This window comes from Paraclostridium dentum, assembly GCF_048568265.1.
In the GTDB taxonomy this organism is placed as follows: domain Bacteria; phylum Bacillota; class Clostridia; order Peptostreptococcales; family Peptostreptococcaceae; genus Paraclostridium; species Paraclostridium dentum.
In genome coordinates, this window is sequence record NZ_CP183813.1 from 1,038,085 (window position 1) to 1,095,755 (window position 57,671).

53 protein-coding genes and 1 tRNA gene (2 of these 54 only partly in view) are annotated in these 57,671 nt (G+C 27.6%); 45 read left to right on the plus strand and 9 right to left on the minus strand.

Going from position 1 to position 57,671, the window contains the following annotated elements:
• The 3 genes in view from pseI to pseG are tightly spaced (at most 22 nt apart) and all read right to left on the minus strand, a layout consistent with a single transcriptional unit that may run on beyond the window.
• A protein-coding gene (gene pseI / locus ACN6I1_RS04540; RefSeq protein WP_419742882.1) for a pseudaminic acid synthase crosses the window boundary here: on the minus strand, nt 1-18 show its 5' portion. 1,023 nt of this gene lie to the left of the window's left edge; the window shows 18 of its 1,041 coding nt (coding positions 1-18); the start codon lies at nt 16-18; its stop codon lies beyond the left edge, outside the window.
• A gap of 22 nt (nt 19-40) precedes the next feature.
• Nucleotides 41-895, minus strand: coding sequence for a methionyl-tRNA formyltransferase (locus ACN6I1_RS04545; protein WP_419742883.1), 855 nt, complete (start codon nt 893-895; stop codon nt 41-43).
• A 10-nt stretch (nt 896-905) separates the two neighbouring features.
• Nucleotides 906-1,919 (minus strand): UDP-2,4-diacetamido-2,4,6-trideoxy-beta-L-altropyranose hydrolase, encoded by a 1,014-nt coding sequence (gene pseG, locus ACN6I1_RS04550; RefSeq protein WP_419742884.1) that lies wholly within the window; start codon nt 1,917-1,919, stop codon nt 906-908.
• Nucleotides 1,920-2,069: 150 nt separating this feature from the next.
• On the opposite strand from pseG, the gene pseB reads away from it, so the two are divergent.
• The 10 genes from pseB to ACN6I1_RS04600 all read left to right on the plus strand — a co-directional run bounded on the left by pseB (nt 2,070) and on the right by ACN6I1_RS04600 (nt 9,199).
• Nucleotides 2,070-3,116 (plus strand): UDP-N-acetylglucosamine 4,6-dehydratase (inverting), encoded by a 1,047-nt coding sequence (gene pseB / locus ACN6I1_RS04555; RefSeq protein ID WP_419742885.1) that lies wholly within the window; start codon nt 2,070-2,072, stop codon nt 3,114-3,116.
• A gap of 2 nt (nt 3,117-3,118) precedes the next feature.
• Nucleotides 3,119-4,306, plus strand: coding sequence for a UDP-4-amino-4,6-dideoxy-N-acetyl-beta-L-altrosamine transaminase (pseC, locus tag ACN6I1_RS04560; RefSeq protein WP_419742886.1), 1,188 nt, complete (start codon nt 3,119-3,121; stop codon nt 4,304-4,306).
• Nucleotides 4,307-4,310: 4 nt separating this feature from the next.
• Nucleotides 4,311-5,045 carry a cytidylyltransferase domain-containing protein gene (locus ACN6I1_RS04565; protein WP_419742887.1) on the plus strand — a complete coding sequence of 245 codons (735 nt, stop codon included), beginning with the start codon at nt 4,311-4,313 and terminating at the stop codon, nt 5,043-5,045.
• A gap of 20 nt (nt 5,046-5,065) precedes the next feature.
• Entirely contained in the window at nt 5,066-5,371 is a 306-nt protein-coding gene (locus tag ACN6I1_RS04570; RefSeq protein ID WP_419742888.1) for a hypothetical protein, read from the plus strand.
• Between the two features lie 16 nt (nt 5,372-5,387).
• Entirely contained in the window at nt 5,388-5,627 is a 240-nt protein-coding gene (locus tag ACN6I1_RS04575) for a hypothetical protein (protein WP_419742889.1), read from the plus strand.
• A 116-nt stretch (nt 5,628-5,743) separates the two neighbouring features.
• The gene (locus ACN6I1_RS04580) at nt 5,744-6,076 is read left to right on the plus strand and encodes a hypothetical protein (RefSeq protein ID WP_419742890.1); all 333 of its coding nucleotides are present in this window, start codon (nt 5,744-5,746) and stop codon (nt 6,074-6,076) included.
• 63 nt (nt 6,077-6,139) lie between these two features.
• Entirely contained in the window at nt 6,140-6,301 is a 162-nt protein-coding gene (locus ACN6I1_RS04585; protein WP_160165079.1) for a hypothetical protein, read from the plus strand.
• Nucleotides 6,302-6,601: a hypothetical protein gene (locus ACN6I1_RS04590; protein WP_419742891.1), complete on the plus strand. Its 300-nt coding sequence runs from the start codon at nt 6,302-6,304 to the stop codon at nt 6,599-6,601.
• 24 nt (nt 6,602-6,625) lie between these two features.
• A complete protein-coding gene (locus tag ACN6I1_RS04595; RefSeq protein WP_419742892.1) occupies nt 6,626-8,215 on the plus strand; it encodes a motility associated factor glycosyltransferase family protein in 1,590 nt (529 codons plus the stop codon).
• Between the two features lie 171 nt (nt 8,216-8,386).
• Nucleotides 8,387-9,199 (plus strand): L,D-transpeptidase family protein, encoded by an 813-nt coding sequence (locus tag ACN6I1_RS04600; protein WP_419742893.1) that lies wholly within the window; start codon nt 8,387-8,389, stop codon nt 9,197-9,199.
• A gap of 14 nt (nt 9,200-9,213) precedes the next feature.
• Here ACN6I1_RS04600 and ACN6I1_RS04605 read toward each other — a convergent pair whose 3' ends face one another.
• Nucleotides 9,214-10,347: an AI-2E family transporter gene (locus ACN6I1_RS04605; RefSeq protein ID WP_419742894.1), complete on the minus strand. Its 1,134-nt coding sequence runs from the start codon at nt 10,345-10,347 to the stop codon at nt 9,214-9,216.
• A 176-nt stretch (nt 10,348-10,523) separates the two neighbouring features.
• Here ACN6I1_RS04605 and ACN6I1_RS04610 point away from each other — a divergent pair, with 176 nt between their 5' ends.
• The 4 genes from ACN6I1_RS04610 to ACN6I1_RS04625 all read left to right on the plus strand — a co-directional run bounded on the left by ACN6I1_RS04610 (nt 10,524) and on the right by ACN6I1_RS04625 (nt 15,929).
• Nucleotides 10,524-12,305, plus strand: a complete 1,782-nt coding sequence (locus ACN6I1_RS04610) for a BglG family transcription antiterminator (RefSeq protein ID WP_419742895.1) — start codon at nt 10,524-10,526, stop codon at nt 12,303-12,305.
• Nucleotides 12,306-12,423: 118 nt separating this feature from the next.
• Entirely contained in the window at nt 12,424-13,341 is a 918-nt protein-coding gene (gene pfkB, locus ACN6I1_RS04615) for a 1-phosphofructokinase (RefSeq protein WP_419742896.1), read from the plus strand.
• A gap of 5 nt (nt 13,342-13,346) precedes the next feature.
• Entirely contained in the window at nt 13,347-15,242 is a 1,896-nt protein-coding gene (locus tag ACN6I1_RS04620) for a PTS fructose transporter subunit IIABC (RefSeq protein WP_419742897.1), read from the plus strand.
• Nucleotides 15,243-15,434: 192 nt separating this feature from the next.
• On the plus strand, nt 15,435-15,929 hold the full coding sequence (locus ACN6I1_RS04625; RefSeq protein WP_220796703.1) for a hypothetical protein: 495 nt from the start codon (nt 15,435-15,437) through the stop codon (nt 15,927-15,929).
• Nucleotides 15,930-15,932: 3 nt separating this feature from the next.
• On the opposite strand, the gene ACN6I1_RS04630 is transcribed toward ACN6I1_RS04625, so the two are convergent.
• Nucleotides 15,933-16,481 (minus strand): hypothetical protein, encoded by a 549-nt coding sequence (locus tag ACN6I1_RS04630; RefSeq protein WP_419742898.1) that lies wholly within the window; start codon nt 16,479-16,481, stop codon nt 15,933-15,935.
• A 358-nt stretch (nt 16,482-16,839) separates the two neighbouring features.
• Here ACN6I1_RS04630 and ACN6I1_RS04635 point away from each other — a divergent pair, with 358 nt between their 5' ends.
• The 8 genes from ACN6I1_RS04635 (at nt 16,840) to ACN6I1_RS04670 (ending at nt 28,443) form a co-directional block, all read left to right on the plus strand.
• Nucleotides 16,840-19,458, plus strand: a complete 2,619-nt coding sequence (locus ACN6I1_RS04635; RefSeq protein ID WP_419742899.1) for a cation-translocating P-type ATPase — start codon at nt 16,840-16,842, stop codon at nt 19,456-19,458.
• Nucleotides 19,459-19,498: 40 nt separating this feature from the next.
• Nucleotides 19,499-19,645, plus strand: a complete 147-nt coding sequence (locus ACN6I1_RS04640) for a hypothetical protein (RefSeq protein ID WP_021429219.1) — start codon at nt 19,499-19,501, stop codon at nt 19,643-19,645.
• Between the two features lie 214 nt (nt 19,646-19,859).
• Nucleotides 19,860-22,478 (plus strand): cation-translocating P-type ATPase, encoded by a 2,619-nt coding sequence (locus ACN6I1_RS04645; RefSeq protein WP_419742900.1) that lies wholly within the window; start codon nt 19,860-19,862, stop codon nt 22,476-22,478.
• A 167-nt stretch (nt 22,479-22,645) separates the two neighbouring features.
• Complete coding sequence (locus ACN6I1_RS04650) at nt 22,646-23,989, plus strand: M20 family metallopeptidase (protein WP_419742901.1); 1,344 nt, start codon at nt 22,646-22,648, stop codon at nt 23,987-23,989.
• Nucleotides 23,990-24,093: 104 nt separating this feature from the next.
• Nucleotides 24,094-24,864 carry an EFR1 family ferrodoxin gene (locus ACN6I1_RS04655; RefSeq protein WP_419742902.1) on the plus strand — a complete coding sequence of 257 codons (771 nt, stop codon included), beginning with the start codon at nt 24,094-24,096 and terminating at the stop codon, nt 24,862-24,864.
• Nucleotides 24,865-25,005: 141 nt separating this feature from the next.
• Entirely contained in the window at nt 25,006-25,788 is a 783-nt protein-coding gene (locus tag ACN6I1_RS04660) for a PIG-L family deacetylase (protein ID WP_021429133.1), read from the plus strand.
• Nucleotides 25,789-25,948: 160 nt separating this feature from the next.
• On the plus strand, nt 25,949-26,734 hold the full coding sequence (locus ACN6I1_RS04665; protein ID WP_419742903.1) for a PIG-L family deacetylase: 786 nt from the start codon (nt 25,949-25,951) through the stop codon (nt 26,732-26,734).
• Nucleotides 26,735-26,901: 167 nt separating this feature from the next.
• Nucleotides 26,902-28,443 (plus strand): BCCT family transporter, encoded by a 1,542-nt coding sequence (locus ACN6I1_RS04670; RefSeq protein WP_419742904.1) that lies wholly within the window; start codon nt 26,902-26,904, stop codon nt 28,441-28,443.
• Between the two features lie 60 nt (nt 28,444-28,503).
• On the opposite strand, the gene ACN6I1_RS04675 is transcribed toward ACN6I1_RS04670, so the two are convergent.
• Nucleotides 28,504-29,127: a TrkA C-terminal domain-containing protein gene (locus tag ACN6I1_RS04675; RefSeq protein WP_021428986.1), complete on the minus strand. Its 624-nt coding sequence runs from the start codon at nt 29,125-29,127 to the stop codon at nt 28,504-28,506.
• A gap of 183 nt (nt 29,128-29,310) precedes the next feature.
• On the opposite strand from ACN6I1_RS04675, the gene ACN6I1_RS04680 reads away from it, so the two are divergent.
• From ACN6I1_RS04680 to ACN6I1_RS04690, 3 genes are read left to right on the plus strand one after another with little or no spacing between them, the layout of a single operon-like run.
• Nucleotides 29,311-29,649: a NifB/NifX family molybdenum-iron cluster-binding protein gene (locus ACN6I1_RS04680; RefSeq protein WP_419742905.1), complete on the plus strand. Its 339-nt coding sequence runs from the start codon at nt 29,311-29,313 to the stop codon at nt 29,647-29,649.
• Nucleotides 29,650-29,684: 35 nt separating this feature from the next.
• Nucleotides 29,685-30,158, plus strand: coding sequence for a Fur family transcriptional regulator (locus tag ACN6I1_RS04685; RefSeq protein ID WP_419742906.1), 474 nt, complete (start codon nt 29,685-29,687; stop codon nt 30,156-30,158).
• Nucleotides 30,128-30,568 carry a DUF134 domain-containing protein gene (locus ACN6I1_RS04690; protein WP_220796693.1) on the plus strand — a complete coding sequence of 147 codons (441 nt, stop codon included), beginning with the start codon at nt 30,128-30,130 and terminating at the stop codon, nt 30,566-30,568. The genes ACN6I1_RS04685 and ACN6I1_RS04690 overlap by 31 nt, the downstream gene beginning before the upstream one ends.
• Before the next feature lie 28 nt (nt 30,569-30,596).
• Here ACN6I1_RS04690 and ACN6I1_RS04695 read toward each other — a convergent pair whose 3' ends face one another.
• A complete protein-coding gene (locus tag ACN6I1_RS04695) occupies nt 30,597-31,409 on the minus strand; it encodes a carbon-nitrogen hydrolase family protein (RefSeq protein WP_419742907.1) in 813 nt (270 codons plus the stop codon).
• A gap of 118 nt (nt 31,410-31,527) precedes the next feature.
• Here ACN6I1_RS04695 and ACN6I1_RS04700 point away from each other — a divergent pair, with 118 nt between their 5' ends.
• Nucleotides 31,528-32,028 carry a hypothetical protein gene (locus tag ACN6I1_RS04700; RefSeq protein ID WP_419742908.1) on the plus strand — a complete coding sequence of 167 codons (501 nt, stop codon included), beginning with the start codon at nt 31,528-31,530 and terminating at the stop codon, nt 32,026-32,028.
• Between the two features lie 13 nt (nt 32,029-32,041).
• Here the strand turns inward: ACN6I1_RS04700 and ACN6I1_RS04705 are convergent, their stop codons facing one another.
• Complete coding sequence (locus ACN6I1_RS04705) at nt 32,042-32,656, minus strand: DUF4397 domain-containing protein (RefSeq protein ID WP_419742909.1); 615 nt, start codon at nt 32,654-32,656, stop codon at nt 32,042-32,044.
• A gap of 165 nt (nt 32,657-32,821) precedes the next feature.
• Between ACN6I1_RS04705 and ACN6I1_RS04710 the strand changes: the two genes are divergently transcribed.
• The 5 genes from ACN6I1_RS04710 to hydF all read left to right on the plus strand — a co-directional run bounded on the left by ACN6I1_RS04710 (nt 32,822) and on the right by hydF (nt 38,511).
• The gene (locus ACN6I1_RS04710) at nt 32,822-32,998 is read left to right on the plus strand and encodes a (2Fe-2S)-binding protein (protein WP_025161379.1); all 177 of its coding nucleotides are present in this window, start codon (nt 32,822-32,824) and stop codon (nt 32,996-32,998) included.
• 213 nt (nt 32,999-33,211) lie between these two features.
• On the plus strand, nt 33,212-34,612 hold the full coding sequence (locus ACN6I1_RS04715) for a [FeFe] hydrogenase, group A (protein ID WP_419742910.1): 1,401 nt from the start codon (nt 33,212-33,214) through the stop codon (nt 34,610-34,612).
• A 259-nt stretch (nt 34,613-34,871) separates the two neighbouring features.
• The gene (gene hydE, locus ACN6I1_RS04720) at nt 34,872-35,921 is read left to right on the plus strand and encodes a [FeFe] hydrogenase H-cluster radical SAM maturase HydE (protein WP_419742911.1); all 1,050 of its coding nucleotides are present in this window, start codon (nt 34,872-34,874) and stop codon (nt 35,919-35,921) included.
• A gap of 16 nt (nt 35,922-35,937) precedes the next feature.
• Nucleotides 35,938-37,314: a [FeFe] hydrogenase H-cluster radical SAM maturase HydG gene (gene hydG / locus ACN6I1_RS04725; RefSeq protein ID WP_419742912.1), complete on the plus strand. Its 1,377-nt coding sequence runs from the start codon at nt 35,938-35,940 to the stop codon at nt 37,312-37,314.
• A gap of 9 nt (nt 37,315-37,323) precedes the next feature.
• Nucleotides 37,324-38,511: a [FeFe] hydrogenase H-cluster maturation GTPase HydF gene (gene hydF / locus ACN6I1_RS04730; RefSeq protein WP_419742913.1), complete on the plus strand. Its 1,188-nt coding sequence runs from the start codon at nt 37,324-37,326 to the stop codon at nt 38,509-38,511.
• A 54-nt stretch (nt 38,512-38,565) separates the two neighbouring features.
• Here the strand turns inward: hydF and ACN6I1_RS04735 are convergent, their stop codons facing one another.
• Nucleotides 38,566-39,021, minus strand: a complete 456-nt coding sequence (locus ACN6I1_RS04735) for a staygreen family protein (RefSeq protein ID WP_419742914.1) — start codon at nt 39,019-39,021, stop codon at nt 38,566-38,568.
• A 228-nt stretch (nt 39,022-39,249) separates the two neighbouring features.
• Here ACN6I1_RS04735 and cspBA point away from each other — a divergent pair, with 228 nt between their 5' ends.
• The 14 genes from cspBA to ACN6I1_RS04805 form a co-directional block, all read left to right on the plus strand.
• Nucleotides 39,250-42,492 carry a bifunctional germination protease/germinant receptor pseudoprotease CspBA gene (gene cspBA / locus ACN6I1_RS04740; RefSeq protein ID WP_419743291.1) on the plus strand — a complete coding sequence of 1,081 codons (3,243 nt, stop codon included), beginning with the start codon at nt 39,250-39,252 and terminating at the stop codon, nt 42,490-42,492.
• A 16-nt stretch (nt 42,493-42,508) separates the two neighbouring features.
• Complete coding sequence (gene cspC / locus ACN6I1_RS04745; protein WP_419742915.1) at nt 42,509-44,185, plus strand: bile acid germinant receptor pseudoprotease CspC; 1,677 nt, start codon at nt 42,509-42,511, stop codon at nt 44,183-44,185.
• A gap of 150 nt (nt 44,186-44,335) precedes the next feature.
• Nucleotides 44,336-45,226 carry a TSUP family transporter gene (locus ACN6I1_RS04750; protein WP_419742916.1) on the plus strand — a complete coding sequence of 297 codons (891 nt, stop codon included), beginning with the start codon at nt 44,336-44,338 and terminating at the stop codon, nt 45,224-45,226.
• 212 nt (nt 45,227-45,438) lie between these two features.
• Entirely contained in the window at nt 45,439-45,639 is a 201-nt protein-coding gene (locus tag ACN6I1_RS04755; RefSeq protein WP_142730239.1) for a hypothetical protein, read from the plus strand.
• A 163-nt stretch (nt 45,640-45,802) separates the two neighbouring features.
• The gene (locus tag ACN6I1_RS04760; protein ID WP_419742917.1) at nt 45,803-47,830 is read left to right on the plus strand and encodes a sensor histidine kinase; all 2,028 of its coding nucleotides are present in this window, start codon (nt 45,803-45,805) and stop codon (nt 47,828-47,830) included.
• Nucleotides 47,831-47,914: 84 nt separating this feature from the next.
• Nucleotides 47,915-51,139 (plus strand): ligand-binding sensor domain-containing protein, encoded by a 3,225-nt coding sequence (locus ACN6I1_RS04765; RefSeq protein WP_419742918.1) that lies wholly within the window; start codon nt 47,915-47,917, stop codon nt 51,137-51,139.
• 114 nt (nt 51,140-51,253) lie between these two features.
• Nucleotides 51,254-51,342, plus strand: a tRNA-Ser gene (locus tag ACN6I1_RS04770).
• 121 nt (nt 51,343-51,463) lie between these two features.
• Nucleotides 51,464-51,640 carry a hypothetical protein gene (locus ACN6I1_RS04775; protein ID WP_419742919.1) on the plus strand — a complete coding sequence of 59 codons (177 nt, stop codon included), beginning with the start codon at nt 51,464-51,466 and terminating at the stop codon, nt 51,638-51,640.
• Between the two features lie 61 nt (nt 51,641-51,701).
• Complete coding sequence (locus ACN6I1_RS04780) at nt 51,702-53,825, plus strand: SNF2-related protein (RefSeq protein WP_419742920.1); 2,124 nt, start codon at nt 51,702-51,704, stop codon at nt 53,823-53,825.
• Between the two features lie 88 nt (nt 53,826-53,913).
• Nucleotides 53,914-54,141 carry a hypothetical protein gene (locus tag ACN6I1_RS04785; protein ID WP_419742921.1) on the plus strand — a complete coding sequence of 76 codons (228 nt, stop codon included), beginning with the start codon at nt 53,914-53,916 and terminating at the stop codon, nt 54,139-54,141.
• Between the two features lie 130 nt (nt 54,142-54,271).
• Nucleotides 54,272-54,559, plus strand: coding sequence for a hypothetical protein (locus ACN6I1_RS04790; protein ID WP_419742922.1), 288 nt, complete (start codon nt 54,272-54,274; stop codon nt 54,557-54,559).
• A 170-nt stretch (nt 54,560-54,729) separates the two neighbouring features.
• Nucleotides 54,730-55,734 carry a LacI family DNA-binding transcriptional regulator gene (locus ACN6I1_RS04795; RefSeq protein ID WP_419742923.1) on the plus strand — a complete coding sequence of 335 codons (1,005 nt, stop codon included), beginning with the start codon at nt 54,730-54,732 and terminating at the stop codon, nt 55,732-55,734.
• A gap of 261 nt (nt 55,735-55,995) precedes the next feature.
• Nucleotides 55,996-57,651, plus strand: coding sequence for a PTS transporter subunit IIBC (locus ACN6I1_RS04800; RefSeq protein WP_419742924.1), 1,656 nt, complete (start codon nt 55,996-55,998; stop codon nt 57,649-57,651).
• 4 nt (nt 57,652-57,655) lie between these two features.
• A protein-coding gene (locus ACN6I1_RS04805) for an endonuclease/exonuclease/phosphatase family protein (RefSeq protein WP_419742925.1) crosses the window boundary here: on the plus strand, nt 57,656-57,671 show its start. 773 nt of this gene lie beyond the right edge of the window; only the first 16 of its 789 coding nucleotides appear in the window; it begins with the start codon at nt 57,656-57,658; the stop codon falls past the right edge of the window.

A 57,671-nucleotide genomic window follows, 5' to 3' on the forward strand; every position in this document is an offset into this window, starting at 1 on the left:
AAAATCATCTATAATCATAAATACACATCCTTAAGATTTATTATTCGAATTCATAATCTGTTACAATTAGCATTGCATCTTTTAGTTTTATAAGTGAATTTGAGTTATTAAAGACAACTGTTCCTATATCTAAACTTTCATACTGAGGTGAAATGTTATAATCTAATCTAGCTCTCCAAATAATTATTTTCTTGTTGTTATTATATAAAAATGCTCCTGGATATGGTTTTGAAATTGCTTTTATAAAATTTATAATATCTTTTGAAGGCTTAGAAAAGTCAATTTTACCATCGTCTTTAGTTCTTTTATTTACGTAAAATCCTTTTGATAAATCAGGTTTTATTAAGTTTATATTGTTATTTTTTAAAGATTGTATAGCGTTTAATACTATTTTAGGATAAGTATTTTTAACTTTATTTAATAAATCAGATATATAGTCATCTTCATCTATTTTTATTTTTTCTTGTAATATTATATCCCCTGTATCTATACCTTCATCTATAAAATGAACTGTAACCCCGCTATATTGTTCACCATTAATCATAGCCCAGTTTAAAGGGGCACGCCCTCTATACTTAGGTAGTAAAGATGCATGTGTGTTTATACAACCTATAGTTGGTAAATTTATAATATCTTTTTTAAGTATCTGATCAAAATTAACACAAACTATTAAGTCCAAGTTTAAAGATTTTATTTTATTTAAAAAATTTTGGTCGTTGATGTTTTTTTCTTCGTAAAGATTTAAATTAAATTTATATGCAACTTCATCAACTCCACGATACCAATCATTATCATTTTTAGATACAACTACACCAACTACATTTATATTATTATTAATTAAATGTTCTAGTGTTTTTGCACCCAACTCATGTCCACCCATAAACAATATGTTCATAAAAAACTCCTTATTTAAATAATTTTTTTATTTCGTGAACTACATTTTTTACTCCAGTTTTACATACTAAACCCTTACAGTTATCGCTTATACTTTTCCTAAATTCACAGTTGTTTGCTAGTTTAGTAAAGATTTCATTAAATTTGTGCTCAGTAAGTTCATCAAACCAACCTCCATAAACACAAGTATTAATGTTTGATAACTCCTCACATATAAGCTCTTGATTGTCAGTTTGTATGATTAAGATTGAAGGAATTGAAAGTGATAAAAGCTCATAAGCAGTGCTACCTGAAGCAGATATAGCTATATCATTTTTAAGCATTATAGACTTCATATTATCTGGATTAAATATTAAGTTTATATTAGATTTAGAATTTGCCAAAGCTTTAAGTTTATTTAGATTATTAAATTTTTCATTTACAACTACATTGAAGTTTATATCATTAAACTCATCTAGATATTTTAAAATTGTATAAGTATAGTTATTTACATCGGTTCCACCCATAGTAATTAAAACATTTTTACACGTTTTATTTATAGATATATAATCATTTTCTTGAAATTCTTTTCTAAATAAACAATAGGTACATCCAAGCAAATATTTTGTGTATTTATCAAATTTATAGTTTAGTTTTTTTGCATAGATATTATAGTTAATAACTATGTCACTTATATAATCATATAAGTTAGTATCATCTATTGATACTAAATATTTAACTGTATTTTTCATTTCTTTAAAATAAAAATCATTGAGATTATAAGAGTCTGTTATTAATAAATCTATGTTTAAATCTTTAATTATTTTTTTAGTTTCTTTTATTTCTAAATTCAAATCTTTAGATATTAAAGTATTAAATTCAAGTCCGTGTTTGTTTAAAAAATCTATTATATAAGTATCATCATCAATTAAGAATAAAACTTTAAAATTATTAAAAATTAGTTCTTGAGCTAATGATATACATCTTGCAACATGGCCTAATCCTTGATTTTTATTTCCACCAGCTCGAATAGCTACATAGTTCAAATAAATCACCTCTATAAGTTAATATATTGAGAACTATTTTTTCATATGATTAATAGTATAAATGTTAAAAGAAATTTTATTTATTTGAACACTAAAATTGTTTATAGGCATATTGTAAAACATAGTTAAATTTGCTTTAAGGAGGAGTTTATGTTAGAAAATAAAAGTATTTTAGTTACAGGGGGAACAGGTTCATTTGGAAAAAAGTTTGTAGAAAGAGTTTTAACTAACTATGATATAAAAAAAATAATTATATATTCAAGAGATGAGTACAAACAAGATGTGCTTAAGAAATATCTACTTAACAAATACCCAGAAAAAATTTCAAAAGTAAGATTTTTCATTGGAGATGTTAGAGACAAAGATAGGATAAAAAGAGCCACAAAAGATGTTGATTATATAGTCCATGCAGCTGCTATGAAGCAAGTTCCATCATGTGAATACAATCCTTTTGAAGCAATAAAAACTAATATATATGGGGCTCAAAATATAATAGATGCAGCAATTGATAATAATGTGCGTAAAGTTATTGCATTATCAACAGATAAAGCGGTCAATCCAATAAATTTATATGGAGGGACTAAATTAGTTTCAGATAAACTTTTTATATCTGCAAATGCATATTCAGGTCAATGTATAACAAGGTTTTCAGTTGTAAGATATGGTAATGTAGCGGGAAGTAGGGGGTCAATAATACCATTTTTTAAAAATATAATAGAGCAAAATAAAAAAGAAATTCCTATAACTGATGAAAGAATGACAAGATTTTTTATATCTTTAGATGAAGGTGTTAACTTAGTTTTAAAAGCTTTAAAAGAAAGTAAGGGTGGAGAAACATATATATCTAAAATACCTTCGTTTAAGGTTACAGATATTGCTAGAGCAATGATGGATGATTGCAAATTTAAATTTATAGGTATTAGAGAGGGAGAGAAGCTTCATGAAGTAATGATAACTAAGGATGATTCGAGAAATACATATGAATATGATAAACACTATATAATATATCCTAATTTTGAGTGGTGGAATTTTGAAAAACACTTTACACCGGGAGGTAAGTTAATCGAAGACGGGTTTGAATATAATTCAGGAAATAATATCGATTGGTTAAATATAGATCAATTAAGAGAAAGATTAAATGATTTAAATCTATATACAAAAGATGAATTTGAAAAATTTAACCATAAGGAGGAGTAATAATGATTGCAATTAACGGGGGAGAGCCTACTAGAAAAAACTATCTTCAATATGGAAGACAATATATAGATGATGAAGATATTATGAGCGTTATACAAGCTTTAAAAAGCGATTTTTTAACAACAGGACCATTAGTTGAAGAATTTGAAAGAAAGTTTGCAGACTATGTAGGGGCTAAATATGCAGTAGCTGTATCAAATGGAACAGCAGCACTTCACATTGCTTGTTTAGCTGCAGGATTACAAAAAGGTGATGAAGGAATAACGACTCCAATTACCTTTGCTGCATCATCGAATTGTATGCTTTACTGTAAAGCAAAACCAGTTTTTTGTGATATAAATTTAGATGATTATAATATAGATGAAAATAAAATTAAATCATATATAAATGAGAAAACAAAAGTTATATTGCCTGTAGATTTTACTGGGCAGTGTTGTAATATAGGAAAAATAATGGAGATTGCTAAAGAAAATAATTTAATTGTAATTCAAGATGCATCACATTCTTTAGGAACCAAATATCTAGATAAACAAATTGGTTCAATTGCAGATATGACAACATTTAGTTTGCATCCTGTAAAGACTATAACATCAGGTGAAGGTGGAGTAGTAACTACTAACTCATTAGCTTTATATGAAAAGTTAAAGTTATATAAAACACATGGAATAACAAAAAGCAAAGGAAATTTGAGAAATAAGGAACATCCAGAGTGGTATTATGAACAAATTTACTTAGGATACAATTATAGAATTACGGATTTACAAAGTGCATTGGGAATTAGTCAATTAAATAAAATCGAAAAGTTTATAACAAAAAGAAAGCTATTAGTAAATACTTATAATGAATTATTAAAAGATATAGATGGAGTTATACTTCAAAAAGAAGAAGCTTATAGCGACACAAGTAGGCACTTATACATTATAAGATTAGATTTAAATAAGTTTAAAGCAACTCGAGATGATATATACAATGCGTTAATAGCTGAAAATATAGGTGTAAATATTCACTATATACCTGTTTATAAACATCCGTATTACAAAGAGATAGGATATGAAGATATAATATGTGAAAATGCTGAGACTTTTTATAATTCTAGCATAACACTACCATTACATGTAAATATGAATGAAAGTGATATAAATGATGTAGTAAATGCATTAAATAGTGTGTTGGATTATTATAAGAGGTGAAAAAATGAATATTGTTGCTATAGTTCAAGCGAGACTTGGATCAAGTAGGTTGCCTGGAAAAGTTATGAAAAAGATATGTAAAAAAACAGTACTAGAACATGTTTATGAAAGACTTAAAATAAGTGAATATTTAAATGATATAGTAATAGCAACTACTAATAAAGATGAAGATAAAAAAATAATAGGTCTATGCGAAGAATTAGGGATTAATTACTTTATAGGTAGCGAGGATGATGTTTTAAGCAGGTACTACAATTGTGCTAAAAAATACAATGTAGATATAGTTGTTAGAATCACTTCCGATTGTCCTCTTATAGATAGCAAGGTTTTAGATGAAATGCTAAGTTTTTATACCAACAATAAATATGATTTGGTAACAAATGCAGGAGATGAAATTTATAGAACTTACCCAAGGGGATTAGATATAGAAATATTTTCTTTTAATTTACTTAAGATAACACATCTAAATGCAAATCAAAATTATGAAAAAGAACATGTAACTCCATATATGTATGAAAATGGATTTAACATATATTATTATAAGAATGATAAAAATTACTCTAAATATAGATTAACATTAGATACAAAAGAAGACTTTGAATTAATAAATAAAATTTACTATGAACTTTATGATAATAAACATGATTTTTTCTTAGAAGATATTATAAAAGTTTTAGAAAATAATCCAAAACTAGAACTAATCAATAAGGACATTAAGCAAAAGAAATTAAAAGATTAAAATTAAAAGATGGTGATATTATGAGTAAAGCATATCAAACTATAAATGTACAAATGGATGGGAAAAAATTAGCAAAATGTAAAAATGCAAATATGAGCTTTAAATTTAAGGAAAGTGACAGGTTTTTAGTTAAAGGACATGTAGAAACAGCTGAAGGAAGATGCCTTAAAAATGCAGGAGTGGAGGTAATTAGAACAAATCTTAGAAATCAAGAGAAAGATATACTAGGGGTTGTATTTACAGATGAAGATGGAAACTATAGTGTTTCATTACAAGTGTATAAATGCTATGGATATGTATTTAAGGTATACTCTCCTGTGAATTAAGCTAGGGAGTGACAATATGAAAAGAAAGTTTATAAGAAATTTAATCAAGGGATATGTAAAGTATAGTGATTGGGAAATAGTAGACAACGCTGTAGTTATAATATATATAAGGTATCAAAATGAATATAACAAATGGATAAAAGAAGAAGTTGGATATACAGTAACCAATGAATTTGGAGAATTTTGCTTTGCGCTAAATCAGTATAACTATAAAAATTTAGAATATATAATCGAAGTTTTCGAGCCATTGAACTAAAAGGATGTTTAGATTAAAGTAGCAAATTAAAACTACTAGTCATATATATATTAGAGAGATTCAGGTCTCTTTATAAAAGGTAAACTAAAAAATATATCAGAGGAGTGCAATTATATATGGCGCAAACAACGACTTATAGACCCGGTACAAAGAAAATGACAGCTGCATCAACATTATCAAATAATGGAAAGTCAGCTCAGATATCAACACTTACTTTAACTAAGTGGAATAGACTTATAGCATTTAATAAATTAGTAAATCCTAGTGGGACTCCATTAGCTGATGCAGGTGTAAGAATTTATCAACTAGCTTCAACAGGGGTAAGTTTATTGTCTAGTAACTTAATAGCTACAGTGTTTACAGATGCACAAGGTGAATATGGTATATCTCTAGATACATTAACATCTCCAGCAGTTTATGCATTTGAAGCATTCACAGCAGGAAACTAATAAATAAAAATAAGCTAAGGCTTTTAGCCTTAGCTTTAAATTAAAATCTAGGAGGATTATATAATGAGTGAAAAAATAATAATAGATGGAAAAGAGTATAACAAATTAGATATAGTTAAAATAAAGGTTGATGATGAAGAAAAAGAAAAAAATCAAATAACAGCAGAGGATACAAATGGCAAAGAAAGTATACAAATTAAAATAGTAGTTGATGACAAAAAATAAATGGAGAGTTTAAGTTCCTCTAAAATTGTTATAGATAATAATTGCATAGTTAGCAATGAAATAATAAATTTAAATATATTCTTGAAAAAGAATGATTATAATCTTATAGAAGGAACTGTATATAACCCAGATAAACATATTATAAGAAATGCTTGTATAGAAATAATTGAAATAGATAAACGTACACGTGAAGAAATTTTATTAGGTTATTGTTTTACTAATGAATATGGTAGGTATGGATATACATTAAATATAAAAGAGAACTGTTATTATGTATTTAATGTATATAGTCCTTTATAAGATTAATTCAAAGTGGGGGTAATTTTGAAGAGTGAACAATTAGAGTTAAAAGAAAATTTAAAGGATATAAGGTTTGATGAAACGATTATAATGTTTGGATTTAATAAAGGCGACTATTTAGAATGTTTAAAAGAAAGTATTTGTGAAAAAAATAAGGTTTATATAATAGATCCAAGTGATAATGAATATGAACAATATAAATATAAAATAAATGATAAAAATATTAGTATAATATCTATGAGTGATGAAAACATAGATTTTATCTTAAGTGAAATAATAAATAGTAAAAATTTCTTTAATTTTAATGTTCAAATATATGAAAACTATGATGTTTTATATGAAGAAGAATGGATTAAATTAAAAAAAATAATAGATAGTTTATACGATAAATATAGTGTGTATTTATCTACAATGGAAACATTTAAAAAAATAACATTAGAAAATATATTATCAAATTTAAATGAGATAAATAATTCATGTAAGTTTGATTCATATATTAATGTAAACAAAGATGTTCCATGCATAGTAGTTTCAGCTGGACCTTCTTTAGATAAGAATTTAAAAGTTATGATTGAAAATAAAGATAAACTGGATAAGTTTTTTATAATAGCTGGAAATAGAACTTTAAATCCACTATTAGAAAATGGTATAAAGCCAGATGCTGTTATATCAGTAGATCCACAGGATATAACTTATGATATGATGAAAGATAGCTTTTATGAAAAAGTACCTCTGATATACTGTGAAAAAAGTAATTGTAAGCTAGTAAGAGAATACGAAGGTAAAAAAATAATTGTATCACAAGGAGCATTAAATAGTATAAAAAGTTTAAACGACATGATTGTATGTATGAGTGGAGGATCTGTAGCACATACTTGTACGGATATTGCATTTTTATTAGGATGTAATCCTATAATTTTTGTAGGTCAAGATTTTGCATACACAAATGAAAAAAACCATGCATTAGTTGCAAAAAATAAAATAGATAGTGACTTTAATAAAGAAGAATGTACAATCATAAAAGATATAAATGGAGAGGATATATATAGTTGCGACATACTAAATTTATACAAAGAAAATTTAGAGAGCATGTTAAAGCTATACATTCAATTAAACAAAGACATAGAATTTAAAAATGCATCCTATGGAGCAAATATAGATTATGCTAAACATGAGGAGTTAAGTAACATATTAAATTATAATTATAAAGATAAGAAAATAAATATAGATGATGTTGGAGAAAACATAAATATAAATACTGAAGAAATAGTATTTTCTATAAAGAACTATTTAGATCAAACAAAAAACAATATTAAAAAGTCAAAAAATATATGTGAAAATATACTAAAACATCCTAATCAAGATAATATAATGCAATTTGGCTTAGTTTTAAAGTGCATAGATGATTTTATAAAAAATGAAAATAATGTATATATAGAAAACTATATATCAAGCTTTTTAGTATATATAAAAGAAAAACTATTTAATATGAAATCTAGTGACTACGATAAATTGTCAAAAGATATAATTTATCAATGTAAAGTTTTTAGAGATTATATGAATGAGCTAGATTTACTTCTAAGTGAAATATCAGCAGTTGTATCACAATTTTAAATAACTTAATGATCAGTATAAATTTGTTGAAATATAAAATTTATACTGATTTTTTGTTTATATAAACAAAGTAACGGCAATGTAACAATAATTACGAAAATGATATATATTTTAACACACCATTATAAAGCAATTTTTATATGATATATAGGAAGATAAAACTTAAAGGGAGTGAGTATCATAAAAAAATTTGTAGCTTTTATGGTGTGTGTACTTATGGTAGTTGGAAATACTGCATATGTAGCTGCTAACAGCTATAAACCCAATGAAAAAAATACTAAATATATGGTATCTCAAAACACAATTAATAAGATGAAGGTAAATGCTACTTCATTAAATATAAGAAGTGGACCAGGTACAAATTATAAGAAAATAGGAAGCTTAAAAAGAGAAGCTGTTATTGATACTATAGATAAATGTGGAATTTGGTACAAGATAAAATATAAAAACAGTTATGGATGGTGTAGCGGAGATTTTTTATTGCAGGTAAATAGCAATAATGATAATAACAATGCTACATCAAATAGTAACCAAAACTTATCAAAGGGAGATTATATAATAATAAAAACATCTAGTAATACTATGGCTTATTATAAAGATGGTATTTTGGTTAAAGAATTTAATGTAGCTACAGGAAAAAAATCAGCTCCTACTCCAAAGGGGAAATTTAAGATAGTAAATAAAATTGTAAATAGACCTTATTATAAAGATAATATAAAAGGTGGAGATCCTAGAAATCCTTTAGGAAATAGATGGTTAGGGCTTCAAGTAGGTAGCACTTATGGAACTACTTATGCTATACACGGAAATAATAATGAAAGTAGCATAGGTAAGAACGTATCAGCTGGATGTGTTAGAATGCATAATAGTGATATAAAATGGTTATTTGATCAAGTTCCAAATCAAGCTACAGTTATAATAAGTGATTCAAGTCAAAGTTATAAGCAAATCGGATCATCTTACAGTATCAATTTAGAAAAATAGACTAGAGTTAAACTCTAGTCTATTTTTGGTAATTTCTTGGGTTGTTTTTTATTAGCCATATATCTGTTAACGTATATGATGATTACTCCCATTATAGGAACTGATAACATCATTCCGATAAATCCTGTATAATTACCAGCAAGTGTAACAGCTAGTATTGTAAGAACCGGTGGAACTCCAACTTGTTTTCCTACAAAATGAGGTTCTAATATAGCACTTTCTAATTGCTGAACAACTACCATTACAACTAAAACCCAAAGTGCTTTATTAAATGAGAAGAATAGGTTTATAAAAACAGCAACTATAGTACCTATAATTGGGCCAAAGAATGGAATCATATTTGTTATACCAATTATTATTCCGACAAATACGGGATAATGAGATTTTAATAAAACTAAGATTATAGTACAAAATGTTCCGTATATCAAAGAGTCTATAAATTTAGCAATTATATAAGAACCTATATTTTTATCAAGTATTTTACCAAATTCTTTTGCTTTTAAATAGAATTTACCAAATAAACATTCGCATAAGTCATTAACTATTTGAATTGTTTTTTCTTTAGAAATTAAGAAGTAAATAGAAATTACAATTCCTAAGAATATATTTACTGTGTAAGTTACTACTAAGCCTATAAGTTCTAGTAATGTTTGGCTAAGAACTCCTGCAATTGATGTCATCGTAGGGATTATGGAATTTGTAATAAACTCTTTTATTTGTAGTGTAGACTCAGGGTTTTTAGTACTTATTTTAAATGTTGAAAGTATTGAATTTATTAAATCCTCGATTTCATTTATATTATGAGGCATAAATGAATATAAATCAGTTATATTTTTTTGTATAATTGGAACAACATATAGCCATATGAATACTAAACAAGCTAGTAGTATTCCGTATATTATAGCTACACTAATACCTCTATTTAGCTTAAACTTATTTTGTAAAAAAGTCATAGGCTTATTAAGTATATAAGCGATTAAGAAACCTATTATAAAAGGAGTTAACACACCTGAGATTATTGTAATATTAGTTTTTGTAAATGTTATAATGTGATCAAAATTTTTGTAAAGTATAACTCCTATAAAAAATACTACAATAGGAATTATATACCGTACCGAATTTGAAATTTCGTCAAGTATTTTTTTCATATGTCCCCCTAAAAATAAATTTTGAAAATTAATATTCTATGTAGTATAACATTTTTTTTATTAACTTTAAACCATAAAAATATAACAAAAGTTTAAATATATTTTTATTTATTTGAAAGCTATAGGTCAGTTATAGTAAAATTAAGAAGTAATATAAACAATTATGATAAGGGTTGATGATATTGAATAGTACTTTAAATAAAAGGCAAAGTAAAATTATTGATATATTAAAAAATAGTAAACAACCTATAAGTAGTAAGGCATTAGCAGAAGATATAGGTTGCTCGACAAAGACAATTCAAGTAGAAGTAAAAAATATAAACTCTATAATGGATAGTGTGAAAATAGAATCTGCAAGAGGAGTAGGATATAACTTAGTCGGAGATATAAGTAGTTTAAAGGATATAAAAGATGAATCTATAAAAGATGATTTTGATAGAGTTAGTTATATACTTAAGAAAATAATTTTATTATATAATGGCGATACATTAAAAATTGAAAATTTAGCGGATGAAATGTATGTTAGTCTATCAACTATAAAAAATGACTTAAAAGAAGTTAAAAAAATTCTTGAAATGTATAATTTAAAAGTAATATCAAAGCATAAATTAGGTATTGGAATTGATGGAGATAAAAATAACCTAATTAGATGTGTAATAGAAAGCAGCTTAAAGTATGAAGATATAAATATTGAAGATTTTTTTAGTGAATTTGTAACTCTAAATATGATATCAATCCGAAATGAAATTTTAAATAAGCTTGAAAATGAAAATATTATTTTTACTGATTATGAGTTTAATAACATGTTTAATTACATACTTTTGTATTTATCTTTAGAAAACAAGATTGATTATAACGATTATATAGATAAATATATAATTAATTATAAAGAAAAGGTACAAAATAAAAATACTGAAAGTACAAAAAATAAGGTGCTAGATTCTATAGATAAGTTTATTGCAAACTTAAAACTTGCAACATCTATTGATTTAAGCGACGATGACGTTTTTAAGGATTATCTATGCAAACATATAATTAACTTTTGTATAAAAAATGATTTGAATATAAACAATCAAAGTATTATATCTAATGATATTAAACTTAAGTATCCATTTGCATTTGAATTAGCTAATATAGCTAAAACTACATTAGAAGAAGATCTAAATATAGATATAAATGAAAATGAAGTAGCAAACATTGCTATTCATATAGGAGGAGCACTTCAAAGAAGTTCAAGTAATGAAAATCATAAAGTTTTGAAAACTATAATAGTATGTGCATCAGGTATAGGCACATCAATGCTTATAAAGGCTAAATTAGAAGCAAAGTTTGAAAAACGACTTGAAGTTTTAAAAGTTATTCCATCATATTTAATAGATTATGTAGGTGTGATGGATGTAGATTTTATAATAGCTACAGTTCCTGTTCAAATTAAAAATATTCCAGTAATTAAAATATCACCTTTTTTAGATGATAAAGAAGTAAATATAATTGAAAAGTTCTTAGATACTGGAAATATATATTACAATGTTAATTTATCAGATATATTTAGTGAAGATTTATTTTTTATAGATTTAGACTTTGATAATAAGTATGATGTAATAAGTTATATGTCAGATAGGTTATTAGAAAATAATTATATAGATGAAGAAATGAAAAACTCTTATATAGAAAGAGAAAAAATTGCTACTACAGAAATCGGAAATATGGTAGCCATACCTCATGGAGCTCATGGTAAAGTTTTTAAAAATTCTATAGCTATAGGTATTTTAAAAAATAACATACATTGGGAAGTTGGACAAGTAAGGCTTGTTGTAATGTTATCTCTTCAAAAAGAAAGTATTTTAAACTATGAAGATTTATTTTCTAATATATATAAGAGAATAGATTCTATTGCCAAGGTAATAAGTATATGTGAATCTAAGAAGTATGAAAAGTTTATAGCTATGTTTAAATAAAACTAAATATATTTATTTCGACAAATTTCTCTTTTGATTAAGAGAAATTTTTTGTCTTTTAGGAAAATGTATTCAAGGGTATTATAAGTATATAAGATAACACTAGCGAGGTGATAATATGATTTATACAGTAACGCTTAATCCATCTATAGATTATGTAATAAAATTAGATGATTTAAAAACTGGAGAAGTAAACAGAACAAATGAAGAATACGTATACCCAGGTGGCAAAGGAATAAATGTATCTTTAATATTAAATGAGCTTGGATACAATAATAAAGCATTAGGGTTTGTAAGTGGATTTACAGGAGCTTATATAAAAGACACGTTAAGATATAAAGGTTTAGAAGAAAATTTTATAAACTTAGAAAATGGATTTACAAGAATAAATGTAAAAGTAAAAAGTACAAATGAAACTGAAATAAATGGACAAGGCCCAATAATTAACGATATGGCTTTAAATGAATTATATAAAAAGCTAGATAAGCTAGAGGAAAACGATGTATTGGTTTTAGCAGGAAGCATACCAAACACATTAGATTCTTCTCTTTATGAAAATATAATGAAGAGGTTAGAAAATAAAAATATAAAAATTGTAGTAGATGCAACTAAAGATTTATTGATGAATGTTTTAAAGCATAAGCCATTTTTAATAAAACCAAATAATCATGAATTAGAAGAATTATTTAACGTTAAGTTAGAAAATATTGATGACATAATAGTTTATGCAAATAAGTTAAAAGAAATGGGTGCTAAAAATGTATTAGTGTCTATGGGAAAAGATGGTGCACTTTTAATTAGTGAAAATGGAGAAATTTTTATAAGTAATGTTGCAAATGGAGAAGTGAAAAATTCTGTAGGAGCAGGAGATTCTATGGTAGCGGGATTTATTGCAGGATATTTAGAATCAAACTCTTACGAAAAAGCACTACAATTAGGAGCAGCTAGTGGAGGTGCAACAGCATTTTCAAATGATTTGGCAGATAAAGAATATATATATAAATTAATAGGTGAAATTAAAGTTGAAAGGAGATAAATTTTATGAGAATAGTCGATTTAATAGATAAAAAATCTATAAGTCTTGCTTTAAAAGCAAACGATAAAAAAGAGGCAATAGATAAATTAGTAGATTTAGTAAATAACAGTGGAAATTTAAATGATAGATTAGAGTATAAAGAAGCTATAATAGCTCGTGAAAATCAAAGTACAACAGGGATCGGAGAAGGAATAGCTATACCACACGCTAAAACTAAAGCGGTTAAAAATACATGTTTAGCAGCAGCAGTTTGTAAAAAGGGTGTAGATTATGAATCTTTTGACGGAAGTTTATCTCATTTATTCTTTATGATTGCAGCTCCAGAAGGTGCAAATAATACTCACCTAGAAGTATTATCTAGATTATCTACAATACTTATGGATGAAGAATTTAGATCAAAGTTAATAAATGCACAAAATGAAGATGAGTTTTTAAATTTAATAGATTACAAAGAAAAAGAAAAATTCCCAGAAGAAGAAAAAGAAGAAGTTTTAGAACCAAAGAAAGTTAAAAACTCAAAATATCCTCAAGTTTTAGCAGTTACAGCATGTCCAACAGGTATAGCTCATACTTTTATGGCAGCTGAAAGCTTAAACAAGCAAGCAGAAAAGATGGGTATTAGTATAAAAGTAGAAACTAACGGATCATCAGGGGCTAAAAATATTTTAACTAAAGAAGAAATTGAAAATGCAAATGCTATAATAGTTGCAGCTGACAAAAAAGTAGACATGGCAAGATTTAATGGTAAAAAAGTTATAATAACTAAAGTTGCTAATGGAATTCATAAAGCAGAGGAATTAATAACTAAAGCTGTAAATGGAGATGCTCCTATATATAATCATGGAGGAAATGTAGAATCATCAGAAGAAAAAGAGGATGAAACTGCATTTAGAAAAGTGTATAAGCACTTAATGAATGGAGTATCTAATATGTTACCGTTTGTTGTAAGTGGTGGTATATTAATCGCGTTAGCATTTTTATTAGATAACTATTCTATAGATCCAGCAAACTTTGGATCAAATACACCAATTGCTGCATTCTTTAAATCTATAGGAGACGTTGCCTTTGGATTTATGTTACCTGTACTTGCAGGATATATAGCATATAGTATAGCTGATAGACCAGCATTAGTTGTAGGTTTTGTTGGTGGAGCACTTGCAAATGCAGGTGGGTCAGGATTCTTAGGAGCGTTACTTGCAGGATTTTTAGCAGGATATTTAGTTGTTGGTCTTAAAAAAGTATTTAGTGTATTACCAGATTCATTAGATGGTATAAAACCTGTATTACTATATCCGCTATTTGGAACACTTTTAATGGGAGTTATAATGACTTTTGTAATAATACCTCCAGTTGCAGCTTTAAATGCTGGTATAACTAATTTATTAAATGGACTTGGAACAAGTTCAAAGTTAGTTCTTGGATTAGTATTAGGCGGAATGATGGCTATAGATATGGGTGGACCTATAAATAAGGCAGCTTATGTGTTTGGGGTAGCATCACTTCAATCAGGTCAATATGAGATAATGGCAGCGGTTATGGCAGGAGGAATGGTACCACCATTATCAATAGCTCTTGCTACAACTTTCTTTAAAAATAGATTTACAAAAGAACAACAAGAATCAGGAAAAGTTAACTATGTAATGGGATTGTCATTTATAACAGAAGGTGCTATACCATTTGCAGCGGCAGACCCTTTAAAAGTTATACCAGCTTGTGTTTTAGGTTCAGCTACAGCAGGAGCTCTTAGTATGATGTTTAATGCAACACTTAGAGCACCTCATGGAGGAATATTCGTAGTTCCAGTTGTAGGGCATCCTATGGCATACTTAGGAGCTATAATAGCAGGGTCTTTAGTAGGTATGTTTGCACTAGCAGTATTAAAAAAACCTATACAAAATTAGTATAAAATAGAATAATAATTAATAAAAATATAAGAATAGACTATGGAGAGCATTTTATCCATAGTCTATTTTGCGTTTGCCTTAAAAAAATAACTTTATATAAAATTATATTAAAAAGACTAAGTGTAACAAATTACGACAACCTTGGTTTTGTATAATATTATCAATGAATTAATACATGGAGGAAAAAATATGAAACAAAAAAGATCTATAGGAATAATTATAATTAGTCTATTATGTGCATTCATGCTAACTGGATGTACAAATAGCAATCAAAGTGTAGATAAAAAAGTAAATATAAATAACAATGCAGAAAAATCACCTATAGAGGTTGACGATATAGAATTTGTTGGGTTAGAAATATCACAGCCAGATTCAATCGGTCAGAGATATATAAAAACAAAGGTAAAAAATAATTCAAATCTAACAATAACTAGCATAAGAGTTGAACTTAAAATAGGAGATAAAGAAACTACTTATATAGCATCAAATAAATCACTTAATCCAGGACAGACAAGTGACTATATAAAGTGTTTTGGACCCAAAAGTGGTGATATAAGTGATATAGAAGCTAAAAGTATAAATATTAAAGTGAATGAAGATGGGAAAATGGTATTTGTAGATTATGATACAAAATTAGGAGAGTATAATGTTTTAGAAGCTAATATAGGAAAGGAAGAAGAGTAATTACTACTTCTTCCTAATATAGTAAATAGTCATTAAAAGTGCTCCGGTCATTGCATATATCATATCTTGCATAGTGTCTTTTAAACCACCAGCTTGAGTTGTCATATTAAAAAACGTATCAAGTAAATACTCTATTATTTCGCAAAATCCAGATACTCCTAATGAAAAGAAGAAAATGACTATGAAAAATAACATTTTGTCTGTTAAAGTTGGTGTATTATAGTATTTTAAAATATTCCAACCTATTTTTAAACTTATAAAGCCTGACCAAAAATGAAGAAAGCTATCATAAGGTTTAAATATATCGTACATTCCATAGCATGAGCCTATTAAAAATGAAAAAAGTACAAATAGATTTCCTACTATATATAAGGGGGTGTCTATTACGTAAAAGTTTTTTATGTAAGCTTTTGTAATTATAAATATTATGGTTAAACATAAAAAACTAATGGAACTTTTTCCGTACTCTTTAGTAAATAAAAAGTAACCTATGGAAAAAATGTATATAGCGTAAAGTAAATATTTAAATATTTTTAAACTGTTTTTCTTCATAAGTACACCTTCCTATATAAAAATGTTTACAAATAGTATGTGTACGTTATATAAATTTATTACTATGTAAAATGTGTGAAATGTTAAATGAATGTTAAAAAACAAAAACATGTTACAGATCTGTTGCAAAAATTAAAAAAAAGTATATAATAATTTATATAAATAATTTAGTACTCCTTGAAGGGGAGTAGCTTTCGTTAAAAAACGATAATCAATCGCCAATTTCGGATTTAAAGATCCCGGTTGATTAGCAAGATAAACCTTGTTAGCGAGACCTTCAAGTAAACTTTATTTTGATTTTAAAATAGAGTTTGCTTGGAGGTCTTTATTATTTAAATAAATTAGGTGGAGGCAAATTATGTTTTATAAAAAAAGTATCGATGAAATATTAAGTCAATTAAACTCAAGTTTAAATGGTTTAAGTTCAGACAAAGCACACAACATACTATTAGAGCATGGATACAACGAGTTAAAAGAAAAAGAAAAAACTCCTACATGGAAGTTGTTTTTAGAAACTTTTAAGGATCCACTGGTTATCATATTATTAATAGCGGCATTGGTTCAAGCGTTCTTAGGAGAAGCTGTAGAGTGTGGAATAATATTTGCAGTTTTAATCTTAAACTCTATATTATCAGTAGTTCAAACAAAAAAAGCAGAAGGATCTTTAGCAAGTCTTAAAAAGCTATCAGTTCCAAATGCAAAAATTATAAGAGATGGGATAAAGGTTACAGTGCCATCTAGAAATGTAGTACCAGGGGATATAATAATTTTAGAAGCTGGTGATTATGTTCCTGCAGATGGTAGAATTTTAGAATCTCAAAACTTAAAAGTTGTAGAAGGTATGCTTACAGGAGAAGCAGAACCTGTACTAAAGCACGAAGATGTAATAAGTGAAGATGTAGCATTAGGCGATCAAAAGAATATGGTCTTTAGTGGATCTATGGTAGTTTACGGTAGAGGGACATATTTAGTAACTCAAACTGCTATGGATACGGAAATGGGTAAAATTGCAGATTTACTAGAAAATGCAGAAAATAAGCAAACACCACTACAGATAAAACTAGATGAGTTTAGTAAAAAATTAGGTGTAGGTATAGTAATATTAGCAGCTTTAATCTTTGGAATAGAAGTATTCAGAGGTGGAGAAGTAGTAGATTCATTTATGTTTGCAATAGCTATAGCAGTTGCGGCTATACCAGAGGCTTTATCTTCTATAGTAACTATAGTATTAGCAGTTGGAACTAATAATATGGCAAAAAAACAAGCTATAATTAGAAAATTACCAGCAGTTGAAACATTAGGATCAACAAGTGTTATATGTACAGATAAAACTGGAACATTAACTCAAAATAAGATGACAGTTGTAGATGACTTTACTTACAACCCAGAAAAAGCACTAGTAAATGATGGATGTTTTGAAACAGCAGCAACAAAAGAATTATCTAAACAAAAGAGTTTCCTTATATTAAGTTCAGCACTTTGTAATGATTCAGATAAAACTAACGAAGGTGCTGAAATAGGAGATCCTACAGAAATAGCACTTATGAATTACACTGACAAAAGCGGATTTGATTATAAAGAAATAAGAGATTTAAATACTAGATTAAGTGAATTACCATTTGATAGTGATAGAAAACTGATGACTACTGTTAATAAGGTTGATGGAGAAGTAGTTATGTTTACAAAAGGGGCTCCGGATGTAATATTTAATAGATGTAAGTATGCATTAGTAGGAGACGAAGTTGTAAAGGCTAGTGATGAGATAATTGATGAATACAAGAAAATGAACGAAGAATTTTCTAATAAAGCATTAAGAGTTTTAGCATTTGCAACAAAGAGAGTAGAAGATGAAAGTTTTGTACCAACAATTGAGGATGAAAATAACTTAACTTTAATCGGACTTACTGCAATGATAGATCCTCCTAGAGAAGAAGTTTATGAAGCAGTAGAAAATGCTAGAAAATCTGGTATAAAAACTGTCATGATAACAGGAGACCACAAAACAACTGCAAAAGCAATAGCTGTAGATATCGGAATATTTGAAGATGGAGATATGGCTCTTACAGGTAGTGAATTAGATGCATTAACTGACGAAGAGTTAGATAGAGATTTAGATCATATATCAGTATATGCAAGAGTTTCACCAGAAAATAAAATAAGAATAGTAAAAGCATGGCAAAGAAAAGGAAAAGTTTGTGCAATGACAGGAGATGGAGTAAATGATGCTCCAGCTTTAAAACAAGCAGATATAGGTATAGGAATGGGAAGTGGAACAGAAGTTGCAAAAGATGCATCTGATATGGTTTTAGTAGATGATAACTTTGCAACAATAGTAAATGCTGTAGAAGTTGGTAGAACAGTTTATACAAATATTAAAAAATCTATAATGTACTTATTCTCAGGAAACTTAGCGGGAATAATAGCTATATTATTTGCAGTATTTGCAAACTTACCAAATCCATTTACTACAATACAATTATTATTTATAAATTTAGTAACAGATTCATTACCAGCAATAGCGCTAGGTCTTGAAAAGCCAGAAAAAGGCGTTATGAAGGATGCTCCTAGAGATCCAAATGAAAGTATCTTATCGAAAGGTTCTTTAGGATTTGTTGCAACTAGAGGGATTATAATAGGTGTTGTTACAATAGCTGCACAATTTATAGGAATGAAACAGTCAGCTGAATTAGGTGTATCAATGGCATTTGCAACTCTTACATTATCTAGAATAATGCAGACATTTGCATCAAGATCAAATACAGAAACAATATTTGAACTTGGAATTAAGAGTAATAAATATGTATTAGGTGCAGTTGGAGTTTGTTTAATAATGTTCTCTTTAACATTACTACCATTTATGAGAGAAATATTTACAATGCCAAGTAGCTTTAACTTCACAACTTTAATGACTTGTTTTGGTCTTTCAGTACTTGCAACTTTAGCAATGGAAGTTAGTAAAGTTATAAAAAGAAAATAATTTCATATACTTTATAAATAAAAAATTTGGAGGTATATATATGTATGAGTTTATAGTAATGACAATAACGACTCTTATATTAACTTCTCCAACCATTTTTATAAAGTATATAATAAACCATATGATGAGTATAATTAAATTTTATATTTGTTTAGAACAAATAATAAAATTACAATTAGAAGTATAATAAAAAGAGTATCGAAAATTTCGATACTCTTTTTTTATCCAACGTATTGCAAAAATAAATTAAACGTATATAATGTTTATATAAATATATATTAAAAAGAGATTATAGACCCCTAAGTGAATTTTAAAGACCACAAAATTTTACTTGGGTTTTTTTGTGTTTTAGCACATTTAGCTAATAATTTTATTTAAATTAATGTAGGTGGAGGAAGTATATGTTTTATAAAAAAAGTGTAGAGGAGACTTTAAGCCAGGTAAATTCTAGCTTAAAAGGATTGAGCTCATCTAAAGCAAGTGAATTGCTAAAAAAGTATGGGCCGAATGAATTAAAAGAAAAATCCAAGGTGCCTATTTGGATGTTATTCCTAGAAACATTCAAAGATCCATTGGTTATTATTTTGTTAATAGCAGCACTTGTACAAATATTTTTAGGTGAAGGTATGGAATCTTTAATTATATTTGCAGTACTAATCTTAAATTCAATACTATCTGTAGTACAAACTAAGAAAGCAGAAAGCTCACTTCAAAGTTTAAAGAAACTATCAGTTCCAAATGCAAAAGTCATAAGAGATAATAAAAAAGTTACAGTTAATTCAAAAGATATAGTGCCAGGAGATATAATAATTTTAGAAGCAGGAGATTATGTTCCTTCTGATGGAAGAATTATAGAATCTCAAACTCTTAAGGTTGTAGAAGGAATGCTTACAGGAGAAGCAGAACCAGTTTTAAAACACAACAAACCAATATTAAAAGATGTAGCATTAGGAGATCAAAAAAATATGGTTTTTAGTGGATCTATGGTCGTTTATGGAAGAGGTAAGTATGTAGTAACACAAACTTCTATGAATACTGAAATGGGAAAAATAGCAGACTTGCTTGAAAATGCAGAGAATAAGCAAACACCGCTTCAAATAAAATTAGACGAGTTTAGTAAAAAACTTGGTGTAGGTATAGTAATATTAGCAGCCTTTATATTTTTAATAGATATATTAAGAGGAGCTAAATTAATTGATTCATTTATGTTTGCAGTTGCTATAGCAGTTGCTGCAATACCTGAAGCATTATCATCTATAGTAACGATTGTTCTTGCAGTTGGGACAAACGTTATGGCTAAAAGACAATCCATAGTTAGAAAGCTACCAGCAGTTGAAACACTAGGATCAACAAGTGTTATATGTACAGATAAAACAGGAACTTTAACTCAAAACAAGATGACAGTTGTAGATACATATGTATATAATCCAGAAAGGTCATTAGTATATAACACTAGTTTAGAAGTTGCAGCAGCAAAAGAATTATCAAAACAAGATGAGTTTATAATAATGTGCTCAAGTCTATGTAATGATTCAGATATAACTAGTGAAGGTATTGAAATAGGTGATCCTACAGAAATTGCTCTTATAAATTATGCAAATAAAAAAGGTTTTGATTATAAACAAATAAGAAATGAAAATATTAGGATAAGTGAACTACCATTTGATAGTGAAAGAAAGAGAATGTCTACTGTACATAAGTTAGATGAAGATGTAGTTATGTTTACAAAAGGAGCTCCGGATGTAATATTTAGTAGATGTAAATATGCATTAGTAGGAGATGAAGTAGTTAAAGTAAATGATAAAATTTTAAATAAATACAAGCGTATGAATGAAGAATTTTCTAATAAAGCATTAAGAGTTTTAGCTTTTGCTAGCAAAAGTGTTAAAGATGAAGGCTTTGTTCCAACACCAAATGATGAAGAAAATCTAACTTTAATAGGACTTACAGCAATGATAGATCCACCGAGAAAAGAAGTTTATCCAGCTGTTAAAAATGCTAAAAAATCTGGTATAAAAACTGTTATGATAACAGGAGATCATAAGACAACAGCAAAAGCTATTGCTAAAGATATAGGGCTATTTACAAATGGAGATATGGCTTTAACAGGTCATGAACTAGATGCATTAACTGATGAAGAATTAGATAAGGATTTAGATAAAATATCAGTATTTGCAAGAGTTTCACCAGAAAATAAAATAAGAATAGTAAAAGCATGGCAAAGAAAAGGAAAAGTTTGTGCAATGACAGGAGATGGAGTAAATGATGCTCCAGCTTTAAAACAAGCAGATATAGGTATAGGAATGGGAAGTGGGACAGAAGTGGCAAAAGATGCATCAGACATGATTTTAGTAGATGATAACTTTGCAACTATAGTAAATGCAATAGAAGTAGGAAGAACTGTTTATACAAATATTAAAAAATCTATAGCGTATTTATTCTCAGGAAACTTAGGAGGAATAATAGCTATATTATTTGCTGTAATTGCAGGATTACCAAATCCATTTACTACAATCCAGTTACTATTTATAAATCTTGTAACAGATTCATTGCCAGCAATAGCACTAGGACTTGAAGAGCCTGAAAAAGGTGTTATGGATAATCCACCAAGAGATAAATATGAAAAGATATTAACTAAAGATACAATTGGGTTTGTTTTAACTAGAGGGTATATAATTGGGGCAGTTACAATAATGGCTCAATTAATAGGTCTTAGGTATTCTCATGAATTAGGGGTTGCAATGGCATTTTCAACACTTACACTTTCTAGAATAATGCAAACCTTTGCTTCTAGATCTAATACTCAATCAATAATTGAATTAGGATTTACTAGCAATAAATACGTTTTAGGTGCAGTTTGTATTTGTTTGACAATGTTTATGTCAACACAGCTTCCGTTTATGAGAGAAATATTTAATATTCCTTATAGTTTTAACTTTAACATATTATTAATTTGTTTTGGACTTGCAGTTTTATCTACATGTTCTATGGAGATAAGTGAGTTTTTAAAAAGAAAATAAAAAATTATTAAATCCAATACAAGGCTGAATATAGAAGTTAAAATATCTACATTCAGCCGTTTTATTATTTTGTATTAAAATAAATAGTATGTATTATTTATAGAAATAAAAATATAAATTGATATAATTATAGTTGAGAGTAGATTTTGAACAAGGGGGTATATGATATGAGAGATCAAATTATAAAAAATGTTGAAAATATTAAAGATGAAATGGTTAATTCAATTATTGAAAGTGTACAAATACCAAGTGTAATTGGTGAAGAAAGCAAGCAGTATCCATTTGGAAAAGATATAGATGATGTACTAAACCATATGTTAGATTTATGTGACAAATTAGGATTTAAAACTTATAAAGACAAAGAAGGATATTATGGATATGCAGAAATAGGAGAAGGCGAAGAACTAGTAGGAATTTTAGGGCATTTAGATGTAGTTCCAGCTGGGGATTTAAGTGCATGGAATGTAGAACCTTTTAAGGGAACTATAATAGATGGTAAGCTTTATGGAAGAGGAACACAAGATGACAAGGGACCTACTATTGCTGCTATATATGCAACAAAAGCAATAATAGATGCAGGTTTCAAGTTAAAGAAAAGAGTTAGATTTATTTTTGGAACAGATGAAGAAACTTTATGGAGAGATATGGCTAAGTACAATGAAAATAAAGAAGAGATACCTAGTTTTGGATTTACACCAGATAGCGCATTTCCTTGTATCAATGCTGAAAAAGGTTTATTACAATGTATATTATCATCAAATAAAGCATCAAAAGTTAATTTAAAAGCAGGAGATGCTTTTAATGCAGTTCCAAGTAAAGCTACATATAACAGTATAAATTTAGTTGAACTAGAAAGTGAATTAAAAAAAATAGGGTTTGAATATAAAAAAGAAGAAAATGCTATAACAGTTATAGGAAGAAGTGTACATTCCCAAAAATGTAATGAAGGGATAAATTCTATATCTAGACTTTGTATAGCTCTTAAAAATATTAGAATAAATACTCCAGCTATAGATTTTATATCTGAAGTAATAAAAGAAGATGCACATGCAAATTGTATATTGCCAAATTGCGAAGATGTATCAGGAAAGTTAACTCTTAACTTAGGAAAAATTGATTTAAATGAAGATGGTGAAAAAATTTATTTAGATGTTAGAATACCTGTTACAGTTGAAAAAGATGAATTTGTAAGTGCATTAAGAGAAAAAGCAAATAAGTATGGATTAGATTATATTGAATATGATTGGCTTAAATCAATATATATACCTAATGACCATTTTTTAATAAAAACTTTAAGAAAGATATACGAACAAGAAACAAATTGTGATTCAACACCTATGGCATCTGGAGGAGCTACTTACGCAAGAGCTATAGATAACTGTGTTGCATTTGGAGCAATATTCCCTTGGGGCAAAAAGACAGAACACCAACCAAATGAATATGTTGAAATAAAAGATATAATAAAAGCTACTGAAATTTATGCGCTTACATTATATGAACTAACTAGATAATTTGATATATAATAAACAAGGGACCTTTCTATAAGTGAAAGGTTCCTTGTTTGTAATAAAAATAAAAAAAAATTAATAAATAGTTAAAGGAAGGGGATGATTAGATGTTAAAAAATGGAGCAGTTGTATTTTTTTCAGGAACTGGAAATTCTAAATACGTAGCTAAGATTTTCAAAGAAGAATTTGAGAAAGTAAATATAAACTTGGATATTATAAATATAGAAAAAGAAACCGGATTAAAAAAAGAATATGATTTCTATGTGTTTGGAGGTCCCATACATGCAGAGATGTTACCAAAAATACTTACTGATTGGATAAATAAAAATATACCTAATGAGGCTAAAAAGTGTATAGTATATCACACACTGGCAGGAGATAAACATAGTGAAGGTAGGGTTTATTTAGCAAAATTGTTAAATAAAAAAGGATTAGATGTAGTGATAAATACATCTATACAAATGCCTAATAATTATTATCATAAATTTTTCAAAAGAGATACAGATGAGGAGATAAAAAAAGTTTTAGACTCAGCACCAAATAAGGTGAAAGCTATTGTTGCAGATTTTTTAAATGATAAAAGGAGTGAGATAAATTATAAAAAAATAACTGTTGGAACAAAATTAGTTTATGATAGCTTTTTGATTTATGCTAAAAAATATGCAAAGAGAAACTTTTCTGTAGATACGAGTAAATGCATAAATTGTAAGATATGTGAAAAAGAGTGTCCTACTAATAATATAGTTATGAATAAAAAAAATATAGAATTTTATAATAAGTGTATAGGATGTGAAAAATGTATACATAGATGCCCTACAAATGCTATTTTATTTAAAAATGAGCCTTTTATACCATATAAAATTGAAGATTATATATAAAAAGGAAAATGAAAGGAAAATTGCAAAATATTACAGAAATGGAACAAAAACGACAAAAATGTAGAAATATATTGTAAAAATGTGTACTATAAATATCTAAAGGGTATAAAACCCTTATAAAAGATATTAGGTGGTGCAAAAATGAACAAGAAGATAAAAATAGTTATTTGTATGATGATTATTTTAATAATAGGATTAGGGGCTAAGTTTGTATATGGAGAAGCTGAAGATCCAATGCATAAGAATTTTAAAGATCATGTAGTTTTTTATCCTCAGCATCAAGATGATGAAACTCTATGGGGATCAAGTGCAATTATAGAAGCTATAAGAGAGTGTGGAGCAGATAATGTATATGTTGTATTAGTTTCAGATGGTTCAGGTGTAAATGTATTTAATCAACTTGAACAATTTAAAGGGATAAGTAGAAAAGAAAAAGAAATTTTAAGAAATAATGAATTTAAGGCAGCATTAAACAGCTTAGGAGTTAAAAATAGTAATATAAGAATTTTAGCAGATGAAACAGAAAAAACAGGAACTCATTATGATTTAATGGAAAAAACTATATTAGATTTTGAAAATAAGTTTGGTAGTGTTACTCAAGTTTCTCAGCATTATCAGTATGATAATCATCCAATGCATAGAAAAAATGGAGTGGTTTTAAAAAGACTTAGTGATGAAGGAAAAGTAAAAGATGCTAGATATTTTGTAAAACCAGCATATGTAAAAGATATACCAGAAGATCAAAGGGATATATACACAGCAAATAATGAAGAAGATAAAGCAAAAGTAAAAGGTGCTTTAGATGCATACAAAACAAAAAATGAAAAAGAACAACTTTATGGAATTGGATATATGTCAACTCATAAATATTTTGATCATTTATACAATGATCCTCAATATACATCAGTATTAAGTAGATACTAAATAAGAAACTATCTAAAATTAACTAATTTTAGATAGTTTTTTTATTAGTTTAATGTGGCAATTAAATAAGAAATGAATATTTATAAATAAGAGTGAAAAAATAAGTACACTTAGTAGTAAATCATAAAATTTTTAACAACGACACTAGGTGGTGGATAATATGAAAAAAGCAAATATTAGAATAGGTATTCTAATATTAATTATTTTTATAATTGGGCTTGGAGTTAAGTTTCAAGGGTTTAAAAGTGAAAAACTTGAACATAAGAAACTTGGTAGTCATGTAGTTTTTTACCCTCAACATCAAGATGATGAAGTACTTTGGGGAGGTAGTGCTATACTTAAAGCTATAAAAGAGTGTGGAGAAGACAATGTATATATTGTGTTAGTTTCAGATGGATCAGGAGTTAATGCATTTGATCAAATGCCAGAATTTAAAGGTATTAATAGAAAGGAAAAGTGTTGTTTAAGAAATAATGAATTTAAATGTGCTTTAAAAAATTTAGGAGTAAAAAGTAGCAATATAATAATTCTAGCTGATAAAACAAAACAAGAGAAGCCACACTTTGACCTTATGGAAAATACTATATTAGATTTTGAAAATAAATTTGGCAGTGTTACTCATATAGCTCAACACTATAAATATGACAATCATCCAATGCACAGAAAAAATGGAGAAGTTTTAAAGAAACTTAGTGATGAAGGAAAAGTAAAAGATGCTAGATATTTCCTTAAACCTTCATATGTTAAATATATTCCTCAAAGCCAAAGAGATGTGTACTTATCAGACACTATAGAAGATAAAGCTAAAATAAGAGGTGCACTTAATTCGTATACAATAAGAAATGAAAAAGAACAGCTTTATGGAATCGGATATATATCAGCTCACACTTATTTTGATCACTTATATAATGATCCTCAATATAAATCGGTGATAAGTATTTACTAGAAAAGATGCATATAAGTAAATTTAAAAAATTTACTTATATGCATCTTTTAATTTTGCAAATTTGCAAAAGAAACAACTTTATGTTAAAATTAAGTTGTTTCAAGAAAAAACTTGTTTATGAATTCAAGTTGTTACTTTTGACATAAAAAATATATCGGAGGTTGAGTATGAAAAAAAATAATATTGTATTTAATATATCTTTACTACTGACCAGTGTAGTTGTAATATTAGGTCTTGCATCACCTACAATGTTTAAGAATATATCTAATAAAGGATTTAATATAGTGGTAAATAATTTTAACTGGGTATATCTAATTGTTATGTTAGCATTAGTTATATTTGCAGGTTTTTTAATTTTTAGTAAATATGGAAATATAAGATTAGGAAAAGATACGGATAGACCGGAATTTAGTAACTTATCTTGGTTTTCTATGTTATTTGGAGCAGGAATGGGAATAGGATTAGTATTTTTCGGAGCGGTAGAACCTATGAAGCATTTTGTAAATCCAATAGGTGTAGAATCAGGAAGCTTAGCTGCTACAAACTTTGCAATGCAACAATCGTTTATACACTGGGGAGTAACTCCATGGGCTGCTTATGCAATAATGGGGTTATCATTAGCATATTTTCAATTTAGAAAAGATGCACCAGGGTTAATAAGTAGTGTATTTTTACCTATTCTAGGAGAAGAAGGGGTAAAGGGACCTATAGGAAAAACTATAGATATTTTAGCAGTATTTACAACAGTAACTGGAATAGCAACGTCTTTAGGAATGGGAACAATGCAAATTGCAGGTGGGCTTGAATATATGTTTGGAATAAAAAATACTATATATTTACAAATAGTTATAATAGCAATAGCAACGGTTTTATATATTAAAAGTTCTACTAGTGGATTAGATAAAGGGATAAAATTATTATCTAATATAAACTTAGCTTTAGCGGCTTTACTATTATTCGGGGCAGCTTTTATTGGGCCTACTACACACATGATTTCAAACTTCTCAAATGGAATGGGATTATATGTAGAACAATTTATCTCTCAGAGTTTATATATGGACCCTACAGGTGAATGGATTGCTCAGTGGAGAGTATTTTATTGGGCGATGTGGATAGCTTGGATACCTTTTGTAGGAATATTTATAGCAAGAATATCGAAAGGGAGAACTATAAGAGAATTTATAATTGGAGTAACTTTAGTACCAGCGTTAGCGTGTATAGTTTGGTTCTCTGTATTTGGAACACTAGGAACTAATTTAGGATTAGACTTTGCAAAAGATGCAACTATGGTAACTGAAACGGCACTTTTTAAAGTATTTTCAAATTATCAATTTGGAAATATACTATCATTAGTAGCTATGGTATTACTATGTACATTCTTTATATCATCAGCAGATTCAGCTACTTATGTACTTGGAATGTTTACATCTAATGGAGATTTAAATCCAAGTAATAAAAAGAAAATTACTTGGGGTATAATACAAGCACTACTAGCTTTAGCATTATTAATGTCTGGAGGGCTAGAAACATTACAAACTGTATCTATAGTTTCTGCATTCCCATTTGCTATAATAATGATAGTGAGTATAGTATCGATAACAAAAGCATTAAAAACAGAATTTAAAGTAGAAAATGAAGTTAAGAAAGAGTTTGCAAGTAAAAAGGAATATAATAAGCCTGTAGTTAAAATCAAAAAAGAAGCTTATTAAATATAAAAAGGAGTATCTTAAAATGATCATGTGATCAGCTTAAGATACTCCTTTTTTTTATTATTTTTCATAAAGAAACATAGGTACAGATGTGTTAACGTGAGTATCTCCAATAACCATAAGTATATCATTTTCTAAAAACTCAATATAAGGGCCAGGAGATATTATAAGTTCTTCACCTCTTTTAATCGCAACAATAGTTCCACCAGTATTTTGCCAAAAGTTAGTTTGACCTGGTGTTTGACCTATTAGCTTGCAATTAGATTTTATTAGAAACTCAAAAGGAACAAGCGGGTTTATTGTAGATAGTCTACTAGAGTAGTCTACTATTTTATTCATAGTTTCTAGAATTTGAGATTCTAATTGACTTCTTGAACTAAGAAGTTCTGACAATTGTGATTTATATGAAGAAACATTTGTTATATTTTGATATTTTTTTAAAAAAGATTCAGCTTTATTACGAGATAAAACTATAATTCCTTTACCTTTTATGCTCTCAACAACTTTTAAATCTTCAAGTATTTTTACAGATCTTCTAATTGTTTCAGGAGATACATTATATTTTCCAGCAAGTGCAGACCTTCCATGAAGAGTAGTTCCTTCAGCTATATAACCATTACATATATTGTTTGCTATATCTATAGCAATTTTTTGATATATAGGCATAGTATATGATTTTTCCATGATTCCTCCAAAATTATATAAATATATTCTAACACTTAAATATTGTATACCTCATGTAAATAGATGTCTATAGACATTTTATATATATAAAATAATAATTTTTTATTATTGGCATTTGACAATAATTAAAAAGGGTGTTAATATTTAATTAGCAAATGCCAAAAATAAAAAGGAGTAAAATTTATGAAATTATCAGTTGCATGTGAAGGTAAGTTAGTGAGTGGACATTTTGGTCATTGTGAAGGATTTTATACTTGTGAAGTAAAAGATGGAAAAATAGTAGAAGAAAAGTTTGTTAAAAATCCAGGGCATAAACCTGGGTATTTACCCGTATTTTTAAAAGAACTAAATGTAAATACTATAATATCTGGGGGGATGGGTGAAACAGCGCAACAATTATTTAAACAAAATAATATAGAAGTAGTAGTTGGAGCTCAAGGAAATTTTATAGATGCTATAGAAAAATATATAAATGGAAGTTTAAAATCAACAGGTTTTGTATGTACAGAGCATGAACACTAAGGACATTGCAATGAATAAAATAAAAGGGATTAATTATGGATTATAATTTGGAATATTTAAAAAGGTTAATAAGCAAAAGTGGACATAAAGTAACACCCCAAAAGGTATTAATATTAGAAGCTATGATGAGTAGTAGACATCACTTAAGTGCAAAAGATATATATGACAAGTTAAAACAAAAAAATATAGGATTTGCTACTATTTATAGATCCTTGAATTTATTTATAGAATTAAACATAATAAAAAAGATAGATATAGACAATATAACTTATTATGAAATGAAGATTTTTAGCAAAAACCCATTTCATATACACTTTAAGTGTTCTAAATGTGATAGTATAATTGATATAAACAATAAAGATATAAATATTGAGTATATTGGTATAATAAGAAGAGTTGAATTAGAAGAACATTTCGAAATAGAGGATTCTGATATTATGTTTAAAGGTATATGTGATAAATGCAAGGAGGATATTAAATGGCAAGACCAACAAAATTTAGACGGGTAGAATTTTTCCCTGAAGATACATATTTTACGCCATTAGATAAGGAAGGGTGTAAAATAGATGAAATGACTTTAAAACTAGAAGAATTAGAGGCTATGAGGCTTAAAGATATAGAAGATTTAAACCAAGAAGAGTGTGCTAAAAGAATGCAAGTATCTAGGCAAACTTTTCAAAATATAATAGATAGTGCCAGAAAAAAAGTTGCTATAGCATTAACTGATGGAAAAGCTATAAAAATTGATGGTGGTAACTATAGAGCAAGCTTTTGTAAGTTTAAGTGCTTTAATTGCGGAGAATTATATGAAATAAATTATGAACAGGATAAACATAAGTGTCCATCTTGTGGATCTGATGAGGTCATATGTAGTAAAAAAGCAGGAATTTGCAAAAAATGGTGTGATAAGAATAAATAAAACTATCTCAATATATATTGAGATAGTTTTATTTATATAAATCTAGGCGACGGTGATTAAGAACAGGAAGTTCATTTCTGATTTTATCAACATAATCAAAATCTATATCACAAATAAAGAAGCCTTCTTTTTCATCTAACTTATTAACAATATCACCCCAAGGAGAAATAACCATAGAGTTTCCAAATGAAATGTATGCATCATCATAATTTCTAGCAGGAGCGCATCCTATTGTATAAACTTGGTTATCAACAGATCTAGCTTTAAATAATAATTCCCAGTGACAAGGCCCTGTCTTCATATTAAAAGCAGCTGGTGTTATAATTGCTTTAGCACCTTCATTGACCATTATTCTAAAGATTTCAGGAAATCTTAAATCATAACAAATACAAAGCCCAAATTTACCAAACTCAGTATCAAAAACAGTTACATTATTACCTGGAGTTATAGTTTTAGATTCATGCACAAATTTATTACCAAGTTGCATGTCAAATAAATGGATTTTTTTATGTTTAGCTATCCTTACACCATCTCTATTAAATACGTAAGACGTATTATAAATATTATTTTCATTATCTAACTCCGGCATAGATCCAGCAACTAAATATATATTATTTTCTTTTGCTAAATTAGATAAATATGTAAAAGTATCTCCATTTTCATACTCTGCATATAAAGGGAATTTATGTGTTTCATAAGGGCAACAAAACATTTCAGGAAGTATAACCATATCAACAATATCTTTTGAAATTTCATTTAATATCGATTCTAGATTTTTAAGATTTGTAGATTTATTTTCATGGACACTCATCTGTACGATGGCTATTTTACATTTACTCATATGTGTTTAAACATCCTTTCATATATTCTATGATATTATCTTAATATAATTTTATATGATATGTCATCTTAATGATATAATATTAATTATATTTAAGTGAGGAAGGAGAATAAAACTATTGAATGATTTTTTAGTTAATATAAATTCAGATATAAAAAGGTGTGAAGAAACACTAAGAGATAATAATTACTTAGAAATTGTTATAGCTATAGAAGAACTTACAGATAAATATAAAGATAGTATTGATGATATAGAACTATCAAATGGTAGGGTATGGAATTTTACAAAAAAAGATCTTGAGGTTTTGATGAGTAATCTTGAACATAAAAGAGATGAAATATTAAATAAATATATAGATAAGTATATAAATGTAGATAAGTTAATAAGTAGTGTACAGGAAAATATAGAAAACAATAGCAGTTTAAATAATGAAGAAAAATTTGATGCAGTCAAAGTAATATATGAAATTAAAAAAATACATAGTGAAAATTTAAATAAATATTTGACTTGGGAAAAAATGAAAAAATATATAAAGTGGAGTTTAACGCAAGATGAAACTATAGGAATGAGTATATTTAATTTAATTAATGTAATAATAAATAATAAAAAGGACAGTTAACTGTCCTTTTATTTTATCTGCATAGATAAGTATTTACATCTACTGATTGTATTAATCCTAAATTTGGTGGATTGCCTATTGCAAATATAGTATATATTCTGTTTGCTTTAAGGTTTACTTTACTTGAAAGTGCAATATCTCCATTTTCAGATAAAGCTACTTTTATGTCATACATACCAGCAGGCACTTTAATATAGTCAGTGCTTTCTTTAAAATCAATATCCTCAAATATAGTAGTGTTATTAGCAATAATATCAACACTAGGTGCATCAGGAGATAGATGAACAACCCTAAGTGTAGCCTCCTTAGGTGAAGGGACCTCATTTATATCATCTTCTATTAATAGTAGTTCTATATTATCTAAGTTTCCAACAGCTGCTATAGTAAAAATTCTATCATCAGGAACATCAACCATTTTATTAATAACAACCGTAGATGAATCATTTGTAGGTGTTACTTGTATTGTATGCATTCCTTCTTCTAAATAAGAGTAATCAGAAAAATTAGTAAAAGACAAGTCCTCAACTACTAATTGACCATCTATATAAACATCAACCTCTGGTGCATTAGGAGATGCATGAAGAACTCTTACAATAGAACTTCCTTCTTGAGTTTTAAAACAATCCATTTATATAATTCCCCCTTATATACAATTTATCTCACTTGTATATAGTATGAATAAAGGTGTAGATTGGTGATAATATAAAAAATAATATAAAAATTAGAAATAGTAGTTAATACTATTATTATTTGGGTATAATATGAATATAAAAAATTATTAGGAGGATTCAACATGTCAGAAAAAGTATGTTTATGTAAAGGAATAACAAAAGAAACTATAGTAGATGCAATAAAAAATGGTGCTAATAGTGTTGAAGCAGTAAAGGATGCAACTGGAGCTACAACTGGATTTTGTCACGGTGGTAGATGTAAGTCTACTATTGAAAAATTAATAGAAGAAAATAAATAAAAAATAAAAAAATGAAATTAAGATATCGTTTATTCTAAAATGTTTAGGGATAGACGGTATTTTTTTAATAAATTACAATAAAAAAATATGATAAAAATTAATTTTTTTGGGTATAAACTTTAGTAACTGTTTAATTGTCGAAATATGCAATTAAGTTAAAGTTAATTTAATATTTTACTTTATGAATCAAACAAACACTAAAGGAGATTTAATATGAAACACTTATTTACAGAAAAGGTAGTTCCAATAGAACTAGACAACCCATCTATACAAATTGACTTTGATAAATGTATAAAATGTGGATTATGCAAAAGAGTATGTGAAAATGAAATTGGAGTTAATGGATATTTTGATTTAGAAAAGACTGGTGATATAGCTATATGTATAAACTGTGGTCAGTGCGTGCAAGCTTGTCCTAAAAAAGCCATAACTCAAGTTATTGATGTAGATAGAGTTAAAGAAGCTATAAATAATCCTGAAAAAATTGTTATATTCAGTACAGCTCCAGCTGTTAGAGTTGCACTTGGAGAAGAATTTAATTTAGAAGAAGGCGCTTATGTAGAAGATAAAATGGTTGATGCCTTAAGAAAATTAGGTGGAGACTATGTATTTGATGTAACATTTGGTGCAGATATGACTATAATGGAAGAAGCTAATGAGTTAGTAAGTCGTATAAAAAATGGAAAAGGTAAAACTCCACAATTTACAAGTTGCTGTCCATCATGGGTTAAATTTGCAGAAACTTTTTATCCAGAATTAATACCTAATTTATCAACAACAAAGAGCCCAATAGGAATACAAGGTGCTGTTATAAAAACTTACTTTGCAGAAAAAGCTAATATAGACCCAGAAAAAATAGTAAATGTTACTATAACTCCTTGTACTGCTAAAAAATATGAAATTGATAGACCAGAGATGAATGCTTCAGCTAAGTATAATAAGTCTGAAAATATGCGAGATAATGACATAATATTAACAACTAAGGAACTTGCACAATGGTTAAGAGATGAAGAAATAGATTTTAATGCTTTAGAAGGATCTAAATTTGATAATATATTAGGTCTTGGTAGTGGAGCTGGTATAATATTTGGTAATAGTGGAGGAGTTATGGAAGCTGCGGTCAGAACTGTATACAATATACTTACTCATGAGAATCCACACAAAGAATTATTACACTTTAATCCAGTTAGAGGACTTGAAGATGTAAAAGAAGCAACAGTTACTATAGGAGATACTACTTTAAGACTAGCTGCTGTTCAAGGGACTGCAAATGTTAGAACTTTAATAGAAAAAATAAAATCAGGCGAAGTTGAATATGATTTTATAGAAGTAATGACTTGTAAAGGTGGATGCATCGGTGGAGCTGGCCAACCTAAAATGAAAGCTAGAATTTCAAATGAAATGAGATTAAAACGTATAGAGGGATTATACGACAAAGATAAGCATATAGCTGTAAAATGTAGTTATGAAAATCCAGATGTAATAAATGTATATAAGGAATTCTTTAAGCAACCTTTATCACATTTATCACATGAACTTTTACACACTACTTTTGAATCTAAACATGATATGCTAGGATTAAAAGAAGATAACAATGTAAGTGATATAGGATAAGGGAGTCGTTGTAATATTACTTGTCTAAGTGCACATAAGTAATATTACAACTTTGTCTTATAAAATAGAAGAACAATAAAGTGAAAATTGTGGTATTATTTGGTTATAAGTAAAAATTTAACCAGATAATATCGCAATATTATAAATAGTTTTAATATTAGAGGAATTGATGTTTAAATATAGTATTTAAGATAAAATACTCATTTTAAATATTATGTTTGGATATTGATTTTATAATAATTAAAATTGAGGTGAATTTATGGATGTTAAAGCGATTATAGAAAAACTATATGAAACTAATGATGCGACTAAAGAAGAATTATTGTATTTGTTAGATAATATAGATGATGAATCAAAGAAACTGCTAATGAAAAGAGCTCATGAAACTAGAATGAAATACTATGGAAATAAAGTTTACATGAGAGGCCTTATAGAGCTAACAAGTTTCTGTCAAAAAGATTGCCTATATTGCGGGCTAAGAAGACACAACAAAGAAGCGCAAAGATATAGATTAAACTTAGATGAAGTGCTTGAATGTGTGCGAAAAGGTGATAAATTAGGATATAAAACCTTTGTATTACAAGGTGGAGAAGATGCATATTTTACAGATGAAAAAATTATAGAAATTATTAAGGCTATAAAAAGTGAATTCCCACATAATGCAATAACTTTATCATTAGGAGAAAGAAGTTATGAATCGTATAAAAAACTATATGATGCAGGTGCTGATAGATACCTATTAAGACATGAAAGTGCTAGTAAAGATCTATATGAAAGCATACATCCAGGAGAACCTTTTGAAAAACGTAGAAATTGTTTGAAGAGTTTAAAGGAAATAGGGTATCAATCTGGAGCAGGATTTATGGTTGGGATTCCAAATCAGACTAATTCAGATTTAGTTAATGATTTGAGATTTGTAAAAGAGTTTGAACCAGCAATGTGTGGAATAGGACCTTTTATACCACATAAAGATACACCTCTTAAAGATTATGAACATGGAAGTTTAGAAACAACAGTTATATGTTTAAGTATAGTAAGATTATTACTACCAAATGTACTATTACCAGCAACTACTGCACTTTCTAGCATTGATAAACATGGTAGAGAAGAAGGATTAAAGGCTGGTGGAAATGTAATAATGCCAAATTTATCGCCTATGTCTGTAAGAGAAAAATACTCTTTATATGATAATAAAGCATATATATTAGATGAAGATGCAGAATATCGCGTTATGATAGAAAAAAAGATAAATGAAGCTGGGTTTGAGATAGAAGTGAGTAGAGGAGATAATCCTGAATTTATTAAATAATAAAGGAGATTGCATTATGTTTATAAATCATGAAGAAATATATAATATATTAGAAGAAACTAAAAATCCATCAAATGAAGAAATTAAAGAAGTTTTAAGTAGGGCAAAAAAAAGAGAAGGATTATCATATAAAGATATAGCTATTTTATTACAAGCAGAAGATGAAAAAGATTTATCAGAAATATATTCTTTAGCAGGTGAGATAAAAAAAGATATATATGGGAAAAGAATAGTTGTATTTGCACCTCTTTATGTAAGTGATTACTGTGTAAATAACTGTGTTTACTGTGGATATAGAAGAGACAATGAATTCTGTAGAAGAAGATTAACTATGGATGAAGTTGCAGAAGAAGTTAAAATTTTAGAACAAATGGGACATAAAAGATTAGCACTAGAATTAGGTGAAGATCCAGTAAATGCTCCTATTGATTATGTTTTGGAATGTCTAGATACTATATATAAAACTCAAAATGCAAATGGGGAAATAAGAAGAGTTAATGTAAATATAGCAGCTACAAATGTAGAAAATTATAAAGCATTACATGAAAAAGGGATAGGAACATATATATTATTCCAAGAAACATATCATAAGCCGACTTATGATAATATGCACCCGAAATCATTAAAGGGGGATTATAACTATCATTTAACTTCATTTGATAGAGCTATGGAAGCTGGAATTGATGATGTAGGAGCAGGGGTACTATTTGGACTAGCAGATCCAAGATTTGAAGTCTTAGCACTTATGATGCATAATGCTCATTTAGAAGAAAAATTTGGAGTTGGATTCCACACAATATCAGTTCCAAGACTTCAAGAAGCAACAGGGGTTACTCTTGAAAATTACCCCAATTTATTAGATGATAATATGTTTAAGAAGATTGTTGCAATACTTAGAATAGCAGTACCATTTACAGGTCTTATATTATCAACTAGAGAAACTGCAGCTATGAGAAAAGAGTTATTACGTTATGGAGTTAGTCAAATTTCAGCAGGATCATCAACTGGAGTTGGAGGATATAAGGATAGAGAAGAAGGAAAAGAGAGTAAACAATTTAAAACAAACGATGAGAGAAGTCCAATAGAAATATTAAAAGAACTTTTAAGTGATGGATACATACCAAGTTACTGTACTGCTTGTTATAGAAAAGGAAGAACTGGAGATAGATTTATGCAACTTGCTAAATCAGGAAACATTAAATATGTTTGTGAGCCTAATGCATTAATGACATTGCTTGAATTTACACTAGATTATGGAGACAAAGAACTATATGATAAAGGGCAAGCAATTATAAGCACAGAAGTAGAAAATATTGAAAGAGAAGATATAAAAGAAAGAACTAAAGAGAGTATGGAAAAAATGAAAAAAGGAGAAAGAGATTTCTACTTATAGGAGGTATATATGAACATTACTCCAAATGCAAATAGAAAACATATAGGAATATATGGAAACACTAATAGTGGAAAATCTTCACTTATGAATAAAATTTTAGGTCAAGAGGTATCATTAGTATCTAGTGTAGAAGGAACAACTACAGATCCAGTTCAAAAAGCTATGGAACTAATACCATTTGGGCCTATACTTTTGATAGATACAGCAGGACTTGAAGATAAAAGTGAACTTGGATCAGTTAGAATTAAAAAAAGCTATGAATATTTAAAAAGATTAGATTTTGCTATATATGTAATAGATGGAAAGCATATAGATTTTGACACTTATAAAGTTTGGAAAAAAGAAGCTAATAAATATAATGTAAAACATATAGTTGCTGTAAATAAAATAGATTTATTAACTGAAGAAGAAATAAGCAGTATTAAAAAATTGTTCAATGATGTTATTTTTACTTCTGTAAAAAGCAATGAAGGCATAGAAACTTTAAAAGAAGAACTTATAAAAAACTTAGAGCAAGAAGAGGAGGATAAACCTATAGTTGGAGACTTACTTCCATATGGATCTAAAGTTGTTTTAGTAGTACCTATAGATTCGGAGGCTCCAAAGGGAAGGATAATTCTTCCTCAAGTTCAAGTTATAAGGGACTGTTTAGATCATGGTATAAAAACTTATGTAGTAAGAGATACAGAACTAAATGAGGCTATTAATGAATTACATGATATAGATCTTGTTATAACTGACTCTCAAGCTTTTAAAGAAGTTGAATCCATAATTCCTAAAGAAATGAACTTAACTAGCTTTTCGATATTATTTGCAAGACAAAAAGGGGAGCTTAGTGAGTTTTTAGAAGGAACAAAAAAACTAGATACTTTAAAGCCGAATGATAAAGTTCTTATATGTGAAAGCTGTACACATAATGTATCTCATGAAGATATAGGAAGAGTAAAAATACCTAGAATGCTTAAAAAAATAGCTGGCGGAGATATTAATATAGAATATAAAGTTGGATATGATTTTGATGAAAGTATAGAAGCGTATGATCTAATAATTCATTGTGGAGCATGTATGGTAAATAGGAAGAGTGTAATAAATAAAATAAATACTTGTAAAGAAAAAAATATACCTATAACTAATTATGGTATGGTTATAGCTTATTTTACCGGGATATTAGATAGATCTATAAGTATATTTAAATAAAAAAATGGTGAGCTCATATAAAATAATGCTCACCATTTTTTACGCTTAAATATATTAATCCTGTATATACTGTCTAATTACACCATAAGAAGTTATTTTATTAAAATCTGGATATGTGGATATAAATCTTACAAAAATAGGTGTATTTTTAAGTGTAGGTCTATTATTTAAAAATTCAATATCCCCATTAACAATTGAACTAATTGTTAGAGGCATTTTAGCTAAAAACTGCTCATATCTTTCCTTAGAAGTTGAAAATTCATAATCACCAATAAAGGCAAATAAGTTCAGTTGATATATATCCTGAACAAACCAAAACCATTGGCCATAAATTATATCAGTACTTACTGTACTAAGATCAAGATCTTCAAATTCAGGACCTATAATTACATCAATTACTTTAGAATCATCGTTGTGTTCCACTGTGTATTTTCTAAAGCGAACTGGTTCAGTGCTAGTATAAGGTTCTCTGATTATAACATTAACTTTTGCAGAATTAAAATCAACCATCAAAATCACATCCTCAAATATTTATGTAATTTATTATATTTAGAAAGAGAAAAAATGTGCTAAAAGTATATATATGAAATGATAAGGAATTAAAGTTTATTGATATTTTTCTAAAATTAATGTTTATATATTAATACTTAACAATAATATATATACATATATATATAAGGCTAAGTAATATATTATTAATAAATATAAATTTAAAATAGATGGTTAGGGGGGATTAATATAGAATATGAAGTTATAGTTAAATATAATTCAGACGTAAAAAGATTAGAAAATGAATTAAACATACTTGTAGAAATTTTAAGTCCAACCTACGCTATAATAACATCAACTAGCCAAGAAGATTTAGATAAGTTAATTAATTATCCTGAAATTGAATACATAGAAAAACCATTTATATTAGAAACACAAGATATTCAAAGTTTTTCAAGCACAGGAATAACTTCATTTAAAAGGAATACAAATTTAAATGGAGAGGGAACAATTTTAGGAATTATAGACTCAGGTATAGATCACACTCTTCCTATATTTAAATTTGAGGATGGAACATCAAAAATATTATATTATTGGGATCAGTCTATTGATGGAAATCCTCCTACAGGATTTAATCATGGAACTGTGTATTCAGCTGGAAATATAAATGAAGCACCTGTACAAACTACGAGCATGCATGGAACTCACGTTGCAAGTATTGCTTCTAGCATTGCCAGTAGAGCAAGTATAATAGCGGTTAGAGTTGGTAGGAGACAAGTGGATACGTTTTCGAAAAGTACTGAATTTATGAGAGCTATAAAATTTATATTAGATATATCTTTAGAATTGAAAATGCCAGTTGCTATCAATATTAGTTATGGAAGTAATGAAGGATCACATAGAGGATTATCTTTATTTGAAAGATATATTGATGATATGAGTTTATTTTGGAAAAATAACATAGTTGTAGCAGCAGGAAACAATGCATCAAAAGGCAGCCATAAAAGAATTAAATTAAAAAATGGAGAAACGCAAGAAGTTGAATTTGTTGTAGGTGCAAATGAAAAAATTTTAAACTTAAATATATGGCCACATTATGTTGATGAATTTTCTGTTTTATTAAGAAATCCATCAAATAGGAATACGCAGGAGCTCTCTCAACAAAATCCTAATATAAATAATAGATTAGGAACTACTACTATAAATGGAGTATTTTATGAAATACCTCCATATTCTTTAATTAGAAGAGTAACCATGCAAATGAGTTCATTGACTCAAATTACCCCAGGTATATGGACTTTAGTATTTACTCCGAAAGATATAGTAGAAGGAACTATAGATATATACTTACCCACAGCTGAGGGGTTATCAAAAGATACAAGATTTTTAGAACCCAATGAAATTTTAACAGTAACAGTTCCAGGGACTGCAAGTCAAGTTATAACTGTAGGAAGTTTCAATTCAAGAACTGATGTTAGATCATCATTTTCTGGAGAAGGAGATTTTGAAAATGGAGTTAATAAGCCAGATTTATTAGCCCCAGGAGAAGATATAATTTCATTTTTACCAGGAGGAAGTTTAGGAGCGCTGACAGGTACTAGTATGGCCACACCTCATGTTACAGGAGTATGTTCTCTTTTAATGCAATGGGGCATAGTAGATGGGAATGACCCGTTTTTATATTCTCAAAAAACTAAAGCAATGTTAAATAGAAGTGCAAAAAGGAGTGATAATAGAGTGTATCCAAATTCTTCTTATGGATATGGACTTTTGAATTTAAATAATTTAGATTTAGAATACCTATCTAGAAGCTTAGATGAAAATGGGAATTATAGATTTGAAAATAGTATATCTGAATCTTTATTTATCACTCATGACCTTAACTTTGATGAAGAATTAGCTAATTTTCCATATAACTATAATTCCATTAAGTTAAGTGAAACTAATACCCTTATATTCTTTGAAAGCTTAAGACGTGAATATATAGAAAATATTTTACAATTAAATTCTGTTTTTCGAATTGAGTTTGTAGTGCCTATAAATCCATTAGGAGAAATAACAAGAGGAACTGAAAATGGAGTAACTGCAAAAGAAGATATAGGTGTTAATTTTTTTAAGACAAATCCTAACTTAACATTACTTGGAACAGGAACTTTAATTGCAATAATAGACACTGGAATAGATTATTTGCACAAAGATTTTATTTATCCAGATGGTACAAGTAAAATAGTATATTTATGGGATCAAACCAAAGAAGGAAAGCCACCGGAAGGTTTTTTTATAGGAACAGAGTACACTAGAGAAGATATTAACAAAGCTATTGTTGAAAATGATGATAGTTTATCTCAAGATGAAGAAGGGCATGGAACTATGATTAGTGGAATATGTGCAGGATTAGGAAGTATAACTAGAGAATATGAAGGCATTGCACCTGAAGCTGAACTCATAGTTGTCAAATTAGCTAAAGTGGGTGGTTTTTATACAAATGCATTGATGGAAACTGCAATATCATATGTATATAATGTTGTAAGAAGATTAGGCAATCCAACTGTAATTAACATATCTATGGGAAGTAATTTATTAGCAGGATATGCAAGCAAAACAAATGATAAAAAAACGTATTTTTCAAACGGAATATCAATTGTAGCAGCTGCAGGAAATGAAGGAAATACTCAAACTCATGTTTCTGGAAATATTAAAAGAACAGGAGAAATTGTTGATATAGACCTTGAAATTGTGGAAGAAGAAAAAAACTTAGTATTTGAAGTATGGATGAGTAGGCCAGATCGAATGAATTTACTAATAATAACTCCAAGTGGCGAAGAAAGTAAAGTGCTTGACTTATCAAATTATGATGAAGTAAAAGGAATATTTGACTTAGAAAATACACAGTATTTTATAAGATATTCCTATCCAACTAGTTACTCGGGTCAAGAACATACGGTTGTGACATTAAAAAATGCTAAAAAAGGGATTTGGAAATTGAGGTTAGAGGGAGCATACATATCCGATGGAATGTATAATATATATTTACCTAATAGAGTGTTTTTAAATCCTGGAACTAAATTTAAAGAATCAAATCCGGCATATACTATAAACTATCTAGCTGTTAGAGAGGATGTTATAGCTATAGGGACATATGATTCTGCAAATAAAAGTGTATGGCCAGCATCCTCAAGAGGGCCAAATATCATTGGAGGAATGAAGCCAGATGTAATAGCTCCTGGAGTTAATATAATAGCACCTTATCCTAAAAATAATTATGCGACTGTAACGGGAAGTTCTGCAGCAGGAGCACATGCATCAGGGGTTATAGCATTGTATTATCAATATGTTATGGTAGAAGACTTTTATAGAAATAAAGGTTTTATGCAAAAAGCTAGAACATATATGCAAGGTGGTGCAAGTAGAATTAAAGGGGTTGAATATCCAAATAATACATCTGGATATGGAAGCTTAGACTTTAGAGGTATGTTTGAGCAATTAAAGTAGGAGGGGTGGATATATTATGGATGAAAAATCTTATTATCTACTTTATAGTGGTGATATAAAAAAATCATTTGAAGAAAATAACATAGATAAGTATATAATATTAAATGACCAATTAGCATCAATATATGTAAACAATGATTTTGAACCTGAAACATTAGATAATATCAAAAATGTTGAATGGTGGAGCCCATCGGATGTTATGAGTTCTCTTATAAATATAACCAATAATTTAGAAGGTGGAGAATCTATAAAAAGTTCTATAGGAGGCGACTATATAGAATCTAATCCTTACTTAAATGTTACTGGAAAAGATATTTTAGTAGCTGTAATAGATTCAGGAGTAGATTATTTACATGAAGATTTGATTGATGAAAATAATAATAGTAAAATATTATATCTATGGGATCAAGAAAATAATAGTAAATCACCTCCTGAAGGAATGATATTTGGAAGTGAGTACACAAGAGAAGAAATAAATGAAGCTATAAAAAATAAAGATAGTAGTTTGAGTGTTGATACTATAGGAACAGGAACCATAGCTTGTGGTATAATAGCTGGCCAGGGAAATATAAATAGAGAGTATAGAGGAATTGCAAGAGATGCGGATTTATTAGTTGTTAAACTAAGAGAATTTAAAGGGGTATATTATGATGATAAAATAAGTTATGCAGTAACAGATTTTTTAGCAGCTTTAACATATGTTTTAAAAATTTCAGTTAAAGAAAAAAAACCATTAATAATAAATTTTACATTAGGAAATATGTCATCTATTAATATAGAGGCTTCTATATTACAAACTTATGAAATGTTTGAAAAATCAGGTATAATTTTAGTTAGTGGAGCGGGAAATGAAGGAAATACAGATATACATTATGAAGGACATATAACTAGTGAAGATAATTACATAGATGTAATTATCCAAAATAGTAATAATAAAAATTTAGAGATTATAATAAGAGGAAAAGGGCCTGATAAATTATTTTTACAGATTATATCTCCATCGGGAGATATAAGTCAGATTATAAGATATGCACCTGATGATAGAATATATCGTGGAAGATTTTATATCGAGAAAACATCATATACAGTCTTGAATACATTTCCCTGGATTAAGTCAGGAGACCAAGTCATAAGAATTAATTTAAATGATATAAAACCTGGTATTTGGACTTTAAGAATAAGTCCGGAATTTATAATTCATGGAGACTTTAACATCTATCTTCCAAATAAATCTATTATATCACCAGGTACTAGATTTGTAGACTCTACATCAAAGGCTACCATAACATTTATGGGATTGGCATCTTCAGTGATAACAATAGGAGCATATAGTGATAAGACAAATAGTTTATGGATTGGATCATCAAAAGGAAATTTAAATGGAAATAAAGTAAGACCAGATATAATAGCTCCGGGTGTTGATGTAATATCGACATATGTAAATAATTCGTATAATACAGCTACAGGAACAGGTGTTAGTAGTTCTATAGTATGTGGGTCTTTAGCTCTTATAATTGAGTATCTTCAAGAAGAAAGTAGAGTTTCAAAACTTTCTCTTTTTACAGAACCTTTAAGAACTTATTTAATGATAGGTGCAACTAGACAAGAGATATATGAATATCCAAATATTTTTCAAGGATATGGAATATTTGATTTAAGAAATACATTTAGACAAATAGCCAAAAATTTATAAAGAAAGGTGTGTACGAATAAACGTTCACCTTTCTTATTTTTATTGTAACAAAAAAATTTAAATAAAAGTAAAAAAATGTGGAAAATGTTATCCTGGATGTGTTATAATCTGACAGGTCATAATAAATTTTTATAAAAAGGGAGAAAGAAGATGCTAAATGCAATTTTAGGATTACTAGCAGTTATAACAGCTGGGTTTTCAACAGTATATGTAAAAGACTTTAAACAACATAGGGATAAAAGTAAAAATAAAATATTTAAGACAGGTATATTTATAGGATTTATAACTGACTTTTTAGATGCTATAGGGGTAGGATCTTTTGCAACAACTACAGGAATATTAAAATTAAATAAACATATTAACATTCCAGATAAACTATTACCAGGAACTTTAAATGTTGCACATGCACTGCCTATGATAGTTCAAGCGTTTATGTCATTAAACTCAATAAGTGTGGATTTAATAACTTTAGTGAGTATGATTATAGCAGCGGTAGCAGGATCTTGGATTGGAGCTGGAATTATATCTAAATTACCAGAAAAAAAGGTACAATTAACTATGGGAGTAGCGTTAGTTGGAACTGCTATATTAATAATACTAGGACAAGTTGGGTTGATGCCAGCAGGTGGAGATGCTATGAGTCTTAGCGGATCAAAATTAGTTATCGGGATAGTAGGAAACTTTATTTTAGGAGCTCTTATGACAGCTGGTATTGGATTATATGCACCATGTATGGCAATGGTTGCATTACTAGGTATGAATCCTAAGGCTGCATTCCCTATAATGATGGGAGCGTGTGCATTTGTAGGGCCAATAGCGAGTACTAAATTTGTAAGAGAACAAGCTTATGAAAGAGAAATATCTATGGGTATAACTATAGGGGGAGTAGTTGGATCTATACTAGCTTTACTATTTGTTACAAATATGCCAGTATATTGGCTGAAGTGGCTAGTAGTGGTTGTTGTAAGCTACACTGCTGTAACTATGTTTAAAGCAGGGCTTAGTAAAGATGAAACGTTAGAACTTGAACAAGTAAGTTAATATAAATTTAAATTTAAAAAGCATAAACCTTATAAATACTTTAAGGTTTGTGCTTTTTTTATGATTAAGTAAATTAAAATTTGTGTATGGATGATTTAAATTAAGTTAAATTTTTTTATTTAAAAAATTAAAATAGTGGGTATTAGTTATATATATTAATAATATGAGCAGAATAATTAACAACAAACTTTAAGCAAGAAAGAGGAAAAACTATGAAAAGAGAAGGCAAAGAACGTGTACCATTTGAAGGTAATTTATATGAAAATTTATTTATACCTAAAAAAACTCCATATGAAGATTTATTTACAGGTGGAGTAATAGAGGAACTATCAGATGATACTCCATATTCATTTGTGCATCCAAATAGTGATGAAGTAAAAGAATTATTACGAAAAAACAGGGGCAAAAAATAGATTAGAAATTTATATAAATAGACAAAATTTAAAATAGGGGGATAAATAATTTATTTAAAGAGGCAGACTGTTGTGTAATAGTCTGTCTTTTATTGTCGAAATGATAGACCTCACTATGAAAACATGTTATAGTGTGTATTGATTAAAATTAGGGGAGAGAAATATGTTAGGAATTAGTAAAAGTAAAAAGTTTGAGGCTAGTAATAAATTAGCTACCATATTAACAATCGGCATATCAGCTTTTTTAGTTGTATTTTATATATTAAGTTTAATATACATATTCAAATATAATTTAATTTTGATGATAAAGCCAGAAGACTTTATAAGAATCTTTAATATAGTCTTAGCTTTTTTGGCTACAGTAAGTTGCATACTATGTTACAATAGTACAAAAAAAGAAGAACTATTTATAGTTTCTCTAATGTATATGATATTTGTAATAGATATAATTTTAGGGGTATTTGATAATTTAACTTTACAAAATACTATTATAAGTATGAAGGGATATATAGCTATATCAACTTCATTAATGAGAATATCTATAATTTTAATAGCAACATTACCTTTAAAAAAGGTAAGGACATTTATTATAGAAAATAAGATTTGTTCTATATTAATAGTTGTTTTAAGTGCAACAATATTTGGATATTTAGAAAGCAAAAGTATTATATTTCCAATAAGGAAAGAAACAGATTTTTTTATTCTTTACAATCTTATGCTAATTTTTGTCTATAGTATAACTAGTACTATTTTATTTAAAAAAAGTATAAAAGAAAAAGATTATACATACTCAGTTATTGGAGCTAGTATATTAATGTTTTTAGTTAAGGCGTTTTATGCTATAGTTGGGGCTAGAATACCTATAATAGAAATTAAATTTATATCGATATCAATATCATATATGGCTTTCATAGTACTTATAGTAGGTCTATTTTTAGAAACAACAATAAGTATAAAGAAAAAAAGAGAACTAGAAGAAGAGAAAAAAATATTTTTTAATCTTGTAGAAGAAAATAAAGCAAGCTGTATATTTATAAGTGATATGGATGGAAATGTAATTTACTCTAATAAAAAAACAAAAAACTATTTCTTTGGAAATGATGATTATAAAAATTCAGCATTAACTGAAAGAATTGAAATTGCTATGTCTACTATAGATGAAGAAGTTATGAAAAATATAGAAAATAGTGTTAAAAAAGATGGATGCTGGACTGGGAAATTTGAAATAAATTATGGTAAAAATATTGTTGACTGTGGAATCCAAAAAATTATAGACTCAAGTTTAAAAGGGATTGATGAGCATGGAGAAACTGCTAAATTAGTTGTTACTTTCAATGATATAACAGAAGAACATAGAATGGAAAAATACATATCAGAATATGAAAAAATCAAAGATCATGAGAAGTTAAAAAATGAATTCTTTGCAAATATAAGTCATGAATTAAGAACCCCTTTAAACATATTTTATTCAACAACTCAACTACTAGATGTTAAATCGTATAATGAAGAAGTTGACTTTAGGCAAGTATATTCTACGTATAGGCAAAGTTTAAAAACTAATTGTCAAAGGATGTTAAGACTTATAAATAACATGGTTGATATAACTAAAATTGATGTTGGATACACAAAGCCAAATATGAAAAATTGTGATATAGTAAGGTTGATTGAAGAAATAACTATGTCAGTTGTAATATATGCAAAACAAAAGGGCATAAATATAATCTTTGACACAGATGAAGAAGAAAATATTATAAAATGTGATCCAGAAATGATAGAAAGAGCAATTTTAAATTTGGTATCTAATGCTATAAAGTTTACAAAGCCAAATGGCAATATATTTGTGAATATACATATAAATAAGGAATGGGTTCAAATAATTGTAAAAGATGATGGGGTTGGGATTCCTATACATATGCAAGATTTAATATTTGAAAGATTTGTACAAGCTGACAAATCATTGACTAGAATGAATGAAGGAAGCGGAATTGGATTAAGTATTGTAAAAGCTATGGTTGAATTAAATGAAGGTGAAATATACTTAGAAAGTGATGGAGAAAATGGAGCAGAATTTGAAATTTTATTACCTAATAAAAAGTTATTAGGAGATATTATTGAAGATGAGACAAAAGATTATAAAGTAGATGTACAAAAAATTGAATTGGAACTTTCTGATATATATGAGTTATATTAAAATTTTGGTAAATATTGTTAAAATAAAGGGCTTAGTATATAATATTAAATATAAATTCTATTAACAGCTTTGAAAGGAAAGTATATGGGGAAAATTAGTTTATTTAATAAATTTAATATATTTGTATTAATTAATATATTACTATTTGCATATTCAACATTAGATGTAAATGCAAATAGTAATAATATAACATTTAATGATTTTAATATAGACCAAGGCATAAGCCAAACAACCATAGAATCTATTTTTCAGGATAGTAAAGGGTATGTGTGGTTAGGTACAAATGATGGATTAAATAAATTTAATGGATATGATTTTAAAGTTTATAACTATGAAGAAGATGAAAATAGTATTAGTAATAACTTTATAACAGATATAAAGGAAGATAAAGATGCAAATATATGGATAGCTACTATAGATGGAGTAAATAAATTAGATCAAAAAAGTGGAAAATTTACAAATTATTTAAAGGAAAATAATTTGATATCTAGTGGAAATGCTACAGATATACTAATAACAAAAGATAATAAAATATTAGTCACAACAGATGATGGATTAAACATATACAATTCTAAAAAAGATAGATTTGATAGGATTTTATCTGAAAAAAATGATTTAACAAGTCAATTTATATACTGTATCGATGAAGATAAAGACGGGAATTTTTGGCTGGGAACTAAGTCAGGTGTTAGCAAAGTATCTAAAGATTTTAAAGTTATTAAAAATTTTAATATAGATAAGCATGATTTGAGTAAAAATGAAATTTATAATGTTTTTTGTGATGATGAAGATGGATATACATGGGTTGGAAGTGCAAACTCAGGTTTATACAAGATAAATATTAAAACAAATGAAATCACTAATTATAAATGTGATCCATTTGATGAAAATTCAATTCCTTGCTATTCAATTGGAGCAATAAAAAAAGATAGCAAAGGTAATTTGTGGATTGGGACATCTAAGGGTCTTGCACTTTATAACAAGAAAGATGATAATTTTGAGGTATATACTCATAAAATATATGATAAGAATAGCTTAGTTAATAATGATGTTAAAAGTTTAATGGAAGATAGTAATGGACTTATATGGGTAGGAACATATTCAGGATTAAGTGTATTTGATACTGAAAGTAAAATTAAGCATTATAAGGCTGGTCAAGATAAAGATTATTTATTAAGTGAAAATATAGTCCATGGTATATATGAAGATAATGATGGGAATTTATGGGTAGGTACAAATTCAAAAGGAGTAAATATAATAGATAGAAAAAAGAATAAATCTGTATATTTAAATACGAAAACAGAAAAAAGATTTATAAATGATTCGGTAAATGATATAACGGGAAAAGGAGATCAAATATATATAGCTACTGATGGAGGTCTTATAGAAGTAAATAAATCTAATAATGAAATAAGTCATTATGGAGTAGCTGATGGATTGGTTAATGATAGAGTAAAAGATGTTTTACTAGATAGCAAAGGTTATTTATGGATGGGGACTGCAGATGGTGCTAGCATATTAGATACAAAGACAAAAAAGTTTATAGATATAAATAAGTACATAAATAAGGGTCAAGATAGAAATAAATATGTAAGATATATATTTGAAGATAGTGAAGGCAATTACTATTTAGGATTTTTAAGAGATGAGGGATTGTGTAAAATAGATCCTAAAAATAAGACTATAAAGTTTTATAAAAACAACAAGCAAGATAAATATAGTTTAAGCAATAACTATGTAAGATATATAAATGAAGATAGTCATGGAAACATTTGGGTAGGGACTAGCTATGGGTTAAACAAGTTTGATAAAGAAACTGAAAGATTTGAAAGATACACGACTAAAGATGGTATAGCTAACAACACTATTTACGGTGTTTTAGTAGATGATGAAAATGATATCTGGATAAGCACTAACAAAGGATTATCAAAAATTAATAGTTTGAACAATAAAGTGCAGAATTTTAGTGTTACAGATGGACTTCAAGGAAATGAATTTAATGGAAATGCAGCTTATAAAAGTAAAAGTGGAGAACTTTTCTTTGGAGGTGTAAATGGATTGAATTCATTTTACCCAGAAAAAATTATTAAATCAGATAAAAAACCTAAAATACTATTTGATACATTTGTTGTAAACAATAAGGAATATACTGATATAAATGAAATGAAATTTAGTGAAAGTACGGATACTATAACTATTAAATTTTTCACTCCAGATTATTCAAATTATAAAAATACAACATATGAATATAATTTAGATGGAAGCAGTGGAAATATAGTTAGGACAAAAGATAATTATGTTACTTATAATGATTTACCGCCAGGTAAATATAGATTTAGAGTTAAAGCTATAGATACTAGTGGGAATGTAAGTGATGAAAACTATGTAACATTTACTATAAAGCCTCCAATATGGTTAAGTTGGTATGCAGTAATTATATATATATTAATAGGTTTGGGACTTTTAGCTAATCATAAGCGTAAGATGAAAAAATTAGATAAATTAGTTCAAAAGAAAACTTTAAGATTAAGAGAAGAGATGGAAAAAAATAATGTTTTGTTAAAAAGAAATATAAAACTAGAACAAAATAAGAATAGCTATTTTGTTAACCTATCTCATGAACTTAGAACTCCTCTTAATGTAATAAGTAGTACTAATCAATTAATTTTAGGATTGCTGAAAAAAGATGGGCATATAAAAGAGGAAAATTTAAGTCACCATATAGATGTATCTCAAAGAAACTGTAAAAGGCTTTTAAATTTAATCAATAATATAGTAGATAGTGCTAAGTTACAAAATGATATGTACATAGTAACATTAGAAGAAACAGATATAGTATATCTAGTTGAAGAAACAGCATTGACTTTAAAAGATTATGTAAGCACTAAGGGAATTGAATTAACTATTGATCCTGAAATAGAAGAAAAGCTTATAAGATGTGATAAATATGAAATTGAAAGATGTGTTGTTAACTTAGTAGGAAATGCAGCTAAATTTACACCAGAAGGTGGTAGTATAACTATAACTATAAAAGATTTAGAAGAAAAAGTTATGATAAGTGTTTTAGATACAGGTGTAGGAATAGAGGAAAAATATCATAAGCTTATATTTGATAGATTTAACCAAGTTTTAGATGAAAACAACAAGGTAAAGCGTGGAAGTGGATTAGGACTTACTATAACTAGTCAAATAGTTAAGTTACATAAAGGTGAAATATATGTTGAAAGTAAAATTGGTAAAGGTAGTAATTTTGTTATAATACTTCCTGTAAATCCTAATGAATACAATTCTAAAAGTGAAAATATATAAACTCTTAAAATGGTGAATATCAAAAGGTATTCACCATTTTTGTAAAAAAAAGTAAAAAAATATTTACAAGTTTATGAAATTATGATATATTATTTACATAAGTTAATGAAATACGGAGAGGTGTCCGAGTGGTTTAAGGAGCTGGTCTTGAAAACCAGTGACTCCGAAAGGGGCCGTGGGTTCGAATCCCACCCTCTCCGCCAGTTTTAAAAGTACCTGAGATTTAAGGTGCTTTTTTTGTATTTATAAAACTATATATTTGAATATTCTTTATTATAAAACATAAAATAATTAAAATTAAGAATGTAAGAGAGGTATATAGATATGAGAAAAAAAGAGAATAATGACACTAAGAAAAATATAGAAGAAGTAACAATGTACGAAAATATGAATTTTAATGATATAGATAGTTTAAGTGGAGATATGGATAATACTCTTACAAATTTATTTTTATCTTTAAATTCGGATATCATTAAGAAGAAAACTAAAAAACATAAATAAAAATATATAAGACCTGTAAATGCAGGTCTTATATATTTTAAAATAGAAGGTAGGTGAAAGTATGAAAGTAAGTACAATTAAGACTATTATTTTAAATAATACAGAAAAAAATAGACATAACTCTGGAGTTGCAATTTATAAAAATAACTTAGTGAGTGAGAGTTATATAAAAAAAGAAAATGATAATATAAATTTTTATGCTGTAGTTGGAAATGAAATGTTTAATGAAAAAAATAATTCTTTAATAACTATAAGTGAAAAAACTAATAGAATAGTTTCAACTAGCTGTGATTGTAATGATTGGTTAAATAAAAGTATGGAAAGTAATACATTTGTCTGTAAGCATATAGTTGCAGCTATTTATAAGTGTATAGATAACCTTACAAATAAGAAAAACAATATAAAAAGCACTAAAAATAAACTTAATAATAATGAAATAGCATATGCTAAGGCTAAAGTAACATATAAGTTTGATTTGGATGGAGATAATAATTTGAGATTTTCTTTTAATATAGGAAATCTAAATAGAAAAAGATATAGTGAGATATTTAGTGCATACAAAGAAAATAAACGTCTATACAGATTAAAAGAATCTATATACTTAGATTTACATAATAAAGATATACAGGAATTATTAGAACTTATTGATACTTTAGGAATTCCAATTGAAGCAGATGATTTTAAAGTTGAAAACAATAAAATTTTATATATAGACAATTATATAAAAGAAAATAAACTTAATTTTATATCAGGTAAAGAATACATAGACAAAATAATGTATGGATTTAATGAAAAAAGAAATTGCGAGATTCCACAAAATATTGAAAATATATTAAGGGGATATCAATTAGAAGGGGTTAACTGGTTTAATAGTATAAGTAACTATAAATTTGGAGGGATTTTAGCTGATGAAATGGGGCTTGGAAAGACGCTACAAACAATTACATTTATTAGTAGTCAAAAAAATTCTAAAAATATAGTAGTTACTCCTACATCACTTATACATAACTGGAAAAATGAAATTGATAAGTTTACTCCAAAGTTAAAGGTAGGAATAGCATATGGGGATAAAAAATCAAGAGAATTAATAATTAAAAATTATAGAGATTATGATGTAGTACTAACTACTTATTCCACAATCAGAAATGATTTTGAGAAATACAAAGACAAAAAATTTGATTATATGTTTATAGATGAAGCGCAAAATATAAAAAACCCAGATGCTATAGTGACAAAATCTATAAAGAGCATTAGCGCTGATATTAAGTTTGCCTTAACAGGTACTCCTGTAGAAAATAACTTATTAGAACTTTGGTCTATATTTGATTTTATAATGCCTGGGTATTTATATAATAAAAAGGAGTTTCAAAATAAATTCGTAGATGGTGATATTAAAAGATTAAAAAAATTAATAAAACCTTTTATATTAAGAAGAACAAAAAAAGAAGTTATAAAGGAGTTACCAGACAAAATAGAAAAGAAATTTATTGTAGAATTAAATAAAGAGCAAAAGAAAATATATGATATTTATAATAAAAATGTAATAGAAAAATTAGAAAATGCTAAATATGAAAATGATAAAATAACAATATTTTCATATTTAACGAAACTAAGACAATTATGCCTTCATCCTAAGACCTTATTAAAAGATTATAGTGGTAAAAGTTCTAAAATTGATATTTGTATAGAAATTTTAAATGAAGCTATTTCAAATGATAGAAAAATATTATTATTTTCTCAGTTTACAAGTGTTTTAAGATTAATAGAAGAAGAACTTAAAAATAAAAATATAAAATCTATGTATTTAGATGGAAAAACTAACGCTAAAGATCGTATAAATTTAGTTAATGAATTTAATGAAAATAAAAATATTAATGTTTTTTTAATATCTTTAAAAGCTGGAGGCACAGGATTAAATTTAACTAGTGCTGATATGGTTATACATTTTGACCCATGGTGGAATTTAGCTGTAGAAAATCAAGCAAGTGATAGAGCTCATAGGATAGGTCAAAAAAATGTAGTTGAAGTAATAAAATTAATATCAAAAGATACAATAGAGGAAAAAATAGTTTTATTACAAGAAAATAAAAAAGACCTGATAGACAATATTATTGATGATAGCTTGTCTAAGTCTACGAATTTAAAAGGATTAAGTAAAAAAGATTTAATAGAATTATTCAAATAGAAGTAATGTAACAAAAAGCTAAAAAACTACATATTATTGTATAAGTAGATAAAACTACTTATACAATAATATGGGAGATGTTTAAAAAATGGCAAAAAAGAAGGTAGAAGATAACATAAAGAAAGTAACTAAACCAGTAACAGATGTAGGAAAAGAAGTTTTAAATGGAGCTGGAAATATAGGTAAAGAAACTGTAAACACAGGATTGAATGTAGGAAAAGATGTTCTAAATGGAGTTGGAAACATAGCTAAGGAAACTATAAATACTGGTGTAAACGTAGGGAAAAAAGTTAAAGAGAATATTAAAGGAAAATAGATACACTAAAGGGAGTTTTATACTCCCTTTTATTGTGTAAATATTGGAATTAGCACGATATTACATAAAACGACAAAATAATGAGTTATAATAATCAAGCACAATATAAAATTAGAAAGGAGAATTAAAAGTGGGGAATAAAATGGAATTACTAAAAAGTTCTTATGAATTATTATTAGAGGCTAATGAGGTGTTGAAATCCAATTTTGATTATGAAAGTATTTTAGAAAATAGTTTTATAGATGAGGAAGAAGAAGTTATTTTTACAAAAGATACATTTGGAAAATACATACAATATGATATTAGTGATTGTTATACTCCTTTAATAAAAGCTTTAAAAACTTATAGATGTAAAGAAATAAGCGATATTTATAAAGAGTTAAAAAAAATAAGTATAGAGGCAGAAATATTTTGCTAAATGATAAAAATAACTAAGGCTATAATGAATGTTATAAAGTCTTAGTTATTTTTGTTATTTAAAATAATGAATAGAGAAGTTATAGTTAAATATGATATAATAATTAGACATGAATAGAAATAATATGATAAAAATTTATATAAAAATAAAAAATATTGAGGGTATTTAGTATGAGTAAAGTAACTATAAAAGAAGTTGCAAAAGAGGCAGGAGTTGCAACTTCTACCGTGTCTAGAGTTTTGTCTAATAATCCTAAAATCAGTGAAGAAACTAAAGCTAAAGTCAATGAAGCAATAGAAAGGTTAAATTATAAACCTAATGCAATTGCAAGGAGTCTTGCAAATAATAAAACAAAAATATTGGGGGTAGTTTTACCCAGTGAAGCAGATGACTTACTTACAAATCCATTTTTTATAAATGCCATGAAGGGGATGAGTATTTATGCACAAAATAAAAACTATTATATTACATATGTGTTTGCAAAAGATGGTAAAAATGAGTTTGAAAGTATAAAAGAAATTACTAATACGAACTTAATTGAAGGAATTATACTTCTAAGAGTAAATGAAAATGATGAAAGCATTAAGTTTTTAAATACTATAGAATTTCCTTTTGTAGCAATCGGAAGGCCCGAAAAAACAGAAGATGTATTGTGGGTGGATAACGATAATTTTCAAGCTATGTATAATGTAGTGAATAGGCTTATTCAAAAAGGTCATAAAAAAATAGGATTTATAGGAGCTATAAAAACTTTAAATATGTCGAAAGACAGATTGAAAGGATATAAAATGGCTTTGGAAGTGAATGGATTAAATTATGATGAAGAGTTAGTTATACATAAGCAACTTTTTAAAGAAAATACAGGATATGCTGGAGCTGAAGAATTGATAAGTAAACACGAGGTTACAGCTATTGTAACTACAGATGATTTATTAGCATTTGGAGTGTCTCAGTTACTAAATGAAAAAAGATTAGAAAAAATATCATTAGTTGGATTTAATAACATCCAACTTTCAAAATACCAGACACCACCATTAGCATCTGTAGACATAAATGCAGATGAGCTAGGATACTATGCTGCAAAACTGCTTATTGAAAAATTAGAAAATGAAGACATAGTAAATACGCACTACATAGTAAATACAGAGTTTATAGAAAGGGAATCTTTTAAATAAATTATATATAGAATGTTTAAGATTGTCTTAAACTATTCTATATATAACAACTTTGTGCAAATGGTTGCATTATTGAAATTAATGATTTGTATTGAATTTAGAAAAAAATTAAAAAATCCTTGAAAACATTTTCATGGGATGTTATAATTTGCTTATAATAAAGGTGGTAAATAAAAAAAGTTGTATATTTTTTTACTATTTAATGCAATCGATTGCACTGAATGGAGATAATACTTAAATTAAAAAGGAGATGAGTTTAAAATGAGTAGTAAAGCAAAATTAATTTCATTTGACTTTTGGCAAAAGCTAGGTAAAGCTTTATTAGTGGTTATAGCGGTTATGCCAGCAGCAGGGCTTATGGTTTCTATAGGAAAACTTATAGGTATGTCATCTGATGCTCACTTAATAATGACAACAGCAAAAGTTGTGGAAGATATAGGTTGGGGAATAATTGGAAACCTACATATATTATTTGCTGTTGCAATAGGAGGATCTTGGGCAAAAGAAAGAGCAGGAGGAGCTTTTGCTGCTGTAATTGCATTTATATTAATAAATCGTATCACGGGAGTTGTACTTGGTGTAAATGCAGATATGCTTTTAGATCCACAAACAACAGTAACTTCTTTAACAGGATCTACACTTTTAGTTAAAGATTATTTCACATCTATATTAGGAGCACCAGCACTTAACATGGGAGTGTTTGTTGGTATAATATCAGGGTTTATGGGAGCTGTACTTTATAATAAATTCTATAACTTTGATAAACTTCCTAAGGCTTTAGCATTTTTCAATGGAAAACGTTTTGTTCCGTTTGTTGTTATACTAGGTTCTGTAATAGCTGCAATTATATTATCTATAATTTGGCCATTTGCACAAGGTGCTTTAAATGCTTTTGGTATGTGGATTGCATCATCTAAAGATACTGCTCCAGTTTTAGCTCCATTTGTATATGGAACACTTGAAAGATTATTACTACCATTTGGACTTCATCATATGATAACTGTTCCTATGAACTATACAGAACTTGGAGGTATATATCATATTGCAACAGGAGCAGCTGCAGGAACTACAGTTGCAGGACAAGATCCATTATGGCTTGCATGGATAACTGATTTAATTAACTTTAAATCTGCAGGAGATATGTCATCTTATAATGACTTATTAACAAGTATAACACCAGCGCGTTTTAAAGCAGGTCAGGTTATATTATCAACTGCATCACTTGCAGGTATATCTTTAGCAATGTACAAAAATGTTGATAAAGACAAAGCTAAAAATTACAAACCTATATTTATATCTGCTATGTTAGCATGTTTTTTAACAGGGGTTACAGAGCCGATAGAATTCATGTTTATGTTTATATCACCAGTTTTATATATAGTTTATGCAATTCTTACAGGGCTTGCATTTGCACTTGCAGATATAATACATTTAAGAGTACATGCTTTTGGATTTATAGAATTTTTAACTCGTACTCCAATGCTTGTTAAAGCAGGTCTTACAATGGACTTAGTTAATTTCTTCATATCATGTGCTGTATTTTTCCTATTAAACTTTGGAATATTTAATTTCTTAATTAAGAAGTTTAATATTGCAACACCAGGGCGTAGAGGAAATTACATCGAAGAGAGCAATGAAGAAGAAAGTAAAAAAATAAATACTGATAACATAGCTCAAGATGTATTATCAAGTAAAATAATAAACTTACTTGGAGGTGCTGATAATATAGAAGATGTAGATGCATGTATGACTAGATTAAGAGTAACTGTAAAAGATGTGAGTTTGGTTGGAATTGAAAAAGATTGGAAGGCTCTTGGAGCATTAGGACTTATTGTGAAAGATAGAGGAGTTCAAGCAATATACGGACCAAAGGCTGATGTTTTAAAGTCTAATATTTTAGATATGTTAGGAGTGTAGAACAGTGAATCTTTTAACAT

Excerpts from the sequence above, each read along its gene's own strand:
- ACN6I1_RS04545 (WP_419742883.1), bottom strand. The coding sequence starts at position 895 with ATGAACATATTGTTTATGGGTGGACATGAGTTGGGTGCAAAAACACTA.
- pseB (WP_419742885.1), top strand. The coding sequence starts at position 2,070 with ATGTTAGAAAATAAAAGTATTTTAGTTACAGGGGGAACAGGTTCATTT.
- pseC (WP_419742886.1), top strand. The coding sequence starts at position 3,119 with ATGATTGCAATTAACGGGGGAGAGCCTACTAGAAAAAACTATCTTCAA.
- ACN6I1_RS04565 (WP_419742887.1), top strand. The coding sequence starts at position 4,311 with ATGAATATTGTTGCTATAGTTCAAGCGAGACTTGGATCAAGTAGGTTG.
- ACN6I1_RS04570 (WP_419742888.1), top strand. The coding sequence starts at position 5,066 with ATGAGTAAAGCATATCAAACTATAAATGTACAAATGGATGGGAAAAAA.
- ACN6I1_RS04575 (WP_419742889.1), top strand. The coding sequence starts at position 5,388 with ATGAAAAGAAAGTTTATAAGAAATTTAATCAAGGGATATGTAAAGTAT.
- ACN6I1_RS04580 (WP_419742890.1), top strand. The coding sequence starts at position 5,744 with ATGGCGCAAACAACGACTTATAGACCCGGTACAAAGAAAATGACAGCT.
- ACN6I1_RS04585 (WP_160165079.1), top strand. The coding sequence starts at position 6,140 with ATGAGTGAAAAAATAATAATAGATGGAAAAGAGTATAACAAATTAGAT.
- ACN6I1_RS04590 (WP_419742891.1), top strand. The coding sequence starts at position 6,302 with ATGGAGAGTTTAAGTTCCTCTAAAATTGTTATAGATAATAATTGCATA.
- ACN6I1_RS04605 (WP_419742894.1), bottom strand. The coding sequence starts at position 10,347 with ATGAAAAAAATACTTGACGAAATTTCAAATTCGGTACGGTATATAATT.
- ACN6I1_RS04610 (WP_419742895.1), top strand. The coding sequence starts at position 10,524 with ATGATATTGAATAGTACTTTAAATAAAAGGCAAAGTAAAATTATTGAT.
- pfkB (WP_419742896.1), top strand. The coding sequence starts at position 12,424 with ATGATTTATACAGTAACGCTTAATCCATCTATAGATTATGTAATAAAA.
- ACN6I1_RS04620 (WP_419742897.1), top strand. The coding sequence starts at position 13,347 with ATGAGAATAGTCGATTTAATAGATAAAAAATCTATAAGTCTTGCTTTA.
- ACN6I1_RS04625 (WP_220796703.1), top strand. The coding sequence starts at position 15,435 with ATGAAACAAAAAAGATCTATAGGAATAATTATAATTAGTCTATTATGT.
- ACN6I1_RS04630 (WP_419742898.1), bottom strand. The coding sequence starts at position 16,481 with ATGAAGAAAAACAGTTTAAAAATATTTAAATATTTACTTTACGCTATA.
- ACN6I1_RS04635 (WP_419742899.1), top strand. The coding sequence starts at position 16,840 with ATGTTTTATAAAAAAAGTATCGATGAAATATTAAGTCAATTAAACTCA.
- ACN6I1_RS04640 (WP_021429219.1), top strand. The coding sequence starts at position 19,499 with ATGTATGAGTTTATAGTAATGACAATAACGACTCTTATATTAACTTCT.
- ACN6I1_RS04645 (WP_419742900.1), top strand. The coding sequence starts at position 19,860 with ATGTTTTATAAAAAAAGTGTAGAGGAGACTTTAAGCCAGGTAAATTCT.
- ACN6I1_RS04650 (WP_419742901.1), top strand. The coding sequence starts at position 22,646 with ATGAGAGATCAAATTATAAAAAATGTTGAAAATATTAAAGATGAAATG.
- ACN6I1_RS04655 (WP_419742902.1), top strand. The coding sequence starts at position 24,094 with ATGTTAAAAAATGGAGCAGTTGTATTTTTTTCAGGAACTGGAAATTCT.
- ACN6I1_RS04660 (WP_021429133.1), top strand. The coding sequence starts at position 25,006 with ATGAACAAGAAGATAAAAATAGTTATTTGTATGATGATTATTTTAATA.
- ACN6I1_RS04665 (WP_419742903.1), top strand. The coding sequence starts at position 25,949 with ATGAAAAAAGCAAATATTAGAATAGGTATTCTAATATTAATTATTTTT.
- ACN6I1_RS04670 (WP_419742904.1), top strand. The coding sequence starts at position 26,902 with ATGAAAAAAAATAATATTGTATTTAATATATCTTTACTACTGACCAGT.
- ACN6I1_RS04675 (WP_021428986.1), bottom strand. The coding sequence starts at position 29,127 with ATGGAAAAATCATATACTATGCCTATATATCAAAAAATTGCTATAGAT.
- ACN6I1_RS04680 (WP_419742905.1), top strand. The coding sequence starts at position 29,311 with ATGAAATTATCAGTTGCATGTGAAGGTAAGTTAGTGAGTGGACATTTT.
- ACN6I1_RS04685 (WP_419742906.1), top strand. The coding sequence starts at position 29,685 with ATGGATTATAATTTGGAATATTTAAAAAGGTTAATAAGCAAAAGTGGA.
- ACN6I1_RS04690 (WP_220796693.1), top strand. The coding sequence starts at position 30,128 with ATGGCAAGACCAACAAAATTTAGACGGGTAGAATTTTTCCCTGAAGAT.
- ACN6I1_RS04695 (WP_419742907.1), bottom strand. The coding sequence starts at position 31,409 with ATGAGTAAATGTAAAATAGCCATCGTACAGATGAGTGTCCATGAAAAT.
- ACN6I1_RS04705 (WP_419742909.1), bottom strand. The coding sequence starts at position 32,656 with ATGGATTGTTTTAAAACTCAAGAAGGAAGTTCTATTGTAAGAGTTCTT.
- ACN6I1_RS04710 (WP_025161379.1), top strand. The coding sequence starts at position 32,822 with ATGTCAGAAAAAGTATGTTTATGTAAAGGAATAACAAAAGAAACTATA.
- ACN6I1_RS04715 (WP_419742910.1), top strand. The coding sequence starts at position 33,212 with ATGAAACACTTATTTACAGAAAAGGTAGTTCCAATAGAACTAGACAAC.
- hydE (WP_419742911.1), top strand. The coding sequence starts at position 34,872 with ATGGATGTTAAAGCGATTATAGAAAAACTATATGAAACTAATGATGCG.
- hydG (WP_419742912.1), top strand. The coding sequence starts at position 35,938 with ATGTTTATAAATCATGAAGAAATATATAATATATTAGAAGAAACTAAA.
- hydF (WP_419742913.1), top strand. The coding sequence starts at position 37,324 with ATGAACATTACTCCAAATGCAAATAGAAAACATATAGGAATATATGGA.
- ACN6I1_RS04735 (WP_419742914.1), bottom strand. The coding sequence starts at position 39,021 with ATGGTTGATTTTAATTCTGCAAAAGTTAATGTTATAATCAGAGAACCT.
- cspC (WP_419742915.1), top strand. The coding sequence starts at position 42,509 with ATGGATGAAAAATCTTATTATCTACTTTATAGTGGTGATATAAAAAAA.
- ACN6I1_RS04750 (WP_419742916.1), top strand. The coding sequence starts at position 44,336 with ATGCTAAATGCAATTTTAGGATTACTAGCAGTTATAACAGCTGGGTTT.
- ACN6I1_RS04755 (WP_142730239.1), top strand. The coding sequence starts at position 45,439 with ATGAAAAGAGAAGGCAAAGAACGTGTACCATTTGAAGGTAATTTATAT.
- ACN6I1_RS04760 (WP_419742917.1), top strand. The coding sequence starts at position 45,803 with ATGTTAGGAATTAGTAAAAGTAAAAAGTTTGAGGCTAGTAATAAATTA.
- ACN6I1_RS04765 (WP_419742918.1), top strand. The coding sequence starts at position 47,915 with ATGGGGAAAATTAGTTTATTTAATAAATTTAATATATTTGTATTAATT.
- ACN6I1_RS04775 (WP_419742919.1), top strand. The coding sequence starts at position 51,464 with ATGAGAAAAAAAGAGAATAATGACACTAAGAAAAATATAGAAGAAGTA.
- ACN6I1_RS04780 (WP_419742920.1), top strand. The coding sequence starts at position 51,702 with ATGAAAGTAAGTACAATTAAGACTATTATTTTAAATAATACAGAAAAA.
- ACN6I1_RS04785 (WP_419742921.1), top strand. The coding sequence starts at position 53,914 with ATGGCAAAAAAGAAGGTAGAAGATAACATAAAGAAAGTAACTAAACCA.
- ACN6I1_RS04795 (WP_419742923.1), top strand. The coding sequence starts at position 54,730 with ATGAGTAAAGTAACTATAAAAGAAGTTGCAAAAGAGGCAGGAGTTGCA.
- ACN6I1_RS04800 (WP_419742924.1), top strand. The coding sequence starts at position 55,996 with ATGAGTAGTAAAGCAAAATTAATTTCATTTGACTTTTGGCAAAAGCTA.